Genomic DNA, 57,671 nt, shown 5'->3' with positions numbered 1-57,671 from the left:
TGCAAGCGTATGGTGAAGGTTTACCGTCTCGTGTTTTTGCCATGACAGAGCGCCCCGGACAAGATTTCTCTCAAGGTTCAGTGATGACGACAGGTCGTGATCTTGATGTTGCAGTAGAAGGCGATGGTTGGCTTGCTGTGCTTGACGCCTCTGGTCAAGAAGCTTATACCCGTGCGGGTCATCTTAAAATTGATGAAACTGGTATGCTGCAAAACAGCAACGGTAATTTAATGTTAGGTGAAAATGGCGGTCCGATTTTCATCCCTCTTCCGATTAGTAAAATTCAAGTTGGTAACGACGGTACGATCTCTGTATTACCACAAGGTGCACCGCCAGATGCGATGGAAATCGTTGATCGATTAAAGCTAGTTCGCCCTGATAACCGTGACTTATTCAAAGATGTTAACGGTTTATTTAAGTCGAAAACACCAGGAGAAACGTACGATGCTGATGCTGGCGTAACCTTGCTAAAAGGCGCGTTAGAAGGCAGTAACGTCAATGCTGTTGGTGAAATGACAAGTATGATTGATTTGCAGCGCCATTTTGAAATGCAAGTGAAAATAATGAAAACAGCAGAAGAAATGGATCAAGCATCTTCCTCACTCGTGCGTTTAGGCTAATCCAATAAAAGGTAATTAACATGCATCCAGCTTTATGGGTAAGTAAAACCGGTCTTGACGCTCAACAGACAAATATATCAACCATTTCAAACAACCTGGCTAACGCCTCAACCATTGGTTTTAAGAAAAGTCGTGCTGTATTTGAAGATCTTTTTTATCAAAATATTAACCAACCAGGTGGCCAATCTTCTCAAGATACGGAATTACCGTCGGGATTAATGCTGGGGGCAGGTTCTAAAGTTGTCGCAACCCAAAAAGTGTTTACGCAGGGTAATACGCAAACCACCAATAACTCGATGGATATGATGATCGAGGGAGAAGGCTTCTTCCAGGTTTTACTGCCCGATGGCAACATTGGCTATACCCGTAATGGTCAATTTACCATTAACGGTGATGGTCAAATGGTAACTACGGGTTCTGGCTATGTGGTGCAACCAGAGATCGCTATCCCAGAAGATGCTGTCGGTATTACCGTTGGCAATGATGGCGAAGTATCAGCACGTATTCGTGGACAGCAAGAAAACCAAGTGCTGGGTCAGTTAACAACGGTTGGCTTTATTAATCCAGGCGGTTTAGAGCCTATTGGTCAGAACTTATTCTTACCTACGGGGGCGAGTGGCGATGCCCAAGAAGGTGTACCGGGTCTTGATGGTCTAGGGGCAATTCGTCAGTCGATGTTAGAAACTTCGAACGTTAATGTAACGGAAGAATTGGTCAACATGATAGAAGCTCAGCGCGTATATGAAATGAACTCTAAAGTCATTTCAACCGTTGATCAGATGTTGAGCTACGTAAACCAACAGCTATAACGGGAAGTAAGTTAACAATGAAAAAGGTACTTGCTGGTATTGTCATTCTTCTATTGAGCGGCTGTGCAATGGATCCAGACTTGGTTCCATCTGATATAGAGAAAGCCACCACAACAGTCGATGCAGTTGAAGGTTCGACAGAGCAAGATTCAGGCTTAATTGATATGTTGCGTCGCCGAGAAGATCCACAAGCTGGCGATCCTGCATGGAACTCTATTCGTCCTCAAGCAAAGCCAGAGCATTACGCGACAGCTACGGGGTCATTATTTAGCTCGGTACAAGCACAAGATTTATATGATGACACCAAGCCTCGAGGTATTGGGGATATTGTGACCGTGATGCTGGAAGAGAAAACGCAAGCCAAAAAAAGCGCGAGTTCAGACTTAGATAAGTCGACCGATTTATCGATGGATCCATTAGTTCTAGGCGGCAAGCCGCTTACCATTGGTGATCGTGATTTATCGTATGAAGTGGCAAATGCCAATAAATTTTCTGGAACTACCTCTGCTGATCAAAGCAACAGTATTAAAGGCTCTATTTCTGTTGAGGTTATTGATGTGCTTGCCAATGGTAACCTGATGGTACGGGGTGAAAAATGGCTAACCTTGAATACGGGTGATGAATACATTCGTGTTAGTGGCACGATTCGCCCTGATGATATTAGCCAAGAAAATACCATTGAATCGACGCGTATTACCAATGCCCGTATTCAATATTCAGGTACCGGTGATCGCCAAGATGTACAGGAACAAGGCTGGCTAGCCCGTTTCTTTAATGTCAGTTTATAAATGACATGTATGTAGTAAAAATAGTAAATCCCCCGATTTTGATTAATGAGTAACCCGGAGCCGTAGAGTGAAATTACGTACCTGTTGTATCAGCCTTATGCTACTGCTAGCGTTGCCGCTGCAAGCTGCTCGCATTAAAGATGTCTCAGAAGTTGCAGGGGTACGTAGTAACCAATTAGTGGGCTATGGCTTAGTTGTTGGTTTGCCCGGCACCGGTGAAACAACGCCATTCACCGATCAAAGCTTTAATGCCATGTTGCAAAACTTTGGCATCCAGCTACCTGCTGGTACGAAACCCAAAACAAAAAATGTTGCTGCGGTTGCGGTTAATGCCACATTGCCCGCGTTTACAAAGCAAGGTCAAAAAATTGATATCACTGTTTCGTCTATTGGTTCTGCAAAAAGCTTGCGTGGTGGTACGTTATTGCAAACTTTTTTAAAGGGTTTAGACGGTAAAGTTTATGCGGTAGCACAAGGTAGTTTAGTGGTGGGCGGCTTCAGTGTAACTGGGGCGGATGGCTCAAAGCTCGTCGGTAACATTCCAACCGTAGGGCGTATTAGTAATGGCGCTATGGTTGAACAAGAAGTCCCGAACCCTTTTGGTCGAGGCGATTTTCTTACCTTTAACTTATTTGATTCAGACTTTTCGACAGCACAGCGTATGGCTGATTCTGTGAATGAATTTCTTGGCCCTGAAATGGCAGCGGCGATCGATGCAACCTCTGTACGAGTACGTGCGCCCAGAGATGTGAGTCAACGTGTTGCTTTCCTTGCTACTGTCGAGAATATCGAATTTGACCCTGCTGTCGGGGCGGCAAAAATCATCGTTAATTCACGTACTGGCACCATTGTGATTGGTCAGAATGTGAAATTAAAACCAGCGGCGATTACGCACGGTGGTATGACGGTTTCAATCAAAGAAAATTACCAAGTGAGTCAGCCTGCGCCTTTTTCAGGGGGGGAAACGGTTGTTGTACCTAACTCTGAAATTGACGTTACAGAGAAAGACTCACGCATGTTCAAATTTGAACCGGGTATTACACTTGATGAATTAGTACGTGCGGTAAACCAGGTTGGGGCTGCGCCATCAGATTTAATGGCGATCTTACAAGCGTTAAAACAAGCGGGTGCAATTGAAGGGCAGCTCATTATTATTTAAGTAATGCGTAGCTAGCTTAATGTTACTCGTCACTACACTGAATTTACGGTAAAGAACTCACAAAATGAAAAGTATCGATCCTGGTTTTGTACATGATATATCTAGCCTTGAACGCCTTAGAGCGGGCATTGGTGACGATGAAAGCGGATCGCTACGTGCTGCTGCTCAGCAGTTTGAGGCTATTTTTACCCAGATGCTTTTTAAATCTATGCGTCAGGCGAATGAAGCGTTTGAATCTGATTTAACCAGCAATAGTAATTCAAAATTCTTTGAACAAATGCATGACGAGCAACTGGCCAGCGAGCTAAGTTCGACAGGGTCGTTAGGGCTTGCTGATCTTATTGTTCAGCAACTCGGTAGTGAAGAAGATAAAGATTCTGAAAATGCGATTCGTACAGTCATGAACGATACAACATTACGCTTGCCTGTTAACCCTAACAGCCGTCAGCCTGATCAACAGGTTATTAACCAAGCGACAGATGATGCATTAAAAGCCATGCAAGCAAGCACTCTGAATACAGCCAAGCCACCAATGGCGCGTTCGGTTGAAACCTTCGATACGCCAAAAGATTTTGTTACTCGCATGCGTCCGTATGCTGAAAAGGCAGCCAATGCGATTGGCACCGATCCTTCCGTGTTAATTGCGCAAGCTGCATTAGAGACGGGCTGGGGTAAAAAAGTGATAAAAAATGCTGTTGGTTCAAGTAATAACCTTTTTAATATTAAAGCCGATCCCCGTTGGTCTGGTAATAAAGTCGCAACCAATACACTTGAATTTCATAATGGTATTGCAGTGCAAGAAAAAGCTGCGTTCCGTTCTTATGAGAACTACCAAGACAGCTTTAATGATTATGTGCGTTTTTTAAATGATAACCCGCGTTATTCTAAAGCTCTTGAAAACCCGAAAGAGCCAGCACAATTTATTCGTAATATTCATAATGCCGGTTACGCGACGGATCCAAAATACACTGAAAAAGTATTGAGTGTGATGGACACCGTAAAGTCGTTGATGAAGTAATACGAATAGCCACTTCTTTAAACACTTATCAGGCAAGCCTTTGCCTCTTCCTATCTGCCTTCTGCTTGTTAGATAAAAAAATAAATTAAATCAGTGGTTTAACTTGCATATAAAGTTGGAATGAATATTGCATTAAGTTTTGTTAATTATTTGATTCTATAAACTTTATGACTAACTGGAGGCGTAATGGCATTTGATTTGCTCAATATGGGCTCTCAAGGTTTATTGACTGCACAACGACAGCTCAATACGACCAGCCATAACATTAATAATGTTAATACCGAAGGGTATAGCCGTCAGTCTGTGGTGCAGCAAACCAATGATCCCATTTGGTGGGGTGGTAGCCAACATGGTACGGGTGTGCATGCGGCAGAAGTTCGCCGTGGCTACGATCAGTTTGCCACTAATGAATTAAATATAACCACCACGAATTTAAGTTATGCGACTGAACGAGAAGGGCAATTAGGACGACTAGATAATATGCTAGCCAACAGTTCTAAGAAAATCCCTGAAGATATGAATCAGTGGCATGACGCAGTTAAAGCTATGGCCGATAGTCCTAATGATCTGGGTTCACGTAAAGTTGTGATAGAAAAAGCCAAGCTAGTGGCATCGGGATTAAATGACAGTTACGGCATATTAGCGAAGCAAAAAAGTGAAGCGAACGAAGTGCTTTCAGGCACATTAAATCGGGTGAATGATATTGGTCGTGAGCTGGTAGAAGTGCATAAAGCACTCATTAAAACACCAGCTTCAGGGGCTGATAATGACCTGATGGATCGCCATCAAAACTTAATTAATGAGTTATCTCAATATACCAAAGTGACGGTAACCCCTAAAAATAATGAAACCTTCAACGTCATGATTGGTAGTGGACATACCTTGGTATCGGGTACTGAATCTAGCGAATTGCGCATGATTAATGGTAAGCCAGATCCACAGCAAACTCAGTTAGCGATTGTTGAAGGCAAAGCTTTAAAACCGATTCGTAACGACGATATTGGCGGCAAGCTTGCCGCTTTATTTCAATACCGTGATGAAACTCTGTCTCAAGCAATGGATGAAATGGGGCGTATTGCTATAGGGTTTTCTGATTCGGTTAATGAATTGCAATCGCAAGGTTTAGATTTAAACGGTGAAGTGGGCGGCAATCTATTTCATGATGTGAATGATCCCGCATCAGCCGCTGCACGTGCCCGTATTCCTGCTGGATCGACTGCCGATTTAAAAGTGTATATCGAAGACATTAACCAGTTAAAAGTGGGCGAATATGGGCTCACGTTTGACGGTAGCCAACACACGTTAACGTCACCTGATGGATCACGTCAGAGCGTTGTACCCAGCGGAAACCCAGCAGCGTTTGCTGTTGATGGATTACGTATTCAGATGGATTCACCAATAGGCATTGGTGAGCGTATTGCTATTCGTCCAACCCGCGATGGTGCGGGTAACATTAAAGCATTATTGGATGATCCTGCAAAAATTGCCGCTCAAAGTTATTTAAGCTCTGCGACTAAAACGAACGGCAATGCAGATCTAGCAATTAACGCTGCGGGTGGTCTGAATGAGTTTCAGGTCGCCGTGTCGCCTGATGCAAGCCAGTTTGCCGTACTTGATATGAAAGGCAATATTTTGCAGGCTCCGCAAGTATACCCGCCGAGTGGTGAGGTGAATGTGGGGGGCACGCGTTTCACGTTATCGTCGGGCGCGATGGGGGGAGATGTCTTTGCCGTCAACCTTAATGCGGCTGATGGTGATAATGGTAACCTCATTAAAATGCAAGAGCTTCAAGCTCAGAAAATCATGAACGACGGACGTTCTAGTGTGATTGATGTGTATGAAGGGCTAAATACTGAAATGGGTGTACAAAAAGCATCGGCTTCACGATTAAAAGAAGTGGGCTTAGTTGAAAAAGATGCAGCACAAAGCCGAGTTGCTGAAATTGCGGGCGTAAACATGGATGAGGAAGCGGCTAATATGATGAAGTTTCAACAAGCGTATATGGCATCGTCGCGCATCATGTCTGTTGCGAATGAAACCTTCGATACTTTGTTAAATATACGATAGGAATGAACAACCATGATTAGTCGTATTGCCAATTTCCATCATTATAACTCTGTATCTAATGATATGAATCGCCAGCAAATAAAAGTGCAAGAAAACCAGCAGCAATTAGCTTCAGGTAAGCGCTTATTAACGGCGGGGGATGATCCTGTTGCGTCTATTTACATCCAGAATTTTGATCAGCAAAACACTCAGATCGACCAATCAGTAAAAAGCATTACCATGGCAAGAAATCGCCTAAACAATGAAGAAGCGGCAATCACTGAAGTCGAGAATCTACTTGATGATGCCAAACGTAAATCTATGATGATGGTAAACGGCTCATTATCTAGCGATGATCGTGTGGCACATAAGCAAGATATGCAGGGCGTTTTTGATTCATTTATGAATTTGGCTAACTCTCGCGATGAATCTGGCAACTATGTTTTCGCGGGTACGCAATATAGCCAACAGCCTTTTTTCCGTGATAACAACGGTGATGTGGCTTATGTCGGCGATAGCTACCAACGAATGGCAAAAATTGCCCCATCAGTTGATGTTCCAGTCAATGATGCAGGTGACAAGCTTTTCCTTGAAGTCGCCAACCCCTTTGGTGACTACCAGCCTGATTATGCGCTAGAAAGTGGTTCGCTATTACTGCTTTCGCAAGCGAAAAATGACAATGATGCTGATCAATCTGAATATCGTGTCGATTTTTCAACATCATCGGGCGATACGTCATATGAGTTATATCAAGATGGGGCATTAGTCAGTACAGCACCTTTTGATCCTCACAAAGGTATTCAATGGAATACCTTACAGATTGATCTTAAAGGGGAAATTAAAAATGGCGATAGTATCGCGCTAAACAGGCAAGAGAATGTCAGTGTCTTTGATGCTTTTAAGCGTGGTATCGAACTATCAGACAGTGATGTATCAGATGCATCAGCGACGGCAGAGTTGCATCAGGTTGCTGAAGAATTAGCACAAGGGTTTAAGCACATTAACCGAGCAAGATCGGAAGTGGGCACACGACTGCAAACGTTAGATCGCCAAGAAGATATGCACCAAGATTTTAAAATTGTAATGAATGAAGCGCGTGGCACATTAGAAGATCTTGATTACGCCACCGCAGTGATTGAGTTGAATCAAAATATGGCGGCACTTCAAGCATCGCAGCAAGCGTTCGCAAAAACGAAGGATCTAAATTTATTTAATTATATCTAAAGGTAACGGGTAATAAATTTACTTTGATGACGTTAGGGTTAACTAAATATATTTGAATTACGTACTTATAACACCGTAATTTTTATTGTTGGCATACAGTTTGCTTTAAATGGACTAGTGGCAAAAAATTACCCATTAAATAACTTAATATGGCTGGTCCCACTTCACTGTCTGAAAGATTGACGTTGCGGGTAGTCTGTTTTACCTAAGAGTGAAAAGTCAAAGGAGAGCAAAATGGCTGTAACTGTAAACACCAACGTGTCTGCCATGACTGCGCAGCGTTACCTGAACAAAGCATCTAACGATCTTAGTCAATCAATGGAACGTCTATCGACAGGTAGTAAGATCAACAGCGCAAAAGATGATGCTGCAGGCTTACAAATTTCAAACCGTTTGGTTGCTCAGACTCGTGGTTTGAACGTCGCCATACGTAATGCGAACGATGGTATCTCGATTGCACAAACGGCAGAAGGTGCATTACAAGAATCAACCAGTATTTTGCAGCGTATGCGAGATCTGTCATTGCAGTCAGCGAATGGTGCTAACTCAAATGAAGATCGCGAGGCGATTCAACAAGAAGTGGGTGCCTTGCAAGATGAGCTGAACCGTATTGCAGAAACCACCTCGTTTGGTGGGCGCAAACTACTAAACGGTCAGTTTGGCGAAGCGGCTTTTCAAATCGGAGCTGATTCTGGTGAAGCACTCATCATGGGTTTAACCAGTGTACGTGCCGATGATTCCCGTATGGGGGGGCAAACGTTCCGTGCGACGGGTATGGCTGATGAAAACTGGCAAGCAGGTGCCGGAGATAAAATTAGCATTAACGTGGCAGGCTTAGCCGATCCAATTTCAGTTGACCTAATTGAAGGCGATGATATTGAAGAAGTGGCAACCCGCATTAACGGCCAGCAGTCTGGTGTTTCTGCTTCTGTTCGTGATAATGGTGAGCTTCAGTTATTTTCTGAAAACGGCGCGGTAACGTTAGATACGACAAAAACTCAGCTAGCAAAAGGTAAAGATGCAGCGGGGCTTCCTGTTGACTTATTTACTGGCTCTACCAGTGAAGCTGTGACGGTACAGCAAATTAAAGTTACAAGTGTGGGCGGTGCACAAGAAGCCGTTGGCACTATCGATTCTGCATTAAAATACATTGATAGCCAGCGTGCAGATTTAGGTGCGAAACAAAACCGTTTAGGTCATACCATCAATAACCTGGCCAATACTGCTGAAAATGTATCGACCTCGAACAGCCGCATCCGTGACACGGACTTTGCCAAAGAGTCGACTGAAATGACTAAAAGCCAGATTCTACAGCAAGCAAGTACGTCAATCTTGGCTCAAGCTAAACAGGTTCCACAGGCTGCACTCACATTGTTGCAATAAACACGACAGCAAGCACTATTTAGTTTTAGCTTTTAAAAACGGTAAGGGGCAACCTCTTGCCGTTTTTTATTGCCTGATAATCCCCCCACTATTCATCAATAGCCCTTCTGAGTCACATTTTTGTCTCTTTTGTAAAAAAACTAAAAAAAAGCTTAAAGGTTTTCTATTCCATGCCGTTACAACTCTTGAATAAAGATTATAGAGGTCTTGCCGGCTGGGCTGGTTAAGCCATTAAGAATAATTAAGGAGATACAATTATGGCAGTTACTGTAAATACTAACGTTTCTGCGATGACCGCTCAGCGTTACCTTGGCCAGGCAACCGAAGCTACAGGTAAATCAATGGAGCGTTTGTCTACGGGTAGCAAGATCAACAGTGCGAAAGATGATGCGGCTGGTCTGCAAATCTCTAACCGTTTGATGACCCAGAGCCGTGGTTTAGACGTTGCCGTACGTAACGCAAACGACGGTATCTCTATGGCACAAACAGCCGAAGGTTCCATGCAGGAAACAACCAGTATCTTGCAACGTATGCGTGACTTGTCTCTACAGTCATCTAACGGTTCGAACTCATCAGATGATCGTGTTGCGATTCAAGAAGAAGTTACCGCATTAAAAGATGAAATTAACCGTATCGCAGAAACCACTTCTTTTGGTGGTACCAAGCTGATGAACGGTACGTTTGGCAGCCGCTCTATTCAGGTAGGTGCTGATTCTGGTGAAGCGGTACAGCTTACTTTAACTGATACTCGTGCAGATGCGATGGGAAGTAAAGTTGTTCAAGGTGGTGGAGCCGCTGATGCGAACGGTTTGTTAGCTCCAGGGGCCGGTGCTGTTAAGTCTGATTGGACCGTTGATGCAGCTGATAAACTCTCAATCAATGGTACAGATGTTAACGTTAAGGCTGGTGATGACATTGAAGAGCTAGCCACCAAAATAAACGGTGCTGTTGATGGTGTAAATGCTTCTGTCGCAACGGTTAATGTTAAAGCTGCGGATGGGAGCATTAGTGAGCAACGTACGTTACAACTTGTTTCAGATAAAGATATTGCATTCGATGCCGGCTCTACTCTGGATACAGCTGCTAAATTGAATTTAACTACAAAAGCAGATACGACTGTTCAGAATTTAGATGTAACAACAGTAGGTGGCTCACAGCAAGCGGTAGCTGTACTTGATAATGCGCTTAAGCAAATCGATTCAGACCGTGCAAACCTAGGTGCGTCTCAGAACCGTCTTGGCCACACAATCAATAACTTAGACAATGTTAACGAAAACGTATCTGCGTCTAACAGCCGTATTCGTGATACAGATTTCGCAAAAGAAACGACAGAAATGACCAAGAACCAGATTCTTTCTCAAGCTTCTAGCTCGATTCTTGCGCAAGCAAAACAAGCACCACAAGCTGCACTAAGCCTACTGGGTTAATCCAGCTAAGAACGGCAAGGGTAATCACATTGCCCTTGCCGTTTTTTTATGCCTTTTTTCTATCGTTTGTTAATCTTGTATTAGCGCATTTCGCAATATATAAAGGTGAATGGTTATGGATGTAAAACCGATAGCAAGTTCATCCCCCTTAGTACAAACTAGTAATTCTGGCACAAAATTTGCTTTATCTTCTACTGGTTCTCAAGATTTGCCGCTGATCTCCGATAAACTGAATCAAAGTAGTATTCAGCAAAGTAGTGATAAAGGGCAAACGGATATTCGCCGCGTTGAACAAACAGCATCGGCCGAGAAGCAAAGTGAAATGCAGCGTCAACAACTTGAAAAAGTGGTTGAACAGCTTGAAGAGTTTGTCGGCACCTTAAATAAAGGGCTCGCATTTCGGATTGATGAAGAATCAGGCCGCAGCATTGTCACTATTTACGATAAGAGCAGTGGTGAGATTGTTAGACAGATTCCAGACGAAGATATTTTAACGCTATCCCGCCAGATTGCATCACATTCTGGGGGGCTAGTAACAACGCAAGTGTAAGTATTGTCATCATTTGAGGTAGTTAATGAATATAGGCGCAGCGGGCACCGCTTCCGGTCTTGATATTAACAGCATGGTAAAAAGCATTGTCGATGCTGAACGAACACCCAAAGAATCGCGTATTAATCAACAGCGTGATCAGGTTGATGTGAGCTTAAGTGCTTACGGACGACTAAAAGGCTCGTTAGATACCATGAAAAATTTGATGGCAGATTTTCGTCGTAATGACGTGATGTCTGCACGCAGCGTATCGATTGACAACGATGAGGTTTTAGCCGCAAACGTCTCTTCTGAAGCCATTCCAGGTAAATACACCGTTAATGTTCAGCAGCTTGCCCAATCTCATAAAATTGTCTCCAGTTCTTTTAATGAAAAAGAGAAAATGGGAGCGGGTAAATTATCAATGGCGTTAGGCGGCAAGCCGTTTACCGTTGATATTCCAGCAGATGAAAGCAAAATTCTTGATGTTGTTCGGCTGATTAACCGAGCACCAGACAACCCCGGTGTAATGGCTTCTGTTATCAAAGATGATAATGGGGCTCGCCTTGTGCTAGCTGCAGATAAAACAGGTGAACAAAACAGCATTAAAGTAAACGTTGATGCACCTGCGTTCAGCACATTGCAAAAATTTGGTTTTAACATTAATAACGATGCTAATTCGATGAGGGAAATGCAGCCTGCAGCAGACTCTCGAGTGTTAATTGATGGTTTAGCATCAGTAACAAGCAGCACGAACAGTATTGAAGATGCAATTAACGGTGTTGATCTTGATCTTAAAAAGTTGACGGATGGGGTCGAAACACCTGACGTTGTGGTTAATGTGGGTTACGATCGCAATCAAGTGGGTGGTTCGATAGAGCAGTTCGTCAATGCTTATAATCAGTTCTTCGATGTAAGCCAAGAATTAGGCCGATTTGATCCTGAATCGCAAGAGAAAGGCCCATTAGTGGGCGATAGCATTACTCGCTCTGTTACGAATCAACTTCGAGCGGCATTCGCTAACCCCGTAGAAGGTGCACCAGAGTCAATTCAAACGCTGAGCGCACTGGGCATTACAACGACCATGACGGGGCGCTTAGAAGTCGATTACGACATATTAGATAAGCAACTTGATCAGAACTTTAATGATGTGGGTGAATTCTTTGGTGATCAAAATGGCTTTGCTCGCCGTATTGAAGATCTGATCCATTCTTATACTGGCATCACAGGCAGTATTAAAGGCCGTGAAAATAGCTTGAACGATCAAGTAACGCGATTGAATACTGATCAAACGAATTTAGATCGCCGTATGGAGAGCGTAAAGCAACGTACGCACGATCAATTTGTCGCGATGGATGCAGCCATGGGGCAAATGAAAGGGCAGTTAGGCTCGATGATGAGCATGATGGCATAGTTTTAATGGCATGCTTTTCATAACATGGCTTTTTACGCTAAATAAGTCGTAAACACAGTCGTTGATAAAGCGAAAATAAATACATAAAGAGAACTTAGCATGCAACGTTTGAATGAATTAGATAACCAGCTAGAGTCGCTACTTGCGGTCGATAGTGATGTTGCCTCTGATTTATTGCAAGGTTTGCTGCAACAGCGTGAACAGCTTCTTCAACAGTTAATGGCTGCGCCTGAATGCTTAAATAAAGCAGAATGGCAAACAGCTATTGAACGTACAACAAGTATACTTGCTCGAATTCGTCATCATAGAGATAACTCGGCAGGTCAATTGCAACGGTTTCAGCACGGGCAACGCTCGATGCAGGCTTATAATAAATTTCGGTAAGGTAATAACATGGCAATGAGAGGATCTCTACAGGCTTATAAACGAGTCTCTGTTGATAGTCAGCTAACATCAGCATCACCACACCGTGTGATCCAGATGTTAATGGCCGGTGCAATCGAGCGTCTTATTCAGGGCAAAGCGTCAATGGAGCAAGGTAACATTGCTGTTAAAGGCGAACGTTTAGGAAAAGCGCTAGATATCATTATTTGTTTGCGTAGTAGTTTATCAATGGAAGATGGCGGTGATATCGCGACTAATCTCGATGCACTATATGATTTTATGGTCCATCAAATCTATAAGGCAAACCAAGAAAACATCTCTGAGCCAATAGATGACGTCATTGATATGTTGCGTGAAATTAAATCAGCTTGGGAGCAAATTCCGACTGAATTCCACAACATTACTCAGCTTGAAATGTAGTGAAACGATTATTTTCGATTATCTCTGGTGCTTAGCGAGAGATAATCGTTTTCATTTAATTCTTTATAACCTAATAAGGTATATTCATTTTTTACGTCAATAACATGTTTGTTTAGATTGTTTTTTTCTGTTTTTTGTCTCTATTTTCATTTTACCTTGTACTGGTATCACAGCTTTTTGCTGTCTCTGGTTGCCTTATCCTGTGCATTTATTACAATAGCAGCATACCTCTGGTTGCTGTTCCTCTCGAATACGCCACAAAATAGAACATTACCTTAAAGGCAGGCAATATCAATCTTATGCAAGGTTTAGCAAAGACCCTCGTTATTGATGACGATCTGCAGCATCGTCATGACCTAAGTGTCATTCTTAATTTTGTTGGTGAACAGCATGAAGCCGTTTCAACAAATGAAGTTGATAGCTCTCTTTGGGAGAAGGCTTGGGGCGCTTGTCTGTTGGGGAAAATAAACTCCGGTAAATCACTGAATAAAATTCTCGAATTTTTACGCATTCATAATCATATTCCAGTGATTGCATTATCAAACCACGATAATGAATTAGCAGGTTTACCTAATTATGTGGGGGAGTTATCACTACCACTTAATTACAATCAATTAACAGATGCACTACGCCATTGTCAGGAGTTTCTTGGCAAGCAGACACTGCATATTCCACAGCTCGGAAGCAAAAATATGTTATTCCGTAGCATGGTGGGTCGTAGTGATAGTATTAGCCAGGTTCGACGATTAATTGAACAAGTCGCATCAACTGATGCGAGTGTGTTGATTCTTGGTGAATCAGGTACTGGCAAAGAAGTTGTCGCACGTAATATTCATTACCACTCTTCACGTTGTAAAGGGCCTTTTGTACCCGTTAACTGTGGTGCAATTCCTTCTGAGTTATTAGAAAGTGAGCTTTTTGGTCATGAGAAGGGCGCATTTACAGGCGCTATTTCGTCACGTAAAGGGCGTTTTGAATTAGCCGATGGTGGTACATTATTTCTTGATGAAATCGGTGATATGCCGATGTCAATGCAAGTTAAATTATTACGCGTTTTACAAGAACGTAGTTTCGAGCGTGTTGGTGGTAATAAGACAATCAAAGTAAATGTGCGTATTGTTGCTGCAACGCATCGTAACCTCGATGAAATGATTGCTGATAATACATTCCGCGAAGATCTTTACTATCGCTTGAATGTGTTCCCAATCGAAATGCCAGCATTGCGTGAACGTATTGAAGATATACCATTATTGCTTCAAGAATTATTAGCAAGAATGGAAGCTGAAGGCGCGAAACTTATTCATTTCACTCCTCGTGCAATTACATCGCTGATGGAGCATCAGTGGGCGGGTAATGTTCGTGAATTAGCCAATTTGGTTGAGCGTTTAATTATTCTTTATCCTGGTGAAATGGTTGATGTGAACCATTTACCAATGAAGTATCGCTATAGCCATATTCCCGATTTTCAACCGGAAGACAACTTCTTATCAACAGAAGAGCAAGAACAATCTGCATTGGCTGATATGTTTGCTTCTACGTATGTTGAAGAAGAGGATCCGGCGGGTTTGAATGATTTACCCCCTGAAGGCTTAAATCTAAAAGAGATGTTAGCCGAGCTAGAAGTGGAAATGATTCGTCAAGCATTAGAAGCACAAGCGGGGGTGGTTTCTCGTGCCGCTGATATGCTGGGCATGCGTCGTACTACCTTGGTTGAAAAAATGCGGAAATACGGATTGAACAAAGAAGACATTCGTTAATACCGACACCGCTTTGATATATAACAAACAGCCCTTATTTGAAAAAATAAGGGCTGTTTGTGTATTATTATGACTTTCTCTTCGCACATTTTGACTGTTCACTTTTTGTCACTGTCATTTTTTTGACTTTGAACTTGATGTTTTTTAGTTCATAACTGGCTGATATTGTTTGATATATTTTGGCACGAAAAATGCTGTATATGGTTTTTGTGCGCTATTATTCGGTGTAAAATGGACGAGATAGAATCCCCGCTGGGAACGCTGAGCCAACAAGTCAGTCGTTATAAACAAGTATTGGAAGTTATGCCTTCAGGTATGATTTTGCTTGATCCTATGGGGTGTGTCTGCGAAGCCAATCCTGAGGCACACCGTTTACTTGGGGCACCGCTAGAAGGTGAGCGATGGTTTGCGGTTATTCAGCGTGCTTTTGCGCCGCAAGACGACGATGGACATGAGGTATCATTGCGCAGTGGGCGTAAAGTAAAGCTAGCTATTTCTGCTTCTGATGCTGGGCAATTGATTTTTATTACCGATATGACGGAAACCCGTCTTTTGCAATCACGTATTAGTGAGATGCAACGTTTATCATCATTAGGCAAAATGGTTGCATCGTTAGCGCACCAAGTTAGAACACCATTATCTAGCGCTATGTTATATGCTGCTAATTTGTCGACGCCTAATTTGAACACCCAAACCCGTGAACGTTTTCAAACCAAGTTGGTTGATCGATTGCATGATTTGGAAAAACAAGTCAATGATATGTTGTTGTTCGCCAAAGGTGGTGATAACAAAGTTATAAGCCGCTTTAGCATCGAAAGTTTACTCAATGAATTAGAAAACATGGTCGAAGCGCAAGTTCTGACAAACAAGGTTGATTTTAGCATTGATTGTGATGATGAAAGCGTGATGATCTTAGGCAACGAAAATGCACTGGCTAGTGCATTAAGTAATTTGATTACAAATGCGATTCAAATGTCAGAGTATGTTGAGACAAGCTGCAAAATTGTAATCACCTGTGAAGTTCAAAATGACAGTGTAAGCTTATCGGTTTCAGACAATGGCCCCGGTATTGCGCTAGACATGCAGGCGAAAATTTTAGAACCCTTTTACACCACGCGACAGCAAGGTACAGGGCTTGGCCTTGCGGTTGTTCAAATGGTTGCGAATGCACATGACGGTAAACTGTCATTGATATCAGAACTAGGGCAGGGCGCTTGCTTTAGTATCACGATCCCTTTAGCGCAAGATCAAATGCCTTTAGCACAAGATCAACTGCCGTTAGCGACAGAAGCGAGCCTTGAAAGCCGTTAAGCTAGCATCACAATAAAAAATAAGCGATGAAGGAATTTTGATGAATCAAAGCCGCGTATTAGTTGTCGAGGATGACAAAGGACTTCGTGAAGCATTAGTTGATACATTAGCATTAGCTGGTTACCAATGGTTGGAAGCGGATAGTGCCGAAAAAGCATTGCTTATTTTAAAATCAGAACCCGTTGACATAGTGGTTTCGGATGTACAAATGGCAGGCATGGACGGATTAGGCTTATTGCGTAATATTAAGCAAAACTGGCCTAAAACACCGGTTTTGCTAATGACGGCTTACGCGAATATTGAAGATGCAGTCTCTGCGATGAAAGAAGGTGCTATTGATTATATGGCGAAGCCATTTGCACCTGAAGTCTTGCTTAATATGGTGAGCCGTTATGCTCCTACTCGCTGTGCCTCAAGCCAAGCTATTGTTGCTGATGAAAAAAGTCTAAAACTACTCGCTTTAGCCGAAAAAGTCGCCAAAACAGATGCCAATGTCATGGTGCTTGGGCCTAGTGGCTCAGGTAAAGAAGTCATGTCACGTTATATTCATGACCACTCTACCCGTAGTGATGGGCCTTTTGTTGCCATTAACTGTGCCGCAATTCCAGATAATATGCTGGAAGCAACATTGTTTGGTTATGAAAAAGGGGCATTTACGGGGGCCATTCAAGCTTGCCCAGGTAAGTTTGAACAGGCACAAGGCGGGACAATTTTACTGGATGAAATCAGTGAAATGGATCTGAGCTTACAAGCCAAACTATTACGCGTATTGCAAGAGCGGGAAGTTGAACGTTTAGGTAGCCGAAAAAGCATTAAGTTGAATGTTCGAGTACTTGCGACCAGTAATCGCGATCTCAAGCAATATGTTGCACAAGGGAATTTCCGAGAAGATCTTTATTACCGCTTGAATGTATTCCCACTAGTGTGGCCTGCATTATCTGAACGCACCGGTGATATAACCCCGTTAGCCCGTTTTTTTGTAGAGCGCCATTGCATGAACCAAGGTTTACCCGTACTGGTAATCAGCGCGAATGCAGAAGCAAAATTACAGCAATATGATTGGCCAGGTAATGTAAGAGAGCTTGATAATGTTATTCAACGCGCTCTGATTTTATGTGATAGCAGTAGCATTGAAAGTGAGCACATTTTGCTTGAAGGGTTAGATTGGCTAGATGCTGTTAGTTTACAAAATGCCGTTGAGTCAGAATTAAATACAGGCAGTAAACCTATTATACCTGAAATTGAGCCGTTACAAACGGTGTCTGCACGTGATGGACTAGGTAGTGAGTTACGCGAACAAGAGTTTATTATTATTATCGAAACCATAAAAGCGTGCGAAGGGCGTCGAAAAGACGTTGCTGAACAGCTAGGAATCAGTCCGCGAACCCTACGCTACAAATTAGCTAAAATGCGCGATGCCGGAATAGAGATCCCACTCTGATTAATAAATAATTACCACTTAATATGATTACTGCTTAAAACGGGCGTTAAGCTTGCAGTATTAGGGCTTAAGCGGTGATAATCGATAAAAACGTCAATATGCTGACTTTGTGAGGAATAGAATGAACGTTAATGGACTACAAGCAGAAATGAAAGTGATGGGCTTGGAGGCTCAAAATACTTCTCGCCCAGCAACCGGACAGCAAGTCAGTGCCGATTTCGGTGCTTTGTTTAACGATGCAGTTAAATCGGTGAATCAATTACAAAGTCAGTCGAGTGATTTAAGTACCCGTTTTGATCAAGGCGATCGCAGTGTGTCGTTATCCGATGTCATGATTGCCCGTAATAAGTCGAGTGTGGCTTTTGAAGCGACGGTACAGGTACGCAACAAGATGGTTGAAGCGTACAAACAATTAATGAATATGCCCGTATAATGCAGGAAGTTAGTTAGTGTCGGAACAAAACCGCGAATTAGCTGTTGCAGGCAATGATGCATCAACTCAAATGGTCACAGACAATGACCTTGAATTGCAGAATCCTGATGCAGATGAAAAAAGTGCCACACGCGTCGATAGTGTACTCGGAAACCTAGACTTATTACGTCAGGTTATTCTTGTGCTGTCTGTCTCTATTTGCGTCGCGTTAATCGTGATGATGGTGATGTGGATTAAAGAACCCGAAATGCGTCCTTTGGGTACTTATGATACGGCTGAACTTATTTCGATTCTTGACCATTTTGACCAAACAAAAGTTCAGTACGAATTAGATGGCAACACGATTCGCGTACCTGCAGATAATTTTTCTTCGATTCAATTAGGGCTCACCCGTGCAGGCTTGAACAATGCCGTTGCAGAAGGCGATGAAATCTTATTACAAGACATGGGGTTTGGTGTATCTCAACGCCTAGAAGGTGAACGTTTAAAATTAAGTCGAGAGCGACAACTGGCGCGTGCTATTGAACAAATTCGCCAAGTACGTAAAGCGCAGGTGCTATTGGCTATGCCTAAGCAAAGTGTTTTTGTTCGTCATAACCAAGATGCATCAGCCACGGTATTTTTAACGTTAGGTACCAATGGCTCTTTGAAGCAGCAAGAAGTTGATTCAATTGTTGATATGGTGGCAAGTGCTGTACCCAGTTTGAAACCAAATCGGGTAACAGTGACGGATCAACATGGTCGTCTACTTAGCTCGGGTACAGAAGACCCATCAGCGACTGCACAGCGAAAAGAATATGAATTAGAGCGTAAGCAAGAACAAGCTATGCGCGAGAAAATTGATTCGATTTTAATCCCGATCCTAGGTTTTGGTAATTATACCTCGCAAGTTGATGTTGCGATGGATTTCAGCGCACAAGAAGAAACTCGTAAACGTTTTGATCCATCGACGCCGTCAACCCGAAGTGAATACACGGTTGAGAATTACAATAACGGTAATATTGTTGCCGGTATTCCGGGGGCTTTGAGTAATCAACCACCCGCAGATGCCTCTATCCCTCAAGACATTGCTGAGATGCAATCTGGTCGAGGATCGAGTGACGGTGCATCTCACCGAGAAGCAACCCGTAACTTTGAACTTGATACCACCATCAGCCATCGACGAGCTCAAACTGGTACGGTAAGTCGCCAAACCGTTTCTGTCGCTGTTGATTATAAGTCGATAACGAATCCTGAAACAGGCGAAGTAACGCGTGTACCCGTAAGCGAAGCCGAGTTGCTTAAGATCCGTCGTTTGTTGATGGGGGGCGTCGGTTTCTCTGAAGCCCGTGGCGATATGTTAGAAGTTATCGCTATGCCATTTGCTTTACCAACCCAAGAATTAATTGCCGAGTTGCCTATTTGGGAAAACCCGAACTTCAATACATGGGTACGTTGGCTAGCCGCGGCACTGGTTATTATTGTTATCGTGATTGTGTTGATTCGTCCGGCAATGAAAAAGCTACTGTATCCACATCAAGCTGCAGACGGTACGCCATTGGATAAGAACGGTTTGCCTATCTTGTCGTCTGGCGATGATATTGACCTTATTGGCTCTGAATTAGACAGTGTTGATGGTTTTGAATTAAGCAGCAGTAATTTAGATTTGCCGAATTTACATAAAGATGAAGATTTATTAAAAGCAGTCAGAGCACTGGTTGCCAACGAGCCTGATTTGGCGGCTCAAGTTGTGAAAAATTGGGTGAATGAAGATGGCTAATGAAGTTGCAACAGCAGAAGAAAAAAAATTTGATGCCAGCTCGCTATCAGGTATTGATAAAGCCGCCATTTTGTTATTGAGCCTAAGTGAGCAAGATGCCGCGAGTATTATTCGCCACCTAGAGCCCAAGCAAGTACAGCGGGTAGGTGGTTCGATGGCAAGCATGGCAGATTTAAACCAAGATAAAGTGTCGGCTGTTCATCGACATTTTCTGGAAGATATTCAGAAGTACACCAGCATTGGTATGGGCAGCGAAGACTTTGTTCGTAATACATTAATTGCGGCGTTAGGTGAAGATAAAGCCAACAACTTGGTTGATCAAATCTTGATGGGCAGTGGCTCTCGTGGCCTAGATTCGTTGAAATGGATGGATCCACGCCAGGTTGCTAGCATTATTTTGAACGAACACCCGCAGATCCAAACCATTGTATTATCGTATTTAGAACCTGAGCAATCAGCTGAAATACTGGCACAGTTCCCTGAGCGTGTACGACTCGACTTAATGATGCGTATCGCTAATTTAGAAGAAGTACAACCAGCAGCTCTTCATGAATTGAATGACATCATGGAGAAGCAGTTTGCTGGTCAAGCGGGTGCTCAAGCGGCGAAAATTGGCGGCATGAAGGCGGCGGCAGAAATCATGAACTACCTCGACAACAGTGTTGAAGGTATGTTGATGGATCAAATTCGCGAGAACGATGAAGATACCGCGACACAAATTCAAGATCTGATGTTCGTGTTCGAAAACCTTGCAGAAGTGGATGATCGTGGTATTCAGGTTATCTTACGTGATGTACCGCAAGATCTATTACAAAAAGCCCTTAAAGGTGCAGATGATATGTTGCGTGAGAAAATCTTACGTAATATGTCTAAACGTGCAGCTGAAATGCTACAAGATGATCTAGAAGCCATGGGACCAATCCGTGTTGCTGATGTCGAAATGGCACAAAAAGAAATTCTATCGGTAGCTCGTCGTTTAGCTGATGCTGGTGAAATTATGCTGACAGGTAACGGCGGTGCTGATGAGTTCTTATAATCCGTTTTTTGCAAATTTATAGCAGGGTGTTGTTATGAACGATGATCGTCGTCGTGGTTTCTTGCGTGTACCTGAGCATCAAGCAGAAGAGCTTGAGCGCTGGGCATACCCAGATTACAGCAAGACGCGAGAAGCACCACGTGATAACGCCTTAAACTATGATCCTCTTTGGCAACCAGAAGAGTTGGAAGAGGAAGAAGAACAGGGACCTCCGCCCCTTACGGCTGCCGATCTGGAAGACATTCGCCAGTCTGCGAGTGATGAAGGTTTTAATGAAGGAAAAACCGCGGGTCACACCGAAGGTTTTGATGCCGGTAAAATTGAAGGCCTTGAAGCTGGGCATGCTGAAGGTCTTGAACAGGGTTTAGCGCAAGGGCTAGAGCAGGGACAGGCACAAATAACAGAGCATGTATCGCACCTTACTCAATTAGTCGAGAAGTTAGCAAATCCACTGAAACAGCTTGATGCTGAAGTGGAAAGCCAAGTGTTACATTTAGTGACGAGCTTAACGCGTGAACTAATTCGAGTTGAAGTCCAAACCAATCCACAAGTGATATTGAACACCATTCGTGAAGTAATTGCGACATTGCCTATTGCTGAACGCCAAACACGGTTAAGCCTTCATCCTGATGATCTTGAAAACGTTCGTCAAGCCTATGGTGATGAAAACCTTGTTGAACGTAAATGGACATTGATTGGCGAGCCATCGCTTAATCGCGGTGATCTACAAGTACAATCAGGAGACTCAACCGTCGATTATTATATCGAGGATCGTATTCGCCATTTGTTAGAACAATTTAGCGGTGTAAACAGTCAACGAGGCGAAGCGCTATAATGTCTTCCCCACTGGCTAACCGTCTTTCTCAATATCAAACTAAAGGCATTACGTGCCGTCCTATTGCTTCTGGGCGACTTGTGCGTGTTGTTGGCCTTACGCTAGAAGCGATTGGCTGTCGTGCGCCTGTCGGTAGCCTATGTATCGTTGAAACCCTGAATGGTGATTTAGAAGCGGAAGTCGTTGGCTTTTCCGGTGAAATACTATATTTAATGCCCAGCGAACAATTGTTAGGTGTAATGCCTGGGGCTAAAGTAACCCCTGTATTGCATGATAATGGTTTACCTGTTGGCCCTGAATTACTCGGGCGTGTCATTGATGGTGTGGGCAATCCACTCGATGGGCTGGGTGATATATTTACTGAAAAGCGTGCCTCATTTACATCACCCGCAATCAACCCTCTTTCACGTAAACCGATTAAAGAGCCGTTAGATGTCGGCATTAAAGCCATTAATGGTTTGCTTTCTGTGGGTAAAGGGCAGCGAATTGGTTTATTTGCAGGTTCTGGTGTGGGTAAATCTGTCACGCTTGGCATGATGACCCGAGGAACAACCGCTCAGGTTGTCGTTGTTGGGCTGATCGGCGAGCGTGGTCGAGAAGTAAAAGAATTTATTGATGAGATTCTAGGGGAAGAAGGGCGTAAGCGTGCGGTGGTGATTGCAGCACCAGCGGATACTTCACCGTTAATGCGTTTAAAAGGCTGTCAAACAGCATTGGCTATCGCGGAGTATTTTCGTGACCAAGGGTTAGATGTGTTGCTACTTATGGATTCACTGACCCGTTTTGCTCAAGCACAACGAGAGATCGCGTTATCAGTCGGTGAGCCGCCAGCTACCAAGGGCTACCCGCCATCTGTATTTGCAAAACTTCCAGCCTTAGTTGAGCGTGCCGGTAACGGTTCTGGTGATCAAGGCTCTATTACTGCCTTTTTTACCGTATTAACTGAAGGTGATGATCTGCAAGATCCTATTGCTGATGCATCTCGTGCCATCCTTGATGGTCACATTGTGTTGTCTCGTGAGATGGCAGATGCGGGGCATTATCCTGCGATTGATGTTGAGCGTTCAGTCAGCCGTGTTATGCCTGCAATTGTTGACGATGAACATATGCTGATGTCGAAAGCAGTAAGGCAAATATTGTCTATTTGCCGTAAGAACCAAGACTTGGTATCAATTGGTGCTTACAAGCCGGGCACTGATCCTACTATCGATCAGGCCTTTAGCTTTAAGCCGAAATTAGATGCGTACTTACAGCAAGAAATGAAAGAAGCTGTCCCGTATGCAATGTGTGTGAATATGCTGCGATCGACCCTTGGTGGGTAAATTAGGGTGGTGTAATCAGTTGGAAATATTATGTCAAATAACGCATTGAATTTGATTTTAGAGCACGCAAAAGAAGAGGAGCATCAGGCTTCTCTTGCACTGAATCAAGCCCGTATTGAGCGTCAGAATTACCTACAACAACTACAGCAAATTGAACAGTATCGATTAGATTATTGTAAACAACTATCGACTCGTGGTCAGGAAGGTTTAACGGCCAGTTCGTATGGGCATTTGCAAAAGTTTCTTACCCAGTTAGATGAAACGCTCGCGAAACAAAAAGAAGCAGGGCATCAGTTTGAATTTCAAATTGAACAATGCAGCGAGCACTGGAATGAGGTAAGAAAAAAGCGTCGTTCAATCGAATGGCTGCTTGAGAAAAAGCAAACAGAACAACAAAAAATGCTCGACCGGCAAGAGCAGAAAATGATGGATGAGTTTTCAACCCTGCAATTTGCACGACGAAACTTATAAGCCTCATTGTAACCCCCTATTTGGCGCAATTTTTGCATATAATGGCTAACTGTTATTTTCATAATCTCGAGTGGCCATGAAATCGTCCAACTTATTGTCTGCAGATTTAGCACCACCTCTGAAGAACGCTACCGCAGCGAGTTCTTCTAAAGGTGCGTCTGTAACCAATAATACTGTTACTGAATCGACATCAGCAGATAAATCGACTGATAAAAGCATTCAAACTGATCGTTTTTCGAGTGAGTACGAAGCAGCAGTTAAGGGCGATAAAACACCTTCAGCAGAGATGATGAAAAAGTCATCTAATGATGATTTAGTTGAGAAAAATCAAGCTATTGATCTTAAAAGCCAACCAGGCGGAACACATGTCTTAGAGGTTAAAGGTAACAAAGAAGTTTCTCTTGATGGTGAGAATACCGCCGCTTCCGATGTTGTTTCAGTTACGGATGTTTTAGTTAGCGATGCTTCTGTTATTAATGGAACAGAACAAAAAATACCCGTTGATACAGAGTCAAAGCAGCAAGTAATGGCTGAAGGGGAAGAGTTCCTTAACCAGCTATCGGTATCAAATAAGCAATTAGCAGCGCCAAGTGAGCAAGATGGCAAGTTATTGCCACCGAAAACCTCTAATCTTGACGGTCAAAAAAATGGCAGTAATGTTGAGGTGGAGTTACCTACTTCGGGCTTGCTAACTCAAAACACGATACTTCAGCAAAAAAACAATCCTAGTACAACCAAAGAACAGCTAACAGAAACACAGGAATCAGGCGGGTTAAGTGAGGGTGAGTTAGCAAAAGTGTTTGCATCATCCAGTGTTAATAATGACAGTCAACAAATTGACAGTTCAGGTTTGTCATCAAATAATATGCTCGATAAACCAGATGTGGCGGATGATGCTAATATCGGTGAGGGCAAGATAGATAATGCTAAGATAAGTACCTCAGTTGTCGCTACGTCGGGTGCAGTGACTGAAACTGAATCTGAGGATATGGATGTGGATGCATCGTCACCAGATAGTGGTCAACTTGCTATGGCAGGGGCATTGGTGATGCCAAACAATGAGCAAGCCGCATCGGCAGAAAAAAAGGCCTCACCGTCTGTGCAAGCAGATATATCATTATCGATACCTTGGTCGACATCTGCATCAATTCCATCCTCAGCAGCAACAGTGTCAGCTGGGGCGGCAGCATCACCGCTTGTCGCTAGTCCAACAGAGGCTGTAGCGAGTCATTCAATGATGGGCGTTGGTATTGGCATCGCAGGTGCAGCAGCGTTGTTAACGAATAGCGACAATACTGATGGCACTCAAACGAAAGAGATAAATAGTGCTGTTGACAATGCAGGGCTAGTAACAGGCATGGACAGTGCGTTAAATAATACGACGCCAAATACAGACAATAAAGCGAGTGATTTTTCTCAGCAACTCAGTAGCCTGAGTGGGCAGCAAAGTGGTTTGAATATGCAGGCAAAAAGTGAAGCATTAGCCCAAGCACAGTCACCGCTACAATTATCTAAAGAACAAGCTGGTGATCAGGTCTCTGAACGTATCAATATGATGATGTCGAAAAACTTAAAGCATGTTGATATTCGGCTTGATCCACCTGAACTTGGAAAATTACAAATTAGATTGTCACTTAACCAAGATCAGGCATCTGTTCAGTTTACCGTTGGTAACCAGCAAACTCGCGATTTAGTTGAGCATTCAATGCCAAGGTTGCGAGAAATGCTGCATCAACAAGGCTTGCAGTTAGCACAAAGCTCAGTGCAGCAGGATACATCTCGTCAGGCATTTTCAGGGCAGTCTGGCCAACAAAACCAGAATGATTCGGGTGCACAGCAATCTGGCAATCATTCAGGTAATGGCTCTCACGCTGGTGGTAATAATCACGACGATAACGTTACGTCGGGAGGCGAAACTGTCGATATGTATGTGAAACCTGCTGATGATCGTGTCGACTATTATGCTTAATGCGTTAGAATTGCTAGCAAGATATAAAACAATAAATTAAAGCTGACTACAAAAGAAAGGATAGTAAAACGAATGGCTGATGGTGTTGAAAATACGGGAAGTAAAAAGAAGCTTTTTATTCTGATTGCATTGGCTGTAACACTTTTAATTGGTGCAGGGGTCGGTGCATGGCTTTTAATGGGTGATGAAACACCTGAACCCGAGATGGCGACAACATCAGCAAATCAACAAGTTTCGGCAGTCGTCGAGCCTGCGTATTATGTCATCATGCCGCAACCCTTTATTTTTAATGTCGTGGGTGATAAGCGTGATCGTGTCGTGCAAGTAAAAGTTCAGCTAATGGTGCGTGGTAACAATAATGAAGCTCTCGCACAGCAACATATTCCGTTGATTGAAAGTACATTATTGCAATCATTTGGTGCCGCAACTGTAGAGCAGTTACGTACACCAAATGGGCGTGTTGATTTACGTAAGCAGGCATTATTTGCTATTCAATCTTCGATGGAAAAAATCTCTGGCCAGCAAGTAGTCGATCGTGTGCTATTTACTGGCTTCGTAATGCAGTAGGTTAAATGTGAGTGACTTATTAACTCAAGATGAAATCGACGCCCTTTTACATGGTGTCGACGACGTAGAAGATGAAGATGAACAATCCTTAAGTGAGACGGGGATATCATCGTTCGACTTTTCGTCACAGGACCGTATTGTCCGTGGTCGAATGCCTACGCTGGAATTGATCAATGAACGTTTTGCTCGCCACATGCGGATCAGCTTGTTTAACATGCTGCGTAAAACCGCAGAAGTGTCGATTAACGGCGTGCAAATGATCAAATTTGGTGAATACCAAAATACATTATATGTACCTACCAGTTTAAACATGGTGCGATTCCGTCCTTTAAAAGGCACGGCCTTGATAACCATGGAAGCACGTTTAGTCTTTATTTTAGTCGAAAACTTTTTTGGCGGGGATGGTCGCTTTCACGCCAAGATTGAAGGGCGTGAATTTACGCCAACAGAGCGTCGAATTGTACAAATGCTATTGAAATTAGTGTTTGAAGATTACCGTGAAGCGTGGTCTCCCGTTATGGGCGTTGAATTTGAATATCTAGATTCAGAAGTTAACCCGACCATGGCAAACATCGTTAGCCCAACAGAAGTCATTGTGGTGAGTTCTTTCCATATTGAAGTGGATGGTGGTGGTGGTGATTTCCATGTTGTTATGCCGTATTCAATGGTAGAGCCGATCCGCGAGCTACTAGATGCTGGTGTTCAAAGTGACAAAATGGACAAAGATGTCCGTTGGAGTATGGCGCTGCGTGAGGAGATCATGGATGTACCTGTGAATCTTCGTGCTAAATTATTGGATGTCGATTTATCGTTACGCGATTTAATGGAATTACAAGCTGGCGATATTATCCCTATTGATGTACCAGAGTCGGCAACAGTATTTGTAGAAGATCTGCCGACTTATCGCGCCAAAATGGGTAAATCGGGTGATAACATCGCCTTAAAGGTTACGCAAAAACTCAAGCGACCAGATATGGTAAAAACGGATTTAGCTTTTCTAGACCGTGATGAACTCGGCGCTGCATTACTCAATATTAATAACTCAGACGATTAAAAAAATAGGTAATATTATGTCTCAGAATGATCAACAAATGGCTGACGATTGGGCTGCGGCACTTGCTGAGCAAACTGTCGATGGTGCACAACCCGCACCTTTAGAAGAGCTTGTTGATGAAAGTACGCCGATTTCGGATGATGAGCGTCGTAAACTTGATACGATCATGGATATTCCGGTCACTATTTCAATGGAAGTAGGGCGAACTCAAATTAGTATTCGTAACCTGCTGCAATTGAACCAAGGTTCCGTTGTAGAACTTGACCGCATTGCCGGTGAGCCATTGGATGTTATGGTGAACGGCACATTGATAGCGCATGGTGAAGTTGTTGTCGTGAATGATAAGTTCGGTATTCGTCTTACCGACGTAATTAGCCAGACAGAGCGCATTAAGAAATTACGTTAAGGTTTGTTATGAGATCCCCTTTTTTAGTATTGATTAGCTTTGGGTTGGTCGTTTTTACTGCACCGGCATTGGCAGCCTCTCTGGCTCCCGAGATGAATATAGCCACGACATTAGCTTCATTAGTGTTAGTGGTTATTTTTATTGTTTTTTTAGCTTGGTTACTAAAACGTATGAAGTTGCCTGGTATTCAAGGGGCTGATGGGGCACTTAAAGTCCTGAAGCAGTTACCGATAGGACAACGTGAACGTATTGTTTTATTACAAGTTGGTGAAGAGCAATTATTGGTTGGTGTTACTCAGCACAATATTTCTTTGTTGACGAAGTTAGAACAGCCTTTGGCACTGGATGCACAGCCGAGTGGTGATTTTGCGAACCACTTAAGTAAGTTATTAAAGACCAATGATAAAAAATAACCTTATTGCTGCTGTTCTGGCAGCTTTTGCTTTCTTTGTCAGTTTACCTGTAATGGCAGAAACGGATGCAATGGTACTGCCTGCGACGTCAGCCAGTGAAAGCGTAACCGTGAGTAGCATGCAAAACGACCAAGGAGCTGCGAGCTTTATTCAATCTGCAAGTCGTGGTGGTATTCCTGCTTTTTCTGTCACCACTAATCCTGATGGCGGCGAAGATTATTCGGTAACGTTGCAGATCCTCGGCTTAATGACGGCATTGGGTTTTTTACCTGCCATTGTTATTTTGATGACCTCATTTACCCGTATTGTGGTGGTGTTATCCATTCTTCGACAAGCAATGGGTTTACAACAGACGCCATCGAATCAGGTTATTATTGGTATTGCACTATTTATGACATTCTTTGTGATGTCGCCAGTCATCGATAAGGTAAATGCTGATGCTGTTCAGCCCTATATCAATGAAGAAATTACCGCTGCGCAGGCATTTGAAACAGCCCAAGTGCCGTTACGCCAATTTATGCTCAAACAAACACGTGTTAAAGACTTAGAAAGTTTCGTTAATATGTCAGGCTCGACAGTAACTACACCCGAAGATGTACCGATTACGGTATTGATTCCTGCATTTATAACATCTGAATTGAAAACGGCATTTCAGATTGGATTTATGCTGTTTTTGCCTTTCTTGATCATTGACCTTGTTGTTGCTTCTGTCTTGATGGCAATGGGTATGATGATGCTGTCACCGATGATCGTATCGTTACCCTTTAAGTTAATGTTGTTTGTTCTGGTTGATGGCTGGAACCTTATCTTGACCACGTTGGCGGGAAGTTTTGGTACTTAGTTGTTAGATGTCTATTGCTACATCTGGCTTCTTATTAAGTATCGAATCGAAAAGGAAGTGTTATGACACCTGAAGCGTTTGTCGAAATATTTCAAGAAGCTTTGTTTATGGTACTTATTATGGTGTGTGCCATTGTTGTGCCTGGTCTATTAATTGGTCTAGTCGTTGCGGTTTTCCAAGCGGCCACCTCGATCAATGAACAAACATTAAGTTTCTTGCCCCGATTAATTGTAACCTTATTAGCACTGATGTTTTTTGGACATATGATGACAGGAATGCTGATGGATTATTTTTTTCGCATCATAGATCGTATCCCCCAGATTTTATATTAGCGTTGCTTATGATTTTTTTGATCACGCATAATCTACGGCTTATTTATAACGATGGTTTATCAATAATAATGGCTAACCTGTAACGATGGCTTACCCGTCAGCACTTATACTCGATTGGCTAGCTAATTATTTTTGGCCCTTTACGCGCATTTCATCGATGATGATGACAATGACGTTTTTTGGTGCCCGTTTTGTCTCGCCTAAAATTCGTTTGTATCTTGGTTTAACCGTTACTTTTGCAGTCATGCCTGCATTACCCGCAGTGCCAGCTAACATTGAATTATTGTCTTTGCAGGGTTTTTTAATCACGGCTCAACAAATTGTTATTGGTGTATCCATTGGGTTAGTGACGCAATTTGTGACGCAAACCTTTGTTTTAGTTGGGCAAATATTGGGCATGCAATCTAGTTTAGGTTTTGCATCCATGGTTGATCCGGCTAATGGCCAGAATACGCCAGTGCTTGGTCAGCTTTACCTATTTCTTGCAATCATGCTGTTCTTGGCAACAGATGGTCACCTTGAAATGCTAAATGTTATCGTACTGAGTTTTAAAACATTGCCGATAGGGCAAGAAATGTTTCGCCCCGATGATTATTACCAATTGGCGGGTTGGTTTGGTCATATGTTTAAAGGTGCGCTTAACATGGCATTGGCAGGTGTTATTGCTTTGTTAACGGTGAACTTATCGTTTGGCGTAATGACGCGAGCTGCACCACAGCTAAATATCTTTGCGTTAGGCTTTTCATTTGCATTGCTACTGGGTTTACTTATCAGTTGGTACTTGGTTATGGGTATGTTGCCTCAGTATCAACATGCTTGGGATTTTGGCTTTCAGCAGATCTGTAGCCTGATTAGGGTGGATTGCTGATGGCAGAGTCTGACGGACAAGAACGTACCGAAGACGCCACGCCCAGGAAACTCGAGCAAGCTCGAGAAAAAGGGCAAGTAGCACGTTCTAAAGAGTTAGCGTCTGTTGCTGTATTGGTAATGGGAGCTGTTTCGCTGATGTGGTTCGGTGAAGGGCTGGGTAAAGCGTTATCTGAAGTCATGGCGCAAATGTTTTCGCTTAGTCGTGAAGAAATTTATGATCTAAGTCGGTTATTCTCAATAATGCTCAGTGCAATATGGAGTGTTGTTTTTCCGCTTGGTTTGGTATTGGTCGTTCTATTTTCTGCGGCGCTGATTGGTGCGGCGGGTTTAGGCGGTGTGAGTTTTTCTGCTGAAGCGGCAATGCCTAAATTGTCAAAAATGAACCCAATGAGTGGATTCAAGCGCATGTTTGGCATGCAAAGTTGGGTTGAACTCATTAAATCAATTCTGAAGGTTTTGTTGGTTGCGGGTGTTGCAGCTTACTTAATGTATTCAAGCTTGAACGATTTCTTCTTATTAAGTCTAGAAATTTATCCGTCTAATATCTTTCATGCACTTGATATTTTGATGCAATTTATTTTATTGATTTGTTGTTCACTGCTGGTGATTGTGGCAATTGATGTGCCATATCAAATTTGGCAGCACAATGAACAATTAAAAATGACCAAGCAAGAAGTGAAAGATGAATACAAAGACACCGAAGGTAAGCCTGAAGTAAAAGGGCGTATTCGTATGCTTCAGCGTGAAATGGCACAACGACGAATGATGGCTGATGTGCCTCAAGCAGATGTTATTATCACCAACCCAGAGCACTTTTCGGTTGCGCTACGTTATGATCCTAAGCTCGATTCAGCCCCTATTGTTATCGCCAAAGGTGTAGATCATACAGCATTGAAAATCCGAGAAATCGCGAATAAACATAATATCGATATTGTGCCAGCACCGCCGTTGGCACGTGCTATCTATCATACCACTGAGTTAGAACAACATATTCCTGATGGATTATTTGTCGCGGTTGCTCAGGTGTTAGCGTATATCTTCCAATTGAAGCAATATCGAAAAGGGCAAGGGCAGCGGCCTAAGTTGGCTAAAGAAGCGATGATAATCCCGACGGAACTACGTCATTAAAGGAGGTATATCGTGATTATGAACTTGAATGGATATATTGATTGAATAATGCTCACGTTAGGACTTTTTAAATTTACGCGCTAACTTATAATGTTGTAAATAATGGCAAGAATCACAAAATTCATTCCTTTTATAATCGCTTATATAAATATCTGTTAACCTCCATTGGTGTCAAAAAAGTGACAACCGTATGGGCATGATTCTTGCTTAGGTAGTTATTCTTTCTGGTCGCTCGAATACATTAATCTGAGCCACCATTGTCATGTGTGCCGTGTTGAAAAATTAAGATTTCATGAAACTATCGCTACCATTTTTGGATAAATTACCGTTATCCCGATTACAGTCTTTGCCTGCAGTAGGCGCACCAGTCATGGTATTGGCAACATTGGCAATGATTATCTTGCCGATGCCTCCAATGCTATTGGATATGGCATTTTCTTTTAATATCGCGCTATCGCTGGTGGTATTACTGGTTACGATTTATACCCGTCGCCCACTTGATTTTGCTGCATTTCCAACGGTGCTTTTAATTGCCACGTTATTGCGATTAGCCCTTAACGTTGCCTCGACCCGAGTTGTTTTACTCTATGGCCATGAAGGTCCTGATGCGGCTGGGCAAGTGATTGATGCCTTTGGCTCAGTTGTGATAGGCGGAAACTACGCGGTTGGTTTGGTCGTCTTTCTTATTTTGATGATCATTAACTTCATGGTTGTAACTAAAGGTGCAGGGCGTATCTCAGAAGTGAGCGCGCGTTTTACCTTGGATGCTTTACCCGGTAAACAGATGGCAATAGATGCCGACTTGAATGCAGGGCTAATCGATCAAGATCAAGCACGTACTCGCCGTTTCGAAGTAACAAAAGAAGCGGATTTTTACGGTTCTATGGATGGTGCGTCGAAATTTGTAAAAGGTGATGCCATTGCGGGTATATTGATTCTTTGCATCAATATTATTGGCGGATTGATCATTGGTATGGTGCAACATGACTTACCATTTAGTGATGCTATTCAAATATATAGCTTATTGACCATTGGTGATGGGTTGGTCGCTCAGATACCGTCACTGTTACTGTCGATTGGTGCGGCAATGATGGTAACCCGTCAAAATACTGACGAGGACATGGGGCAGCAGCTGTATTTTCAGTTGTTCAATAATCCTCAGTCGTTGGTTGTAACGGGCGGTATCTTATTTGTAATGGGTATTGTACCTGGTATGCCGCATATACCATTTTTGTTATTAGCGGCCATGATCGGTGGCTTCGCCTATTGGCGAATTAAGAAAGAAAAACGTGATGCGCTTATCGAAAAAGAAGCACCATCAACAGAGCTGGCGTTGAAACCCTCGCAGAAAGAGCTCTCATGGGATGATGTTCAACCGGTTGATATTGTTGGGCTTGAAGTGGGTTATCGTTTAATCCCTATGGTTGATAAAGAGCAAGGCGGAGAGTTACTTGATCGCGTGAAAGGGGTGCGTAAAAAACTATCACAAGATTTTGGATTTCTTATTCCTCCCGTACACATTCGCGATAATTTGGAGTTGCCACCGAATAGCTATCGTATCAGCTTGATGGGCGTAGCTTGTGGTGAAGCCAATATTCACCCCAATATGGAATTAGCGATTAATCCAGGGCAGGTGTTTGGTACGATTGATGGTGAGACAACCACTGATCCTGCTTTTGGGTTAGAAGCGGTATGGATAATGGAATCACAGCGCGAGCATGCGCAAGCATTAGGTTATACCGTTGTCGATTCCGCAACGGTATTAGCAACACATTTAAGTCAAATATTGACCAATAGTGCATCACAATTACTCGGACATGAAGAAGTACAGAACTTACTCGAGATGCTAGGTCAATCAACACCGAAGCTGGTTGACGGTTTTGTGCCGGATCAGTTGCCGTTAGGTGCGGTGGTTAAAGTGATGCAGAACTTACTGAACGAGGCAATTCCTGTCCGCGATATTCGAACAATTATTCAGACATTGTCGGAGTACTCATCAAAGAGTCAAGATCCTGACATTTTAACTGCGGCAGTTAGAATTGGTTTAAAACGTTTAATCGTACAAGAAATCAATGGTATAGAGATTGAATTGCCTGTAATTACATTGGTTCCAGAATTGGAACAAATTTTGCATAAAACAATGCAATCTGCTGGTGGTGAATCATCAGGTATTGAACCTGGTTTAGCTGAGCGACTTCAACGTTCATTGACTGAAGCAACGCAACAGCAAGAGTTGAAAGGGGAGCCTGCAGTATTACTGACATCTGGTGTCTTACGTTCAACACTTGCAAAGTTTGTTAAAAATACAATACCAAGCTTGCGCGTGCTGTCTTATCAAGAAGTGCCTGATGAGAAGCAAATACGTATCGTGAATGCAGTCGGTAATTAAACGCTATTTGTGAAGAGCCTTATTGGCTAATTACTTTGGTCTGTTAATTGGATTTGATGGAAATCTCGACTTCGGTTAAAGCGTGATTTGACGGGAATATAAGAGTGAAAATAAAACGATTTTTTGCCAAAGACATGCGAACAGCGCTCAGTGAAGTAAAAGAAGAGCTAGGTGCTGATGCGGTAATCATGTCCAATAAAAAAGTGACCGGCGGAGTCGAAATTGTTGCTGCCGTTGATACAGATATTGCGAATGAACCACCAAAAGCATCTCAAAACACACGTGATGCTTTGGCTAATCGTCTTGGTCAAGCAAAGCGAAAGCTGGCTGAAGACCAAGTACAGATAAAGCAATCAGCAGCAAGTCGTTTTGCCAGTGTATTGCAAAACTATACTGGCGATAAGCCAAAAGATAGTTCACCAGAACCTGACTCGTTATCGGCATTACTGAACCGCCAGTCCAAACAGCACGGTGAGTCTTCGGAACGTCATAGCTACGATCGCTCAAACAGCGATAATCGCGGTGGACGTTCGCCTTCGGCGTTACAGGCACATAATAAGCAGCCTCCTCAAAGGGAGTCTCATGCTCAAGGGCAGGGGAATTATCGGAATATGGGCGATGGACATCGTGCAGGCTCTGATCGTTTCAGTGGCGAGCATAGCGATAATCGTCAATCAGGATACTCTGCTCGAGGTATGAATTCTGCTCAACAATCGAAGGCTAATCCATTAGATTTTGGTGATTATCGTCGTCCGTACCCTGCGCGCAATGAAAAGCCGCAAAATGAACCGCGACAGCGCGAGCAAGCATCAGAGTTTGGCCGTGGACGTGATAGCCGAGCTGAATCCTCTTTTAGCCATAATAGCTCTCGTTTTAATCAGTCGCGTTTAGATCCGTCACGTTATGATGCGAAATCGCCACATTCAAACGATGAAATGGAGACGATGCGTTCAGAAATGTCATCGATCCGCAGTTTGCTTGAACACCAGTTATCTGGCTTGATGTGGCAAGAAGTCGAACGACGTGAACCTATGCGCGCAATGATGATAAAGCGATTAGAAAAAATGGGTTTATCATCAGAACTTGCCGACCAATTTGCGAGTTATATTCCAGAAGATGTACCCGCCCATGAAGCATGGCCAGCATTACTGGATTTATTAGCAGATCAAATTATTACGACCAGCGATTGTATTTTAGAAACCGGTGGTGTGGTCGCTTTATTAGGACCAACAGGCGTAGGTAAAACAACCACCATTGCCAAGCTTGCTGCCAGAGCGGCGATGGATTTCGGTGCAGATGAAATTGCACTGGTTACAACCGATACTTACCGTATTGGTGCACATGAACAATTGGCCACTTATGGACGAATTATGGGGTGTCCGGTAAGAGTTGCTAAAGATGCTGAAGAACTTGCCGATATACTTCATCAGTTAAGACATCGACGTTTAGTATTGCTTGATACTGCGGGCATGGGGCAACGAGATATTCGTTTATCAGAGCAGCTTGATACTTTAATGCAAAACAGTGGCGCACATATTCGCAGCTTCCTTGTTTTGCCTTCAACGGCTCAGCGTCGAGTATTACAAGAAACCATTGAACATTTCCGCCGGATACCGCTTTCAGGCTGTGTGCTGACAAAGCTGGATGAATCATTAAGTTTAGGAGAGGTAATGTGCGTGACAATACAAAATGCATTACCTATTGCTTACTTAGCAGATGGTCAGCGTGTTCCCGAAGACATTAAAGTTGCAACAGGTAACTACCTTGTCTCACGCGCTAATGAATTATTAGAACAAGAAATTAGTCAGCAATCTCATTTCTGGAGTAGTGATAGTTCAGAGAACAAGGCGGCGGATTATTATGATTGAGAACATGATGCACGATCAAGCAAGCGGCTTGCGCCGTATGACAAAATTATCATCAACGAAAGTGATTACGGTGACTGGCGGTAAAGGTGGCGTGGGTAAAACTAACGTGACGTTAAGCATGGCTATTTCAATGGCTCGCCAAGGTAAAAAAGTGATGGTGCTCGATGCCGATTTAGGGTTGGCAAACGTTGATGTGATGTTAGGTCTACGTTCTGGGCGAAACTTATCGCATGTACTTGCTGGGCAGTGTGACTTGCAAGATGTGATTCTTGAAGGTCCGTACGGTGTTAAAATTATTCCCGGTTCATCAGGCACACAAAAAATGGCGGAGCTATCTCCGGCACAACATGCAGGCTTGATTCGTGCCTTTGGTAACTTGCAAGATGACATTGATGTGTTACTTGTTGATACTGCCGCTGGTATTTCGGATATGGTGCTAAGTTTTGCTCGCGCAGCACAAGATGTCTTGGTGGTCGTATGTGACGAACCAACCTCGATTACTGACGCGTATGCACTCATCAAAGTATTAAGCCGTGAATACGATGTTCAGCGTTTTAAAATTGTAGCCAACATGGTGCGAAGCTACCGTGAAGGGCGTGATTTATTCACTAAGTTAACGCGAGTCACTGAGCGATTTTTAGATGCAAACCTTGAACTTGTTGCTTGTGTGCCTCTAGATGACCGCGTTCGCCAAGCGGTTAAACGGCAGAAGATTGTTGTTGATGCCTTCCCACGCTGTCCGGCAGCGTTAGCATTAACGTCATTATCGAACAAGGCGTTGACTTGGCCTGTTCCACACAATCCGGGTGGTCATTTAGAATTCTTTGTTGAAAGATTACTGGTGAAGCCAACTTCTTCAGAGGTGCCACGAGGTGAATAAAGCTCTTGCTTATGGGCAATATAAGGAAAGCCCGCAAGCATTTATCGAGCGCTATTCGTCGCTGGTTAAACGCATTGCGTATCACCTGATGGGAAGGCTTCCGTCTAGCGTACAAGTCGAAGACTTGATTCAATCAGGTATGATTGGTTTGCTAGAAGCACAGCAGAATTATGACCCAACCAAAGGGGCGAGTTTTGAAACCTTTGCGGGTATTCGTATTCGAGGAGCCATGTTGGATGATATTCGTCGTGGTGATTGGGTTCCTCGATCTGTGTATAAGAATAACCGACGCATAACCGAGGCCATGGCACAGCTTGAAAACAAGTTAGGTCGCGACCCTACAGATACAGAAATTGCCGAACATCTCGAAATGACGCTCGAGCAGTATCATCAAGCATTAAATGATGTTAATTGTGGGCGTCTTGTTGGCATGGACGATCTTGGCGTATCAGAAGATGCAGTGACAACCGAGACGTCACGAGAAGAAAATCTTCCCTTTCAGGGTGTTGTAGATGATAATTTCCGTCAATCTTTGGCAGATGCCATCAAAACGCTCCCTGAAAGAGAGGCTTTGGTTCTATCACTTTATTATGACGAAGAACTTAATCTTAAAGAGATTGGAGCCGTTGTTGGGGTGAGTGAATCCCGAATTTGCCAGATTCATAGTCAGGCTATGCAACGTTTGCGCTCTAAGCTAACCGCTTGGGCTGCTTAATACTGTTTAGTATTACTAAATAAAACCTAGATAAAAAACACTGTGACCTCAGTGGAGGCAACTTTGAACAAAAATATAAAAATCTTAATTGTTGATGACTTTTCGACAATGCGACGTATCGTTAAAAACTTATTACGTGATCTGGGTTTTAATAATACCCATGAAGCTGATGATGGCTTAACGGCATTACCAATGTTGAAAAAAGGCGATTTTGATTTTGTCGTTACAGATTGGAACATGCCAGGTATGCAAGGTATCGATTTACTTAAACACATCCGTGTTGATGAACAATTGAAGCACCTACCTGTTCTTATGATCACGGCAGAAGCAAAGCGCGAGCAAATCATAGAAGCGGCACAAGCTGGTGTGAATGGATACATTGTTAAACCATTTACTGCCGCAACGTTGAAAACGAAGCTGGATAAAGTTTTCGAGCGGATGCAGTAATAGCTGCTGATTGAGCGTAAAGGGCAAGGGTAATAATAATAATGATTTCACTCGAACAGGCACAACAACTTGTTAGCTTACTGGAAAGTGGCAAGCAGGCTGAAGCCAATTCACTGGTGCAGACTGTCGTTTCTGATTCACAGGAACCGATGTTTGCAGAGGTGGGTAAAATAACCCGGCAATTACATGATTCGCTCGCAAACTTTCGCCTTGATCCTCGTATTAATGATTTAGCTAAAACTGAAATACCTGACGCCCGCGATCGTCTTTCTTATGTGATTGATAAAACGGAAGCGGCAGCGAACAAAACGATGGATGCGGTCGAAAGTACTTTACCTATCGCAGATAAACTTCACGAGACATTGCTTCAAGTTCACCCCCAGTGGAAGCGCTTAATGGCTGGCAAAATTGAACTCTCAGAGTTCAAAATAATGTGCCACGACATTGATCATCTATTGGTGCAGGTTGAAGGTGATAGTTGTGAACTTCGCAATCAACTGACAGAAATAATGATGGCACAGGACTTTCAAGACCTTACCGGACAAATTATTCGTCGTGTGATTGAGTTAGTGCATGAAGTTGAAGACCGATTGGTTGATATTCTTAAAGCGTTTGGCATGGAACAAGACGATAGAGCAGAAACCCTCACGGTAGCGGCGCTGACCCCTGAAGGTCCAATTGTTAATGCAGAAGAGCGTGAAGATGTTATGTCTACGCAAGATGATGTTGACGATTTGCTATCAAGTCTTGGATTTTAGGGGAAAAATATGAGCTTTGATTTAGACGAAGATATCCTACAGGACTTTTTAATTGAAGCTGGGGAAATTTTAGAGTTGCTTTCGGAGCAGCTCGTTGAGCTAGAGCGTAATCCTGATGATTCAGATTTACTGAATGCTATTTTCCGTGGATTTCACACAGTAAAAGGCGGTGCTGGTTTTCTTTCTTTAGCTGAACTCGTAGATGCGTGCCACGGTGCGGAAAACGTGTTCGACTTATTGCGAACTGGTAAACGAAAGATAACACCTGAACTGATGGATGTTATTCTTGAAGCGTTAGATGCCATCAACATCATGTTTGGGCAAGTTCAAGAGAGTCAGCCATTAGACCCAGCAAAGCCGAGCCTACTTGAAGCGATGCACCGTTTCAGTAAGGCGCCAACTGCACAAGAACTGACTCAGCCTGCTGCTGAACCAGCTCCTGTTGCCGAAATACCCGTGTTATCACCTGTAACGCCACCAGTCTCTCAGAGTAATACATCTGCTATGGTTGGTGATTCAGTTGATGATATGACACAAGACGAATTTGATCGTTTGCTTGATGAACTTCACGGCCAAGGTATGAGCCCAACCGCTAGCCTAGATGTGCCAGAGTCAGCACCTGCTGCTGGTACTAGTGTGATTTCTCAAATTCAAGCAGAAAGCGGTGATATCACTGATGATGAATTTGAACGTTTACTGGATGAACTGCATGGTGTTGGGAACAGCCCTGTATTGAATCAAACTACGATGTCAGAATCGACGGCCAAGCCGATTCCCGTTGCAGCAGCTCCAATAGAGGTAGGTGCTAGCGATGATGATTTAATGTCAGATGATGAATTTGAACGTCTGTTAGATGAATTACATGGTAGTGGTAAAGGTCCGTCAGAAGAAGAATTAGAAGCTGCTACTAAATCTATTGAAACAATGATAGCTGAAAGTAATACGCCAGCTGTTACTCAACCATTACCTGTAATGCCTACTGCAACGGTAGTTGCTGATGCGGTGATTTCTCAGCCAGTTGCTGAACGTAAATCTCAGCAAGTTATACCTGAAAAAGTGAAGCCGAAAGCCCAAGCAGATTCAACGGTGCGTGTAGAAACCTCAACGCTTGATAACATTATGAATATGGTGGGTGAGCTTGTTTTGGTTAGAAACCGTTTAGTCAGTTTAGGGCTAAACAATAATGACGAAGACATGTCAAAAGCGGTAGCTAACCTTGATGTAGTCACGGCAGATCTACAAGGTGCGGTAATGAAAACCCGCATGCAACCAATCAAGAAAGTCTTTGGTCGATTCCCACGCGTCGTGCGAGATTTAGCACGTACCTTAAAGAAAGACATCGTGTTGGAAATGCGTGGTGAAGACACCGATCTTGATAAAAATTTGGTTGAAGCACTTGCGGATCCATTGGTTCACTTGGTGCGAAACTCTGTCGATCATGGTATCGAAATGCCAGATGTTCGTGCAAAAACAGGTAAGCCTCTTGTCGGTACTGTCTTACTATCAGCCTCTCAAGAAGGTGATCACATATTGCTGACCATTGAAGACGATGGTGGTGGTATGGATGCAGACAGATTACGTGCAATTGCAGTCGAACGTGGTGTGATGGATGCCGATTCAGCCTCTCGAATATCAGATAACGAAGCCTATAACCTGATCTTTGCACCGGGGTTCTCGACCAAAAAAGAGATTTCAGATATCTCGGGTCGTGGTGTGGGTATGGACGTTGTTAAAACAGCGATTAACCAATTAAATGGTTCAATTTATATTGATTCCGCCTTAGGAAAAGGCACCCGAATTGATATTAAAGTTCCATTGACTCTAGCCATACTTCCGACCTTGATGGTTGGCGTTTCTGAACAGCCTTTTGCATTGCCTTTAGCGAGTGTGAATGAGATCTTCCATTTAGATCTGCGTAAAACGAATAAAGTCGATGGGCAATTAACCATCATTGTGCGTGATAAAGCGATTCCACTGTTTTACCTCCAAGATTGGTTGTTGGGTAGTAGAGCTGCGGTGAAGAGCGATCGTGTACATGGCCATGTTGTTATTGTGCAGATTGGTCACCAGCGTGTAGGCTTTGTGGTCGATACGTTAATTGGTCAAGAAGAAGTCGTGATAAAGCCTCTTGATGATTTACTTCAAGGTACGCCTGGTATGGCAGGTGCAACCATTACAAGTGATGGTCATATTGCACTTATTCTTGATGTGCCCAATTTATTAAAGCATTACGCTGGCAACTAATTAATCTGATCACTCATTATTATAATGTTAGGGGCAAGGCAATGCCCCTAACCATTAAGATCAGGTAGATACGGGATTATAACTACATGACAGTTAAAGTTTTGGTGGTGGACGATTCCAGTTTTTTCCGTCGCCGAGTAAGTGAAATTATTAATGCAGATCCTCGTTTAGAGGTAATCGGCAATGCGGTTAATGGCAAAGAAGCTGTTGAATTAGTACAGAAACTGCAACCAGACGTTATTACCATGGACATTGAAATGCCTGTAATGGATGGCATTACAGCGGTTCGGGAAATAATGAAGGTACTGCCTACGCCTATTCTAATGTTTTCATCGCTAACCCAGGAAGGGGCAAAGGCGACACTGGATGCATTAGATGCGGGTGCTTTAGACTTCTTGCCTAAGAAATTTGAAGATATTGCACGCAATCGCGATGAAGCAATTAGTCTGTTGCAAAAGCGTGTCGGCGAGTTAGCACGTAAACGCATGTTTATGCGCCGCCCGCTAAGAACGACACCCGCTGTTGTGCCTGTTAGCCGACATTCAGCACCTGTCAATGCGGCTTTAACTACAGCAGCGCGAACAACAGCGGCTCGCGTAACGCCGACTTCGACGACTCGACAAACGATGCACTCTGCCGTAGCCGCGAAGCCAATGGCGCGCTTTAAAGCATCGGGTAAGAAATACCAATTGATGGCAATAGGTACGTCGACGGGAGGGCCTGTTGCATTGCAAAAAATATTAACGCAATTGCCTGCAAACTTTCCGTATCCAATCGTGTTAGTTCAACACATGCCCGCAACGTTTACTGCTGCATTTGCTGCTCGTTTGAATAATCTGAGCAAAATTAGTGTGAAAGAAGCAGAAGACGGCGATACATTGCGTGCTGGTGTTGCTTATTTAGCACCAGGTGGCAAGCAAATGATGCTTGAAGGTAGACCTGGTTCTGCCCGCCTTCGCATATTGGATGGTGGCGAACGTATGAACTATAAACCGTGTGTAGATGTGACATTTGGTTCTGCCGCTAAGGTTTATAACGATAAAGTATTGTCGATGATCCTTACTGGTATGGGGGCGGATGGGCGTGAAGGTGCGCGAATGTTAAAAACGCATGGTTCAACCGTTTGGGCACAAGATGAAGAAAGTTGTGTGGTTTACGGTATGCCGCAAGCTGTTGCAAAAGCCGGTATCTCAACGGAAGATTTACCATTAGAACGTTTTGCGGAACGTATTTTAGTGGAAGTTGGACGGTAAGGAGTCGGCTTTGAAAATCTGGAGCATAGCGAATCAAAAGGGTGGTGTCGGTAAAACGACCACGACAGTCACTCTTGCTGGTTTATTAAGTGAGCGGAAAAAACGTGTGTTATTAGTCGACACCGATCCGCATGCTTCGTTGACGACATATTTAAAGTTTGATTCAGACTCTGTGCCTGCAAGTCTTTTCGATTTATTTCAGCTGCCAGAGGTGACTCGAAGCGCAGTACAGCCTTTGATTCTAAATACAGCGTTTGAAAATATTGATATTATACCGGCTCATATGTCTCTGGCGACCTTAGATCGCGTAATGGGAAGCCGTGGTGGTATGGGGTTAGTGCTTAAAAAAGCCTTGAATAGCCTAATCGACAATTATGATTATGTCTTGATTGATTGCCCTCCGGTATTAGGGGTAATGATGGTGAATGCACTAGCGGCCAGTGATCGTATTTTGATCCCCGTTCAAACCGAATTTCTAGCCATGAAAGGGCTTGAACGTATGATGCGAACACTACAGATTATGCAAAAGTCACGTCCATCAGGTTTTAAGGTAAGCATTGTGCCCACGATGTACGACAAACGTACACGCGCCTCATTGCAGACATTACAAGAATTAAAAATGCGCTTTCCTGATCAAATATGGGCATCAGCAGTACCGATAGATACGAAGTTTCGTGATGCAAGTATGAAGCATATGCCACCGTCACTGTTTGCGCGTAATTGCCGTGGTGTTTTTGCGTATAAAACATTATTAAATTATTTAGAGCGGTTGGATCAAGATGAACGATAAAAGTCGTTTATCCAGTGAACAAGCGCTGGATGATTATTTTAATGATTTACTGGTAGAGCCTTCTGCTGTTGAAGATGACGTCATCTCTGATGAAACCAGTATTCCGTTTGATTTTGAGCAATTGGCTGAATCGAGAGGTAACGATACTAGTACTCAATTAGAGTCAGCATCTTCTGTTTTAGCTGAGCAACCTATTTTAGCCGATGTCGAACGCAGGTCGAAAAAAACACATCAAGGGCTAGACTGGACATCTGCATCAAAACCAGAGCCAGTGCACACAATAAGAGCACAACCTGCAAGTCTTAGTGAACAGGTATTACCTGAATCACCTCGTGCTTTTGAAACAGAGGCATCGTGTGACGAACATTTTGCTGAGTTGGGTAGTGTTCAGCGATTGTTAAGTCAAATGACATCGATATCGACAGACTCTGAGACTGAGGTTGAAATAGAAACAGAGTGTGCCAGTACCGCAGAGATCGACACAGAATCACTGACGGTGACACAACAAGATACGCAATGTGCTACCTCTGATGATATTGACATCGTCACAAGTGAATCAATATCTGAAAAAACTGATACAGATACAGATACAGATGTTGCTGTTCAAGTGGAAGCTGGAGGTGAGCAACCACCAGAGCAATGGCATCACTTAGATAAAGAACAAGATTTTCAAGCGTTATTTTTTGAAGTCTGTGGTGTTACCTTTGCGGTAGCATTGACTGAGCTTGGTGGTATCCACCAAATGATGGATTTAAACCATCTAATGGGGCGGCCAGCTTGGTATCTTGGCTTGCTTACCAGCAAAGATCAGCAATTCGATGTGGTTGATACTGCTCGCTGGGTGATGGCAGACAAACTGCAAAATGACGATTATAAAGATGATTTTAGTTATATCGTGATGTTAGGAGACAGTAAATGGGGTTTGGCTTGTGATAAGCTCCATGGAACTGAAGTACTGACTTCACAAAGTGTTCGGTGGAGGGAGATGGCGGGAAAACGCCCTTGGCTTGCCGGTATGGTTAAAGAAAAAATGTGTGCTCTAATTCATGTTAATGCTCTCATCTCGATGTTAAATGAGGGGTTAGATGTTAAAAGTATTGTATGAGCGTGAGACTAAAAGGAAACAGTATGTCGCAGGTTAGCGTAGCCGAGATCCAAAAAGAAGACGGCACCGATGAAGTTTTACAGTGGGTTACTTTCCAGTTGGAATCAGAAACCTATGGTATTAATGTAATGCAGGTACGTGAAGTATTACGTTATTCAGAAATTGCGCCTGTACCCGGTGCACCTGATTATGTGATAGGTATTATTAATTTACGTGGTAATGTTGTCACAGTGATCGACACGCGTTCTCGCTTTGGTTTAATGCCGGGTGAAATTTCTGATAATACCCGTATTGTAATTATTGAAGCTGACAAGCAAGTGATTGGTATTTTAGTCGATAGTGTAGCGGAAGTTGTTTATTTACGTAGTTCTGAAATTGATACTACGCCAAGTGTTGGTACAGAAGAGAGCTCGAAATTCATTCAAGGTGTAAGCAACCGCGATGGAGAGCTACTTATTCTCGTTGATCTGAATAAATTATTATCAGATGACGAATGGGATGAGATGGCTTACTTATAATGTTTAGCCAGATCATGCCTTGGTTACCCGTTGCGTTTTCGCTGATTACAATCATTTTTGCGATTGTTATGGTTCGCAGAGAACGCGCAGCTCGCCAAGCGTTAGAAATGAAATTTTCAGCGATTGAAGTTGTGCTAAAAAATGCCCGTCAACAGCAAGAAAGCTTTTCTAAACAATTTAACGAATTGCGCGCAGGTACGATGGGCATGAGCCAAAAGATGGCAGATATGGCACAGCAGCTTGAAGATCTTTCAGATCGACAAGGTGAGATGGCGATGCAAGATCCTGAAGGTAAGCTCTATAGCCGAGCCAGTAAAATGGTTGAGTTGGGTGCTGACGTTAATGAGCTCATGCAAGAGTGTGATTTACCTAAAGCGGAAGCAGAATTATTGCTTCGACTTCAGCAGAAAATAGCACCACCAAGGCGTAGATAATCGCATCTAATGGCTCATTGATAATGAACGTTAATGTGATATGAATAATTAAAACCTCTCCCTCTTGGGAGGGGTTTTTTCGTTTATAGCGAAAAAGTAAGTATCGAACTCAAGTAAGAAACAGATGAGTCGCTGAATTATTATTTTTAGGACTTTCTTGCTTTGTGTCCAAATAAATTGATTTTACGCTAATATTTTAATAGGACTTTATTATGGCGCTGAACGCTTTAGCGAATTTATAAATATAAAAAAGACGCATTAGTATCCAGTGGTGACTTCCTTAATTTGCAATTTTTGTAGGTAAGTGTAAAGAAATGTTTCTTGTCGGTTTTACATTTGAATTGGTGAAAGCTGTTGTTATTCAAATTACATATTGCAGTAACGTTAACCGATTGAGATTTGTCAAAAAAAACGTATAAGATTGCACTTTTTTAGGTTGTTGTTGTCTATCTTTATTGGCGTTTTTTACGATAAGGGATAGTTGTGATGTGAAAGATGCGTATCCACATCACATTTACTTAGGTTTATCCGAAATCTATGCAACGTAGCGTCTAACAAAAATGAAGGCCAATGTGGTAATATGCGGGATTAATTGTGTCACTTAGGATGCATCATTTCATATGCTGTCAGTAGAAAAACTAAGTTGTGTTCGCGATGAGCGTGTACTGTTTGATGATTTGAGTTTTACGATTTCTTCTGGAGAGCTAATCCAGATAGAAGGCCACAACGGTGCTGGTAAAACCACATTATTAAGAATTATTGCTGGTTTAGGGCGTGCTGATAGTGGGCAGGTATGCTGGAAAAGTGAAGGTATTGAGTCTGCTCGTGAAGATTATTATCAAGACTTGTTGTTTTTAGGACATCAAACAGGTGTGAAGCGAGAGCTGACAGCTTACGAAAATTTAGCATTCTTTCAAGCCATGCATAATGAAAGTATTGACCAAGACATGAGTGGAAATCCCCCCGTGCTTGGTGATAAAAGCTTATGGCAAGCGCTAGCACAAGTCGGTCTTGCTGGGCGTGAAGATGTACTTGCTGGACAATTATCTGCAGGGCAACAGCGGCGTGTTGCACTCGCAAGGTTATGGATTAGCAACCATAAATTATGGATTCTTGATGAACCTCTTACTGCCATTGATAAGCAAGGTGTAAAAGTGTTAGAAAGCCTGTTTCTCTCTCATGTGGAACGAGGGGGTATTGTTTTACTCACTACACACCAAGACATGTTTGCAGACAGCAACCATTTACGAAAAATCAAGCTAGGGCAGTAACAAGGATGATAAAAGCTATTACTCAAGTGGTGCGACGTGAATTACTCATCGCGTTTCGACGTCAAGCAGACGTTTTTAATCCACTGTGGTTCTTCATCATTGTGATTACGTTATTTCCGTTAAGCGTTGGTCCAGAGCCGAATTTATTAGCGCGTATTGCGCCTGGCATAGTATGGGTCGCTGCGTTACTGGCTGCATTGTTATCGCTAGAGCGTTTATTTCGTGATGATTTTGTCGACGGTTCGCTAGAGCAAATGTTGCTAATGCCTACACCTTTACCTGCATTAGCGTTAGCGAAAATGATCGCGCATTGGTTGTTAACGGGTGTGCCGTTGTTGATTATTAGCCCGCTGTTAGCGATTTTATTGTCGTTAGATTGGGTAACTTGGAAAGCGGTCGTACTGACATTACTTATCGGTACCCCTACATTGAGCTTTTTAGGTGCCATTGGTGTAGCACTAACAGTTGGTTTGAGAAAAGGTGGCGTTTTACTGAGCCTGCTTATCTTGCCGTTGTATATACCTGTGCTTATTTTTGCAACCTCAGCGATTGAAGCGGCAAGTTTAGGTATGGCATATAACGGGCAACTTGCGTTAATGGGAGCAATGCTGATTGGTTCGGCAACCTTATCACCTTTCGCTGTGGCGGCATCTTTACGTATAAGTGTGAATTAACGAATATTGAATTTATGAGGGAGAACCATTTATTGAGCAAAGACAATGAATGGTGAATCAGAAGTGTAAATAACCAAACAGAGGTATTTATCTTTTAATCCCTAACATGAAAGATGCATTTAGATTTGCAACGTACTTACAACTATAAACTGAATAGAGTGGACTTATGTGGAAGTGGTTACATCCCTACGCTAAAGCTGAAAATTGCTACCGCTTATGCGGCAAGCTATTACCATGGTTTTCTATTATTGCCTTTTCCTCCCTGATTGTAGGATCTATATGGGGGTTAATGTTCGCACCTACTGATTATCAGCAAGGTGATAGCTTCCGTATTATCTATTTGCATGTACCTGCCGCAATGTTGTCGATGGGGGCATATTTATCAATGGCCATTGCTGCATTTATTGGTCTGGTATGGCAAGTGAGAATGTCTGATATGGCTGCTGCTGCCATGGCTCCGATTGGCGCTGTTTTTACTTTTATAGCCTTACTAACCGGTGCTATCTGGGGTAAGCCTATGTGGGGAGCTTGGTGGGTATGGGATGCGCGTTTAACATCAGAACTCATTCTTCTTTTCTTATATCTTGGTGTTATTGCACTTTATAGTGCGTTTGATGATCAAAAAACTGCGGCAAAAGCGGCGGGTATTTTAGCGATTGTTGGTGTGATTAACCTACCGATTATTCACTACTCGGTTGAGTGGTGGAATACGCTGCATCAAGGTGCAACTATTAGCAAATTTGAAAAGCCATCAATGGATTCCAGCATGCTCTGGCCTTTACTGATCAATGTGATTGGTTTCGGATGTTTCTTTGGTGCAGTGACGTTAGTACGTCTCCGTAATGAAATAATTGCCCGTGAAAGTCATCGACCTTGGGTACGTAACTTAGTGAAGTGAGGCCAAGATGCATTTTGAATCATTCAGTGACTTTTTAGCGATGGGAGGGTATGCATCATATGTATGGGGTGCATACGGAATTTCGACTATCGCATTACTATGGATTTTATTGTCGAGCCTAAATAGAAGAAAGCGCCTTCTGGCGGATATACATAATAAAATGGCTCGAGAGCAACGAATTGAAGAAGCTAAAAAATTGGAGAACACACTATGAATCCGAGACGTAAAAAGCGCCTGACGTTAGCTGTAGCGCTTGTCTTTGGCCTCGGCGCAACAATTGGTCTAATGCTATATGCATTAAGCCAAAATATGGATTTGTTTTATACACCAACAGAGTTAGTGCAGGGTAAACCTGATGGTACTAAACCTGAGGTAGGACAACGATTACGCATTGGCGGTATGGTGGTTGAAGGATCTGTAAAGCGAGACCCACAATCATTAATCGTTACATTTGATGTTGCCGATGTCGGTCCTGCTGTCACGATTACCTATAACGGTATTTTGCCTGATCTATTCCGTGAAGGGCAGGGTATTGTTGCTCAAGGTGTGTTGGTTAACCCTACAACGATTGAAGCGCATGAAGTGTTAGCAAAACACGATGAAGAGTATATGCCACCTGAAGTTGCTGAAGCGATGAAGAAAACGCATGAACCTCTTCAATATTCAGATGAACAAAAACAAGGTAGTGTTCAATGATTCCTGAAATAGGGCAATTTGCCCTTATTGTTGCGTTGGGGTTATCAGCCTTGGCCAGCATCTATCCATTGTATGGTGCCTCTATTGGTAATCAGCCAATGATGCGTATGGCACGACCGTTGTCATACGGCGCTTTCGGCATGCTTGTATTGTCGTTTTTTGCCTTGTGCTGGTCTTTCTATACGAATGATTTTACGGTGACATATGTCGCGAGTAATTCAAACAGCTTATTACCTTGGTATTATCGAGTTACGGCCGTATGGGGTGGGCATGAAGGCTCTCTTCTATTATGGGTGTTGATTCAAGCTGGCTGGGCTGCCGCTGTTGCGCGCTTTAGCCGCGATATGCCTCTCGAATCTGTAGCACGTGTTTTGGCTGTTATGGGTATGATTTCAGTGGGTTTCCTACTGTTTATCATTGTTACCTCTAATCCATTTTTACGTCTACTGCCTTATTTTCCTGTAGATGGTCGCGATCTTAATCCTCTTCTACAAGACCCTGGTTTGATTATTCACCCACCTATGCTTTACATGGGTTACGTGGGTTTCTCTGTTGCTTTCTCTTTTGCTATTGCTTCACTAATGACAGGTCGTCTTGATACTGCATGGGCTCGTTGGTCTCGTCCTTGGACAATTGCGGCATGGTCATTTTTAACAGTAGGTATCGCACTAGGTTCATGGTGGGCTTATTATGAACTTGGCTGGGGTGGCTGGTGGTTCTGGGATCCAGTAGAAAATGCTTCTTTCATGCCTTGGTTGGCAGGTACTGCGTTAATGCACTCATTAGCGGTTACCGAGAAGCGTGGCACGTTTAAAGCGTGGACAGTTTTATTAGCTATTTCAGCTTTCTCATTAAGCTTGTTAGGTACGTTCTTAGTTCGTTCTGGTGTTTTAGTGTCGGTTCACGCATTTGCGTCTGATCCGGCTCGTGGCATGTTTATTCTAGGTTTCTTAATCGTTGTTATTGGTGGTTCATTACTGCTATACGCATTACGAGGCGGCAAAATTAAATCACGTGGTAGTTACAGTTTGTTCTCCCGTGAAAACTTATTGCTTTCCAACAACATCTTGTTAGTTGCTGCATTGTTAGTCGTACTTATCGGTACGTTGTTACCGTTAGTTCACAAGCAAATTGGTTTAGGTTCTGTCTCGATAGGTGTGCCTTTCTTCAATACCTTGTTTACATGGTTAATGATTCCGTTTGCCTTTATTTTAGGTATCGGTCCGTTAGTACGTTGGAAGCGTGATGAAATCGCTAATGTACGTAAACCAATGCTGGTTTCTGGTGCAATAACGTTACCTTTAGCCTTTGCATGTATTGCAATTTTTACTGATTCATTAGAACCAATGGCTGTACTTGGTTTAACAATGTCTATTTGGATCGTAATAATGCATGGCTTTGAGTTATATCAACGTGCAACGCATCGTCATAGTTTCATTACTGGTTTAAGTAAACTTGGTCGCAGCCACTGGGCGATGATATTGGGTCATATGGGTCTAGCAGTGTCGATTATCGGTATTACACTAGTATCGAATTATGATCTAGAACGTGATGTTCGTTTAGCTCCTGGTGAAACAACACAAGTTCAGGGTTACGATTTCTACTTTGACGGCTTACGTGATGCAGATGGACCAAACTATGATGGTTACATTGCTGACTTTACTGTCACGCGTAATGGTAAGTCGGTAACAACATTACATGCAGAAAAGCGTTTTTACAGTACAGCAGGCTCAATGATGACTGAAGCTGCTATTGATAGTGGAATTACCCGTGATCTATATGTTGCAATGGGTGAGAAACTGGATGATCACGCTTGGGCTGTGCGTATTTACTACAAACCATTTGTTAATTGGATTTGGTTTGGTGCTGCGTTAATGGGGCTTGGTGGTGCAATTGCAATTAGTGATAAACGCTACCGTTTCCGTAAAAAAGCGAGTGACAAAACAGTGTCAACAGTTAAGCAAACCGAGGTAACTAATGAATAAGAAAATTTTATTTATACCTTTGGTATTATTTTTAGCGTTAGCCGTTGTTTTCATGGTTCAACTTACACGTAATGCAGGTGGCGATGATCCGACGAAACTAGAATCTGTTCTTGTGGGTAAACCGGTACCAAACTTTAAATTGGAAGACTTGGTAGAAGCGGGCAAACTTTATGAGCAAGACATTTTTAAAGGTGAGCCACTGCTTTTGAATGTATGGGCAACTTGGTGTCCTACCTGTTATGCCGAACATAAATACCTTAATGAGTTAGCAGGTCAAGGGATTAAGATTATTGGCTTGAACTATAAAGACGAACGTCTTAAGGCTGTTCAATGGCTAAATGAGCTAGGTAACCCTTATATTCATAGCTTATTCGATGGTAACGGTATGCTCGGAATGGATTTAGGTGTATATGGTGCACCAGAAACATTCCTTATCGATGCTAATGGTATTGTTCGTTATCGTCATGTTGGTGATGTAAACCCGCGTAACTGGGCTGAAACATTAGAACCAATGTTTAAAGAACTTCAAGAGGAAGCGAAAGGATGATGAAACGTGTAATTACCATGCTTCTTGCTTTTGGCTTAATCGTTACTTCAGCACTACCTGCTTTAGCATCTATTGATGTTTATAAGTTTCACAGTGCTAAGGAAGAGAAAACGTTTCAAGATCTGACAGCAACCCTTCGTTGCCCTAAATGTCAGAACAATACGATTGCTGATTCTAACGCGACATTGGCGCAAGATATGCGCCAAAAAGTATTTGAAATGCTGGAAGAAGGTAAGAGTAAGCAAGAAGTTATTGACTACATGATTGCCCGTTACGGTAACTTCGTGACATATGATCCACCGTTGATGGCATCTACCTTAGTTCTGTGGATGGGACCTTTCTTATTCATCCTTGTTGGCTTCACTGTGTTAGTTGTTCGCTCTCGTAAAACTGAAGATGCAAAGAAAAAAACTAAACTAGCGGCAGATGAAGAAGTACGTCTCAAAGAATTATTAAATGAGATGGAGCAGCAAGAAAAAGCGGAGCAACACCCTCAGAATAAAAACGGTAAGGTGAAATCATGACACTGTTTTGGATTGTAACAGTTATTTTGGTTTTAATTGCAGGCGCAATCTTTGTCATTCCTATGTACAAAGGGAAAGAGCAAGATGATGTAGCTAGCCGCGATGAACTGAACAAAGCTTTCTTTAAAGATCGCATTAGTGAACTAGAGGAAGAAAACAGTGAAGGCTTGGTAGTTAATCAAGACGAACTGGTTTCTGAACTGCAACAGTCATTACTTGATGATGTTCCTATGCAGGCGAAACAACAAGCCGTTGGAATTAGCCCATTAATGGTGCTTCCAGGTCTAATTTTGCTTGTTGGTATCTGTTACGGTATGTATTTAAGTGTTGGCAGTTTGAATAAAGTTGAAGCTTGGCAAGAAACGGTATCGCGTTTACCTGATCTTTCAAAGCGTTTAATGGATGATCAAAATGCAGAACCGTTAAGTGATCAAGAAATGGATGACTTAACATTAGCTTTGCGTACTCGCTTACACGATAACCCAAATGATGCGACTGGCTGGCTATTGTTAGGGCGTATTGGCATGGCGAATCGTGATGCTGAAACGTCGCAAGGTGCAATGATTCGTGCTTATAAGCTTGATCCTAGCAACCCAGACATTCAGCTAGGTTACGCACAAACACTTATGTTGATCGGTGATCCTAATCAAGGTGACTTTGCTCGCCAGATACTGCGTTCAGTAGTGCAACGTGATCCAAGCAATACTCGCGCACTGTCTTTACTTGCTTTTGATGCTTTTGAGCGAAATGAGTACCAGCAGGCGGTGTCATATTGGACCATGATGAAAAACATCATTGGTGACAATGATCCGCGTGCAAATATGTTGACTCGTAGTATTGAGCGAGCACAAGCTCGTATTGATAAAGTGAATGCGGTTGATGTTTCGGCTGATAGTGTAACGGTTAATGTTGCACTCGATCCTGCAGTCTCATTACCAGCGCAAGGCTTCCTTATTCTATCGGTTCATTCTGCAGATGGTGCGCCAATGCCGATTGCGGCTCGTCGTATACCGCTTTCATCTCAGTTCCCTGTAACGGTAACGCTAGATGATAACGACAGTATGATACCAGAGCGTAAGATGTCGTCTTTATCTGAAATGATTGTGAAGGCACGAATTGATTCAGATGGAAATGTTATGACAAAGCAAGGTGACTGGTACGGTCAAAGTGATGTCTTATCGTTAGGGGCTTCTACTATTGTGACAATAAATAAACAATATCAATAACATTACTGGCACAAATGAAGCAGGCTGGATATTATTGTCCAGTCTGCTTTTTTATACCAATGAGTAACCAATTGACTAAAAATATTATTTTTTCTGTTTTGCTTTCAGCTAGCTTAGTCGGCTGTGCTGATACGCCTGAAAACCAGAAAAAAGAAACAGTACCAACAAATGTTGCGGAACAGATTAATGCTGAAGAGCTCGATTCAGTAAATGATGTGTATGACCCACTAGAAGGGTTTAACCGTGTAATGTGGGATTTAAATTATGATTATCTTGACCCATATTTAGCACGGCCTATTTCATTGGCATATGTTGATTACACGCCCAATCCTGTTCGGTTAGGTATTGCTAACTTTTTAGCGAACCTCGATGAACCAGCAAGTATGGTAAATAGCCTTATCATGCAAAATCCTGAAGATGCGGTTACCCACTTCAACCGTTTCTGGATTAATACCGTATTTGGTATTGCAGGCTTGATTGATATTGCTTCTGCCGCTGATATTACCACTCCTGGCGATCGTGCTTTTGGTGACTCATTAGGTTACTACGGTGTCGGTAATGGACCGTATTTTATGGTGCCGTTTTATGGCCCCGTTACCTTACGTGAAGGTGTTGGTGATGCTGCCGATGGTCTTTATTTACCACTAAGTTTACTCACGTTTTGGCAGAGTTTAGGTAAGTGGGCATTTGAGGGCATGGAAGATCGTGCAGCGCTAGTTAAGCAAGAAGCGTTACTAGAAGATTCCCCTGATCCTTATGTATTTACGCGTGATGCTTATATCCAGCATAAAAACTTCAGAGCGACAGGCGGTGAAGCTCCTGTTGATGAACCTGAAAATGAAGAATTGTTTGATGATTATTTGGATGAAATAGACGATTACTAAATTTAAGTGCCAGTGCTTTAGTATCTAAGAGCAGAAATATTGATAGATTAAAAAAGCGACCGATAGAAAAGGTCGCTTTTTTATGACAAACTTTTAGATTGATGTTTGCTGGGCTTTAGAAGCGGTAGCTTGCTTGCACACCAACAAGCCATATGCTGCCTGTGGTTTCACCTTTAAATTGTCCAAGGCTTGGATCCACTTCATTCATTGGTGCATCTTTGGCAAAGATGTACGTGAAGCCAGCATCAAGTGTTAGGTTTTGTGACCAGTTGTAGCCAGCACCCATACTCAGCCATAAGCGGTCAGTTTCTGGAATAGTTTGTGTGCGGTGCTCATCACTTACTGCTGATGTATCGTAAGCAATACCAGAGCGCAGCACGAGCTTGTTAGTGTATTGGTAAGTTGTACCCACAGCTAAGCGGTAGTTGTCTTCCCAGTTTTCTTCTTTAATCAGATCAGGATCATTACCATATAGCGATGGGATTTTAGCTTCCAACTTGTCGAAGCTGCTCCAATCTGTCCAGTTGAAACTAGCGTGTACCGCAACCTTATTCGTTAATTGGTGAAAGCTCGCAATTTCTGCTGTTGCAGGTAAAGTTAATGCCATGCTACCCGCGTAACTTGCGCTTGGCTTTTTACCTTTTTTTAGTGCTTCGAGGTCGTAAATAGCCCCAGAAGCACTACCTGTTAAGTTTAACTCAACTTCAGAACGGTAGTTGAAACCAATGCGATTATTCTCATTGATTTGCCATGCGGCACCCGCCTGCCAACCCCATGCTGTATCATCACCTTCCATGTACTTCAGGTCAGCGCCTTTAGGTACTGTAACTCCTGGAGCAAGAGGCATGTCAGAAGATGCAGCTGCACCAAAGTGACCCTCTCCCATAACGTAACGGATACCACCACCAACACTAAACTGCTCATTGATTTTGTAAGCAATGTTTGGGTTGATTTCAATCGACATAACCTTAGCTTGATTACCAAATTGCGTTGCTTGGTAATCACCCGCCAATTCAGTTTCCATACCGTAGTTAGTACCGAACGCTAAACCTAAAAATACTTTGTCGTTAAGTTGGTGTGATAGGTAGAAGTTAGGAATAACGGCTGAATTTGCAATATTGCTGGCTTTGGTTTGTGTACCGTTTACCGAACCTTCAACATCAATGTTAGGGTCAACATAAATAGCTCCAATAGAGAACTGTGTACCCTCAAGGTATGTCAGCATTGCAGGGTTGCGAAATTGCGCGCCAGCATTGTCTGCCATTGCAGCTTCACCAGCAAACGCACGGCCTAAGCCCGTTGCTGAATATTCTGCAAGTTGAAAACCAGCTGCCATTGTATTGGCGCTCATTCCCAGTGTTAACGCTGCTGCTAAAGATAATGTTATTTTATTCTTATTCATTGTTCTGCTTTGTTCGCTGAATTCTAATGTGCGAATAATACTCTTTAGAGTAAATACTTCATTTCTTTATTCGTTATAGCGCATTAATTGGACGTTTATGCTGATTTATCGAAAGTTAGTGGTGATAATGCGATGAAATTAGCATCAATAATTTTTTAATGATGATAATTGAGCGTACACGTGTGTATGTAAAAGCGTGTTTCAGCGTTCAACTGTACTCTGAAGGTGAAAGGTGATTGATTGTTATTTGGTAGTAATATGCCTTTAGTGCCTATAAACAAGGCGTTAAATTGATAATAAAAAAGGGAGCCTCAGGCTCCCTTAATATAAATAGTCAGTTATGTGTTCGCTGAAATTAGAACGAACGGCTGTACTGAATACCGTATAGTAGTGCGTTTGCACGAGTCGTTGCTGTGATTGGCGCTAAACCTGTCGACTCTGTAACTTTAACATCTTCACCCATTAGGTAGGTTAGGCCAAAATCAATATTTGATTTGGCATCTAGGTGGTAAGTAAAGCCACCAGAGAACCATTGGCGATCGGAGTCTGGTACAGAAATCGATGTTTTTTGATCTTGTGCGCTGGTGTCGTACATGTAACCAGCTCGTAGTGTCCAATCGTTATTAAGATAGTAAGTACCACCTAATGCATAGTGCCAACCGTCTTGCCACTCATAAGTGTTGAGGGTATCGCCACCAGTTGTTGCTAGTTTGTCAAATGCGCTCCAGCCAATCCACTGTACGCTGTAGTGAACTGCGAACAGATCGTTTAGCTTGTGGAAGCCAGAGAATTCAGCCATATCGGGCAATGGCATTTTTAATTTGTCACCACTAATGTCTGGGTTTCCGTCTTTGGATTTGATGTAATACATATCACCGTCAGTTTCTAGTTCTGGACTATAACGGTAGGAGAATCCAAAGCGGTTACGATCATCTAACTCGAAAACTGTACCCACATTCCAACCCACACCAACCCCATTAGCATCAACATCTAAAAGTTTAGTTTGAGAGTTTGATCCGTTTGGAATCAGTGGAGTTGTACGTTGAAGTTTACCTTCACCGTAGACGATGTCTAAACCAGCACCGACACTCCATTGTTGATTGATGCGGTATGAAGCGCTTAAAGCAAAGTTAATACTTTTAACGTCAGTTAAACCACCGTATTCATTCGCCACATAGTTACTATCGAATTCAGTTTTGGTACCAAAGTTAGAGTAGACACCCGCACCTACAGCCCATTGATCATTAATAGGGTGTATATAATAGATGTTTGGTACGTATGATATGTCACCGATTTGCTGGTCATTTAGATCTTGTCCAGCATATTTAGCATTCTTTACATCGATATCAGAATCGATCGCATTAAGACCTAACGAGATTGCTGGTGCATCGAATAAAGACATTGCCGCGGCGTTACGTGCCATTGCAGATGCGTTATCTGCAATAACTGCGTCACCAGCAAATGCGCGACCAAGGCCGGTTGCAGATTGTGCGTTAAGTTGGAAACCAGCAGAAAGAGCTTGCTGAGATGTTAGTGTGATTGCTGCAGCAATCATCGTTTTAGTAAACAGACGCTTCTTGTTCATATTTATTATTATTCCTAATCATTTACACTGCATGTCTATCTATATTGATAGATCGCGGATGATTGTAAGAGTGTTAGCTTATCTATCAAATCTGACCAGTTGTTAGTTTGTTGATTGTTATAGATAAGTTAATGCTTGACGAGGGGGATTGTACATAAATTGAGTGGAATGGTGGATGAGCAATCGCCAAATATGCAACAGGTGTAACATAAATACTTGTGATATGACTGATGAGAATAAAAAAGCCATCATTATTTTTAATAATGATGGCTTTAAGCAGTATAACGTTTGAAGTTACATTTGGCTGACTAGATGGTTAAATTTGCCAGTATAAATCTGATTCGATGCTTTTAATAATAGGCATAACGTCTTGTCCTTTTTCACCTACCACAATTAAGCTCGCATTTTTAATAGGCATTACAATGCCATCCATTTGCTTGTCGTTAAATGCCGTCATAGTTTTGCTTACTTCAGGTACGATGAAAACCGTGACTTTACCTTGTGGTGTATCCATCACCATGTGCAACGCATTTTTGTCACCAAACCCGCAGTGATTTACATACGAAACATGTCCGGGCAAGTTACTTAAGCGTGGACCAAAGGGTAACAATTTCGCGTTCACTTGCTGCAAGCTAACAGACTCATCAACAGTATTAACAAAAGGCGCTTCGGTGTGGACATGCTGTAGCGCAATCTGTCCAATGCCCTCAGCTTGTGCAGAAGGCAGTGCAAAGTGATTAAACTGACCGATCATTATGCCGACAGCTAACGCAACGGATGCCGCAATAGCCATATGGAAACGATTACTTTTTGGTTTTTCGTTAGGTTGCCCAGATTGATGAAATAGAATGCGATCGGCTAAGTCATCGGGCACATCGACCTTCATGGCTTTTTCTAGCTGGGCATCTAATTGCAATAGCTCATCGTATAACTTTCGATTGACTATCGATTCATTTCTGGCTGCCGACAAATCTGGGCTGTTATCGTTTGGATCAGCCAAAATTCGACGACGGAATTCAAGATCGTCCATTGTGGTGATCCCTCCGCTCAGATTGCTTTTCTATTTGGTCTTTTAACTGATTTCTCGCGCGAAATAAACGTGTCATTACCGTATTTCGGTTTAACCCCAATATTTCTGCAATTTCATCACCATTAAAACCGGCCATTACTTGTAACACGAGAGGCTCTCGATATTCAGGAGCGAGCTTCATAATTTGACGGTGTAACATCTGTTGTTCCATTTCCATTTCTGTTCCCTGTTGATGGGTATCAGCAATGGCATAGTCATCAATGTTGACAAGATCGAGTTGTTTTCGCTCAAAACGCCGTGCATTCTCTCGGCGTAAAATTGTAATCAACCATGATTTGGCTGCTTTGTCATCTTGTAGGCTATCTAAAGAACGCCAAGCCCT

The 57,671-nt window shown here is 42.8% G+C and carries 57 protein-coding genes (2 of these 57 only partly in view); 53 read left to right on the top strand and 4 right to left on the bottom strand.

The annotated features are described in order from the left end of the window. The 53 genes from flgF to C9J47_RS09285 all read left to right on the top strand — a co-directional run. Positions 1–620, top strand: partial view of a flagellar basal-body rod protein FlgF gene (flgF, locus tag C9J47_RS09545; RefSeq protein ID WP_107241142.1) — the 3' portion only. The gene continues 130 nt to the left of window position 1, outside the view; the window shows 620 of its 750 coding nt (coding positions 131–750); its start codon lies beyond the left edge, outside the window; the stop codon is at positions 618–620. Between the two features lie 20 nt (positions 621–640). Beyond that, entirely contained in the window at positions 641–1,429 is a 789-nt protein-coding gene (gene flgG, locus C9J47_RS09540; RefSeq protein WP_107253303.1) for a flagellar basal-body rod protein FlgG, read from the top strand. Between the two features lie 17 nt (positions 1,430–1,446). Beyond that, positions 1,447–2,217 carry a flagellar basal body L-ring protein FlgH gene (gene flgH / locus C9J47_RS09535; RefSeq protein WP_107253302.1) on the top strand — a complete coding sequence of 257 codons (771 nt, stop codon included), beginning with the start codon at positions 1,447–1,449 and terminating at the stop codon, positions 2,215–2,217. A gap of 97 nt (positions 2,218–2,314) precedes the next feature. Next, positions 2,315–3,376 (top strand): flagellar basal body P-ring protein FlgI, encoded by a 1,062-nt coding sequence (locus C9J47_RS09530; protein WP_245903412.1) that lies wholly within the window; start codon positions 2,315–2,317, stop codon positions 3,374–3,376. A gap of 64 nt (positions 3,377–3,440) precedes the next feature. Beyond that, complete coding sequence (flgJ, locus tag C9J47_RS09525) at positions 3,441–4,394, top strand: flagellar assembly peptidoglycan hydrolase FlgJ (protein WP_107253300.1); 954 nt, start codon at positions 3,441–3,443, stop codon at positions 4,392–4,394. Positions 4,395–4,580: 186 nt separating this feature from the next. Next, on the top strand, positions 4,581–6,461 hold the full coding sequence (gene flgK, locus C9J47_RS09520) for a flagellar hook-associated protein FlgK (protein WP_107253299.1): 1,881 nt from the start codon (positions 4,581–4,583) through the stop codon (positions 6,459–6,461). 12 nt (positions 6,462–6,473) lie between these two features. After that, positions 6,474–7,664: a flagellar hook-associated protein FlgL gene (gene flgL, locus C9J47_RS09515; RefSeq protein ID WP_107253298.1), complete on the top strand. Its 1,191-nt coding sequence runs from the start codon at positions 6,474–6,476 to the stop codon at positions 7,662–7,664. 234 nt (positions 7,665–7,898) lie between these two features. Next, on the top strand, positions 7,899–9,047 hold the full coding sequence (locus tag C9J47_RS09510) for a flagellin (protein ID WP_107253297.1): 1,149 nt from the start codon (positions 7,899–7,901) through the stop codon (positions 9,045–9,047). A gap of 257 nt (positions 9,048–9,304) precedes the next feature. Beyond that, a complete protein-coding gene (locus C9J47_RS09505) occupies positions 9,305–10,474 on the top strand; it encodes a flagellin (protein ID WP_107253296.1) in 1,170 nt (389 codons plus the stop codon). 115 nt (positions 10,475–10,589) lie between these two features. Further along, complete coding sequence (gene flaG / locus C9J47_RS09500; protein WP_107253295.1) at positions 10,590–11,024, top strand: flagellar protein FlaG; 435 nt, start codon at positions 10,590–10,592, stop codon at positions 11,022–11,024. 25 nt (positions 11,025–11,049) lie between these two features. Then, on the top strand, positions 11,050–12,417 hold the full coding sequence (gene fliD, locus C9J47_RS09495) for a flagellar filament capping protein FliD (protein WP_107253294.1): 1,368 nt from the start codon (positions 11,050–11,052) through the stop codon (positions 12,415–12,417). 99 nt (positions 12,418–12,516) lie between these two features. Then, positions 12,517–12,801 carry a flagellar rod protein FlaI gene (locus C9J47_RS09490; RefSeq protein WP_107253293.1) on the top strand — a complete coding sequence of 95 codons (285 nt, stop codon included), beginning with the start codon at positions 12,517–12,519 and terminating at the stop codon, positions 12,799–12,801. 15 nt (positions 12,802–12,816) lie between these two features. Next, positions 12,817–13,221 carry a flagellar export chaperone FliS gene (gene fliS / locus C9J47_RS09485; protein WP_107253474.1) on the top strand — a complete coding sequence of 135 codons (405 nt, stop codon included), beginning with the start codon at positions 12,817–12,819 and terminating at the stop codon, positions 13,219–13,221. Positions 13,222–13,520: 299 nt separating this feature from the next. Continuing rightward, on the top strand, positions 13,521–14,978 hold the full coding sequence (locus C9J47_RS09480; protein WP_107253292.1) for a sigma-54 dependent transcriptional regulator: 1,458 nt from the start codon (positions 13,521–13,523) through the stop codon (positions 14,976–14,978). A 231-nt stretch (positions 14,979–15,209) separates the two neighbouring features. Beyond that, complete coding sequence (locus tag C9J47_RS09475) at positions 15,210–16,289, top strand: sensor histidine kinase (RefSeq protein WP_107253291.1); 1,080 nt, start codon at positions 15,210–15,212, stop codon at positions 16,287–16,289. Positions 16,290–16,329: 40 nt separating this feature from the next. After that, positions 16,330–17,730: a sigma-54-dependent transcriptional regulator gene (locus C9J47_RS09470; RefSeq protein ID WP_107253290.1), complete on the top strand. Its 1,401-nt coding sequence runs from the start codon at positions 16,330–16,332 to the stop codon at positions 17,728–17,730. Between the two features lie 121 nt (positions 17,731–17,851). Then, entirely contained in the window at positions 17,852–18,163 is a 312-nt protein-coding gene (gene fliE, locus C9J47_RS09465; RefSeq protein WP_107253289.1) for a flagellar hook-basal body complex protein FliE, read from the top strand. 16 nt (positions 18,164–18,179) lie between these two features. Then, positions 18,180–19,922: a flagellar basal-body MS-ring/collar protein FliF gene (gene fliF / locus C9J47_RS09460; RefSeq protein ID WP_107253288.1), complete on the top strand. Its 1,743-nt coding sequence runs from the start codon at positions 18,180–18,182 to the stop codon at positions 19,920–19,922. After that, positions 19,915–20,958 (top strand): flagellar motor switch protein FliG, encoded by a 1,044-nt coding sequence (gene fliG / locus C9J47_RS09455; protein WP_107253287.1) that lies wholly within the window; start codon positions 19,915–19,917, stop codon positions 20,956–20,958. Before fliF ends, fliG begins: the two co-directional genes overlap by 8 nt. A 34-nt stretch (positions 20,959–20,992) precedes the next feature. Next, the gene (fliH, locus tag C9J47_RS09450; protein ID WP_107253286.1) at positions 20,993–21,793 is read left to right on the top strand and encodes a flagellar assembly protein FliH; all 801 of its coding nucleotides are present in this window, start codon (positions 20,993–20,995) and stop codon (positions 21,791–21,793) included. Continuing rightward, positions 21,793–23,115, top strand: coding sequence for a flagellar protein export ATPase FliI (gene fliI / locus C9J47_RS09445; protein WP_107253285.1), 1,323 nt, complete (start codon positions 21,793–21,795; stop codon positions 23,113–23,115). Before fliH ends, fliI begins: the two co-directional genes overlap by 1 nt. A gap of 30 nt (positions 23,116–23,145) precedes the next feature. Further along, entirely contained in the window at positions 23,146–23,586 is a 441-nt protein-coding gene (gene fliJ / locus C9J47_RS09440) for a flagellar export protein FliJ (protein WP_107253284.1), read from the top strand. 76 nt (positions 23,587–23,662) lie between these two features. Further along, positions 23,663–25,555 carry a flagellar hook-length control protein FliK gene (locus tag C9J47_RS09435; RefSeq protein WP_245903394.1) on the top strand — a complete coding sequence of 631 codons (1,893 nt, stop codon included), beginning with the start codon at positions 23,663–23,665 and terminating at the stop codon, positions 25,553–25,555. 72 nt (positions 25,556–25,627) lie between these two features. Then, the gene (gene fliL / locus C9J47_RS09430) at positions 25,628–26,122 is read left to right on the top strand and encodes a flagellar basal body-associated protein FliL (RefSeq protein ID WP_107253282.1); all 495 of its coding nucleotides are present in this window, start codon (positions 25,628–25,630) and stop codon (positions 26,120–26,122) included. Positions 26,123–26,129: 7 nt separating this feature from the next. After that, positions 26,130–27,176, top strand: a complete 1,047-nt coding sequence (gene fliM, locus C9J47_RS09425; RefSeq protein WP_107253281.1) for a flagellar motor switch protein FliM — start codon at positions 26,130–26,132, stop codon at positions 27,174–27,176. A gap of 16 nt (positions 27,177–27,192) precedes the next feature. Further along, entirely contained in the window at positions 27,193–27,582 is a 390-nt protein-coding gene (fliN, locus tag C9J47_RS09420) for a flagellar motor switch protein FliN (protein ID WP_011217678.1), read from the top strand. Between the two features lie 8 nt (positions 27,583–27,590). After that, complete coding sequence (fliO, locus tag C9J47_RS09415) at positions 27,591–27,995, top strand: flagellar biosynthetic protein FliO (protein ID WP_107253280.1); 405 nt, start codon at positions 27,591–27,593, stop codon at positions 27,993–27,995. After that, complete coding sequence (gene fliP / locus C9J47_RS09410; protein ID WP_107253279.1) at positions 27,982–28,836, top strand: flagellar type III secretion system pore protein FliP; 855 nt, start codon at positions 27,982–27,984, stop codon at positions 28,834–28,836. The genes fliO and fliP overlap by 14 nt, the downstream gene beginning before the upstream one ends. Positions 28,837–28,898: 62 nt before the next feature. Then, the gene (gene fliQ / locus C9J47_RS09405) at positions 28,899–29,168 is read left to right on the top strand and encodes a flagellar biosynthesis protein FliQ (protein WP_006230979.1); all 270 of its coding nucleotides are present in this window, start codon (positions 28,899–28,901) and stop codon (positions 29,166–29,168) included. A gap of 85 nt (positions 29,169–29,253) precedes the next feature. After that, complete coding sequence (fliR, locus tag C9J47_RS09400; protein WP_107253278.1) at positions 29,254–30,036, top strand: flagellar biosynthetic protein FliR; 783 nt, start codon at positions 29,254–29,256, stop codon at positions 30,034–30,036. After that, the gene (gene flhB, locus C9J47_RS09395) at positions 30,036–31,166 is read left to right on the top strand and encodes a flagellar biosynthesis protein FlhB (RefSeq protein ID WP_107253277.1); all 1,131 of its coding nucleotides are present in this window, start codon (positions 30,036–30,038) and stop codon (positions 31,164–31,166) included. The genes fliR and flhB overlap by 1 nt, the downstream gene beginning before the upstream one ends. A gap of 292 nt (positions 31,167–31,458) precedes the next feature. Further along, positions 31,459–33,555 carry a flagellar biosynthesis protein FlhA gene (gene flhA, locus C9J47_RS09390; RefSeq protein WP_107253276.1) on the top strand — a complete coding sequence of 699 codons (2,097 nt, stop codon included), beginning with the start codon at positions 31,459–31,461 and terminating at the stop codon, positions 33,553–33,555. A 104-nt stretch (positions 33,556–33,659) separates the two neighbouring features. Continuing rightward, positions 33,660–35,423, top strand: a complete 1,764-nt coding sequence (flhF, locus tag C9J47_RS09385) for a flagellar biosynthesis GTPase FlhF (RefSeq protein WP_107253275.1) — start codon at positions 33,660–33,662, stop codon at positions 35,421–35,423. Then, positions 35,416–36,303 (top strand): MinD/ParA family protein, encoded by an 888-nt coding sequence (locus tag C9J47_RS09380; protein WP_006230984.1) that lies wholly within the window; start codon positions 35,416–35,418, stop codon positions 36,301–36,303. Before flhF ends, C9J47_RS09380 begins: the two co-directional genes overlap by 8 nt. Then, positions 36,296–37,018 (top strand): RNA polymerase sigma factor FliA, encoded by a 723-nt coding sequence (locus tag C9J47_RS09375; RefSeq protein ID WP_107253274.1) that lies wholly within the window; start codon positions 36,296–36,298, stop codon positions 37,016–37,018. Before C9J47_RS09380 ends, C9J47_RS09375 begins: the two co-directional genes overlap by 8 nt. A 63-nt stretch (positions 37,019–37,081) precedes the next feature. After that, positions 37,082–37,465 (top strand): chemotaxis response regulator CheY, encoded by a 384-nt coding sequence (gene cheY, locus C9J47_RS09370; RefSeq protein ID WP_107253273.1) that lies wholly within the window; start codon positions 37,082–37,084, stop codon positions 37,463–37,465. A gap of 41 nt (positions 37,466–37,506) precedes the next feature. Next, positions 37,507–38,223, top strand: coding sequence for a protein phosphatase CheZ (locus C9J47_RS09365; protein WP_107253272.1), 717 nt, complete (start codon positions 37,507–37,509; stop codon positions 38,221–38,223). Positions 38,224–38,232: 9 nt separating this feature from the next. Further along, a complete protein-coding gene (locus C9J47_RS09360; protein WP_107253271.1) occupies positions 38,233–40,467 on the top strand; it encodes a chemotaxis protein CheA in 2,235 nt (744 codons plus the stop codon). 86 nt (positions 40,468–40,553) lie between these two features. Further along, a complete protein-coding gene (locus C9J47_RS09355; RefSeq protein WP_107253270.1) occupies positions 40,554–41,720 on the top strand; it encodes a protein-glutamate methylesterase/protein-glutamine glutaminase in 1,167 nt (388 codons plus the stop codon). 10 nt (positions 41,721–41,730) lie between these two features. Beyond that, positions 41,731–42,510 (top strand): ParA family protein, encoded by a 780-nt coding sequence (locus tag C9J47_RS09350; protein ID WP_107253269.1) that lies wholly within the window; start codon positions 41,731–41,733, stop codon positions 42,508–42,510. Further along, positions 42,500–43,615, top strand: a complete 1,116-nt coding sequence (locus C9J47_RS09345) for a chemotaxis protein CheW (protein ID WP_107253268.1) — start codon at positions 42,500–42,502, stop codon at positions 43,613–43,615. Before C9J47_RS09350 ends, C9J47_RS09345 begins: the two co-directional genes overlap by 11 nt. 23 nt (positions 43,616–43,638) lie before the next feature. Continuing rightward, positions 43,639–44,133, top strand: coding sequence for a chemotaxis protein CheW (locus tag C9J47_RS09340; RefSeq protein ID WP_107253267.1), 495 nt, complete (start codon positions 43,639–43,641; stop codon positions 44,131–44,133). Then, on the top strand, positions 44,133–44,567 hold the full coding sequence (locus tag C9J47_RS09335) for a DUF2802 domain-containing protein (protein ID WP_107253266.1): 435 nt from the start codon (positions 44,133–44,135) through the stop codon (positions 44,565–44,567). The genes C9J47_RS09340 and C9J47_RS09335 overlap by 1 nt, the downstream gene beginning before the upstream one ends. Positions 44,568–45,187: 620 nt before the next feature. Beyond that, entirely contained in the window at positions 45,188–45,838 is a 651-nt protein-coding gene (gene ccmA, locus C9J47_RS09330) for a cytochrome c biogenesis heme-transporting ATPase CcmA (protein WP_107253265.1), read from the top strand. Between the two features lie 5 nt (positions 45,839–45,843). After that, positions 45,844–46,512, top strand: a complete 669-nt coding sequence (gene ccmB / locus C9J47_RS09325; protein WP_107253264.1) for a heme exporter protein CcmB — start codon at positions 45,844–45,846, stop codon at positions 46,510–46,512. Between the two features lie 166 nt (positions 46,513–46,678). After that, positions 46,679–47,410, top strand: a complete 732-nt coding sequence (locus C9J47_RS09320; protein WP_107253263.1) for a heme ABC transporter permease — start codon at positions 46,679–46,681, stop codon at positions 47,408–47,410. 7 nt (positions 47,411–47,417) lie between these two features. Next, positions 47,418–47,624 (top strand): heme exporter protein CcmD, encoded by a 207-nt coding sequence (gene ccmD, locus C9J47_RS09315; protein WP_041393941.1) that lies wholly within the window; start codon positions 47,418–47,420, stop codon positions 47,622–47,624. Then, a complete protein-coding gene (gene ccmE, locus C9J47_RS09310; protein WP_107253262.1) occupies positions 47,621–48,106 on the top strand; it encodes a cytochrome c maturation protein CcmE in 486 nt (161 codons plus the stop codon). Before ccmD ends, ccmE begins: the two co-directional genes overlap by 4 nt. Further along, the gene (locus C9J47_RS09305; protein WP_107253261.1) at positions 48,103–50,091 is read left to right on the top strand and encodes a heme lyase CcmF/NrfE family subunit; all 1,989 of its coding nucleotides are present in this window, start codon (positions 48,103–48,105) and stop codon (positions 50,089–50,091) included. Before ccmE ends, C9J47_RS09305 begins: the two co-directional genes overlap by 4 nt. Continuing rightward, positions 50,084–50,638: a DsbE family thiol:disulfide interchange protein gene (locus C9J47_RS09300; RefSeq protein WP_107253260.1), complete on the top strand. Its 555-nt coding sequence runs from the start codon at positions 50,084–50,086 to the stop codon at positions 50,636–50,638. Before C9J47_RS09305 ends, C9J47_RS09300 begins: the two co-directional genes overlap by 8 nt. Then, a complete protein-coding gene (locus C9J47_RS09295) occupies positions 50,638–51,162 on the top strand; it encodes a cytochrome c-type biogenesis protein (RefSeq protein WP_211321735.1) in 525 nt (174 codons plus the stop codon). The genes C9J47_RS09300 and C9J47_RS09295 overlap by 1 nt, the downstream gene beginning before the upstream one ends. Then, entirely contained in the window at positions 51,159–52,388 is a 1,230-nt protein-coding gene (ccmI, locus tag C9J47_RS09290; protein ID WP_107253258.1) for a c-type cytochrome biogenesis protein CcmI, read from the top strand. The genes C9J47_RS09295 and ccmI overlap by 4 nt, the downstream gene beginning before the upstream one ends. Positions 52,389–52,459: 71 nt before the next feature. Beyond that, the gene (locus tag C9J47_RS09285; RefSeq protein ID WP_425440596.1) at positions 52,460–53,272 is read left to right on the top strand and encodes an MlaA family lipoprotein; all 813 of its coding nucleotides are present in this window, start codon (positions 52,460–52,462) and stop codon (positions 53,270–53,272) included. Positions 53,273–53,387: 115 nt separating this feature from the next. Here C9J47_RS09285 and C9J47_RS09280 read toward each other — a convergent pair whose 3' ends face one another. The 4 genes from C9J47_RS09280 to C9J47_RS09265 form a co-directional block, all read right to left on the bottom strand. After that, the gene (locus tag C9J47_RS09280) at positions 53,388–54,674 is read right to left on the bottom strand and encodes an outer membrane protein transport protein (RefSeq protein WP_107253256.1); all 1,287 of its coding nucleotides are present in this window, start codon (positions 54,672–54,674) and stop codon (positions 53,388–53,390) included. 355 nt (positions 54,675–55,029) lie between these two features. Beyond that, positions 55,030–56,259 (bottom strand): outer membrane protein transport protein, encoded by a 1,230-nt coding sequence (locus C9J47_RS09275; RefSeq protein ID WP_107253255.1) that lies wholly within the window; start codon positions 56,257–56,259, stop codon positions 55,030–55,032. Between the two features lie 316 nt (positions 56,260–56,575). After that, entirely contained in the window at positions 56,576–57,289 is a 714-nt protein-coding gene (locus tag C9J47_RS09270; RefSeq protein WP_107253254.1) for a DUF3379 domain-containing protein, read from the bottom strand. Next, positions 57,276–57,671, bottom strand: partial view of a sigma-70 family RNA polymerase sigma factor gene (locus C9J47_RS09265; protein WP_107253253.1) — the 3' portion only. 177 nt of this gene lie beyond the right edge of the window; 396 of the gene's 573 nt are visible here — the last part of the coding sequence; its start codon lies beyond the right edge, outside the window; the stop codon is at positions 57,276–57,278. Before C9J47_RS09265 ends, C9J47_RS09270 begins: the two co-directional genes overlap by 14 nt.

The organism is Photobacterium indicum (assembly GCF_003026215.1).
Taxonomy (GTDB): domain Bacteria; phylum Pseudomonadota; class Gammaproteobacteria; order Enterobacterales; family Vibrionaceae; genus Photobacterium; species Photobacterium indicum.
Note: the sequence above shows the minus strand (reverse complement) of the source record. Positions and strands in the feature narration are given on the sequence as shown.

Bases quoted from the DNA above. Each gene is read 5' to 3' on its own strand.
- flgG (WP_107253303.1), top strand. From the start codon at position 641: ATGCATCCAGCTTTATGGGTAAGTAAAACCGGTCTTGACGCTCAACAG.
- flgH (WP_107253302.1), top strand. From the start codon at position 1,447: ATGAAAAAGGTACTTGCTGGTATTGTCATTCTTCTATTGAGCGGCTGT.
- C9J47_RS09530 (WP_245903412.1), top strand. From the start codon at position 2,315: ATGCTACTGCTAGCGTTGCCGCTGCAAGCTGCTCGCATTAAAGATGTC.
- flgJ (WP_107253300.1), top strand. From the start codon at position 3,441: ATGAAAAGTATCGATCCTGGTTTTGTACATGATATATCTAGCCTTGAA.
- flgK (WP_107253299.1), top strand. From the start codon at position 4,581: ATGGCATTTGATTTGCTCAATATGGGCTCTCAAGGTTTATTGACTGCA.
- flgL (WP_107253298.1), top strand. From the start codon at position 6,474: ATGATTAGTCGTATTGCCAATTTCCATCATTATAACTCTGTATCTAAT.
- C9J47_RS09510 (WP_107253297.1), top strand. From the start codon at position 7,899: ATGGCTGTAACTGTAAACACCAACGTGTCTGCCATGACTGCGCAGCGT.
- C9J47_RS09505 (WP_107253296.1), top strand. From the start codon at position 9,305: ATGGCAGTTACTGTAAATACTAACGTTTCTGCGATGACCGCTCAGCGT.
- flaG (WP_107253295.1), top strand. From the start codon at position 10,590: ATGGATGTAAAACCGATAGCAAGTTCATCCCCCTTAGTACAAACTAGT.
- fliD (WP_107253294.1), top strand. From the start codon at position 11,050: ATGAATATAGGCGCAGCGGGCACCGCTTCCGGTCTTGATATTAACAGC.
- C9J47_RS09490 (WP_107253293.1), top strand. From the start codon at position 12,517: ATGCAACGTTTGAATGAATTAGATAACCAGCTAGAGTCGCTACTTGCG.
- fliS (WP_107253474.1), top strand. From the start codon at position 12,817: ATGAGAGGATCTCTACAGGCTTATAAACGAGTCTCTGTTGATAGTCAG.
- C9J47_RS09480 (WP_107253292.1), top strand. From the start codon at position 13,521: ATGCAAGGTTTAGCAAAGACCCTCGTTATTGATGACGATCTGCAGCAT.
- C9J47_RS09475 (WP_107253291.1), top strand. From the start codon at position 15,210: ATGGACGAGATAGAATCCCCGCTGGGAACGCTGAGCCAACAAGTCAGT.
- C9J47_RS09470 (WP_107253290.1), top strand. From the start codon at position 16,330: ATGAATCAAAGCCGCGTATTAGTTGTCGAGGATGACAAAGGACTTCGT.
- fliE (WP_107253289.1), top strand. From the start codon at position 17,852: ATGAACGTTAATGGACTACAAGCAGAAATGAAAGTGATGGGCTTGGAG.
- fliG (WP_107253287.1), top strand. From the start codon at position 19,915: ATGGCTAATGAAGTTGCAACAGCAGAAGAAAAAAAATTTGATGCCAGC.
- fliH (WP_107253286.1), top strand. From the start codon at position 20,993: ATGAACGATGATCGTCGTCGTGGTTTCTTGCGTGTACCTGAGCATCAA.
- fliI (WP_107253285.1), top strand. From the start codon at position 21,793: ATGTCTTCCCCACTGGCTAACCGTCTTTCTCAATATCAAACTAAAGGC.
- fliJ (WP_107253284.1), top strand. From the start codon at position 23,146: ATGTCAAATAACGCATTGAATTTGATTTTAGAGCACGCAAAAGAAGAG.
- C9J47_RS09435 (WP_245903394.1), top strand. From the start codon at position 23,663: ATGAAATCGTCCAACTTATTGTCTGCAGATTTAGCACCACCTCTGAAG.
- fliL (WP_107253282.1), top strand. From the start codon at position 25,628: ATGGCTGATGGTGTTGAAAATACGGGAAGTAAAAAGAAGCTTTTTATT.
- fliN (WP_011217678.1), top strand. From the start codon at position 27,193: ATGTCTCAGAATGATCAACAAATGGCTGACGATTGGGCTGCGGCACTT.
- fliO (WP_107253280.1), top strand. From the start codon at position 27,591: ATGAGATCCCCTTTTTTAGTATTGATTAGCTTTGGGTTGGTCGTTTTT.
- fliP (WP_107253279.1), top strand. From the start codon at position 27,982: ATGATAAAAAATAACCTTATTGCTGCTGTTCTGGCAGCTTTTGCTTTC.
- fliQ (WP_006230979.1), top strand. From the start codon at position 28,899: ATGACACCTGAAGCGTTTGTCGAAATATTTCAAGAAGCTTTGTTTATG.
- fliR (WP_107253278.1), top strand. From the start codon at position 29,254: ATGGCTTACCCGTCAGCACTTATACTCGATTGGCTAGCTAATTATTTT.
- flhB (WP_107253277.1), top strand. From the start codon at position 30,036: ATGGCAGAGTCTGACGGACAAGAACGTACCGAAGACGCCACGCCCAGG.
- flhA (WP_107253276.1), top strand. From the start codon at position 31,459: ATGAAACTATCGCTACCATTTTTGGATAAATTACCGTTATCCCGATTA.
- C9J47_RS09380 (WP_006230984.1), top strand. From the start codon at position 35,416: ATGATTGAGAACATGATGCACGATCAAGCAAGCGGCTTGCGCCGTATG.
- C9J47_RS09365 (WP_107253272.1), top strand. From the start codon at position 37,507: ATGATTTCACTCGAACAGGCACAACAACTTGTTAGCTTACTGGAAAGT.
- C9J47_RS09360 (WP_107253271.1), top strand. From the start codon at position 38,233: ATGAGCTTTGATTTAGACGAAGATATCCTACAGGACTTTTTAATTGAA.
- C9J47_RS09355 (WP_107253270.1), top strand. From the start codon at position 40,554: ATGACAGTTAAAGTTTTGGTGGTGGACGATTCCAGTTTTTTCCGTCGC.
- C9J47_RS09345 (WP_107253268.1), top strand. From the start codon at position 42,500: ATGAACGATAAAAGTCGTTTATCCAGTGAACAAGCGCTGGATGATTAT.
- C9J47_RS09340 (WP_107253267.1), top strand. From the start codon at position 43,639: ATGTCGCAGGTTAGCGTAGCCGAGATCCAAAAAGAAGACGGCACCGAT.
- C9J47_RS09335 (WP_107253266.1), top strand. From the start codon at position 44,133: ATGTTTAGCCAGATCATGCCTTGGTTACCCGTTGCGTTTTCGCTGATT.
- ccmA (WP_107253265.1), top strand. From the start codon at position 45,188: ATGCTGTCAGTAGAAAAACTAAGTTGTGTTCGCGATGAGCGTGTACTG.
- ccmB (WP_107253264.1), top strand. From the start codon at position 45,844: ATGATAAAAGCTATTACTCAAGTGGTGCGACGTGAATTACTCATCGCG.
- C9J47_RS09320 (WP_107253263.1), top strand. From the start codon at position 46,679: ATGTGGAAGTGGTTACATCCCTACGCTAAAGCTGAAAATTGCTACCGC.
- ccmD (WP_041393941.1), top strand. From the start codon at position 47,418: ATGCATTTTGAATCATTCAGTGACTTTTTAGCGATGGGAGGGTATGCA.
- ccmE (WP_107253262.1), top strand. From the start codon at position 47,621: ATGAATCCGAGACGTAAAAAGCGCCTGACGTTAGCTGTAGCGCTTGTC.
- C9J47_RS09305 (WP_107253261.1), top strand. From the start codon at position 48,103: ATGATTCCTGAAATAGGGCAATTTGCCCTTATTGTTGCGTTGGGGTTA.
- C9J47_RS09300 (WP_107253260.1), top strand. From the start codon at position 50,084: ATGAATAAGAAAATTTTATTTATACCTTTGGTATTATTTTTAGCGTTA.
- C9J47_RS09295 (WP_211321735.1), top strand. From the start codon at position 50,638: ATGAAACGTGTAATTACCATGCTTCTTGCTTTTGGCTTAATCGTTACT.
- ccmI (WP_107253258.1), top strand. From the start codon at position 51,159: ATGACACTGTTTTGGATTGTAACAGTTATTTTGGTTTTAATTGCAGGC.
- C9J47_RS09280 (WP_107253256.1), bottom strand. From the start codon at position 54,674: ATGAATAAGAATAAAATAACATTATCTTTAGCAGCAGCGTTAACACTG.
- C9J47_RS09275 (WP_107253255.1), bottom strand. From the start codon at position 56,259: ATGAACAAGAAGCGTCTGTTTACTAAAACGATGATTGCTGCAGCAATC.
- C9J47_RS09270 (WP_107253254.1), bottom strand. From the start codon at position 57,289: ATGGACGATCTTGAATTCCGTCGTCGAATTTTGGCTGATCCAAACGAT.